This window comes from Bacillus sp. GW821-FHT01G09 (assembly GCF_059422205.1).
In genome coordinates, this window is sequence record NZ_JBWKWL010000001.1 from 693,025 (window position 1) to 750,695 (window position 57,671).

The window sequence follows — 57,671 nt, forward strand, 5'->3', positions numbered from 1 at the left end:
ATACTATGTTGTCGGCTCGGTGCTGTAACGCAGCATAGACGGCATTGGATACTTCAGTTCCCCAATGCTGCTCCAAGGCGGTAAATGATACTCCTAAGCTGGGAAGCTCTCACCTTTCCTTCCCTCTCTGAAAACCGTAACTATCATTCGTGTCCTTTTCAACGCATTTATGTAGTTCATATAAAAAAACACACCCATCCCTCTAAAAGGGACGAATGTGTTGATCATCCGTGGTTCCACCCAAATTCCCGATCAATTACACATGGTGATCGGCTTAAAGATGCTGTAACGCAGCATGACGGTATCAGATACTTGTTTTCCCCGATACGGCTCAAAGGCGGTAAGCTGCTTTCCCTGCGTTAGGAAGATCTCAGCTGTCCTTCCCTCTCTGGAAACCGTAAAAAGCATCTCGTGTCCTTATCAGTGCCTGTTGTTTCAATAATTTTTTATATCTTACTATATATTCCCACAAAGCGCAATCAGTGATTTACATTTTTTTCTGACGCGGCAGTCCCGTTATGGGCAGCCAGAAACAGCCATACAAGCAATGCAGCGAGGCTGTATGCCGCTCCCATCATCAAAAACGTAAACCCGGCACCGGCATACCAAGTGGCGGACAGATGAATGATCACCCCGGTTATCGCTACGCCGACCAAGGCTCCGATTTGCCGGTTTGCATTTAACGCCGCACCGGCGATATTCGTATGTCTTTGCCCGGCAGCCTGCATGATCACAGTTGTCATGGCAGGAACTGTAATACCGGTACAGAGGTTCATAACAGACATCAACACCGCCAGCTGCCAATAAGGAAAATCCGGAGAAATCAGCACAAACAACAGCAATGCAATGATACAGCTGACCGCCATTGATACAAACATAAGCTGCCCGGCTTCAAACCGATTCGCCAGACGGGCAAACAGCAGATTGCCGATCACGAAGACGGCCATCATCGGCAGCAGCTCCACTCCAGCTATAAAGGAACTTGCCCCTCCTGCTTCCTGCAAAAAAAGGCTGAGCATAAACATGCCGCCAAAAAGGGCGAAATTCAGCAAAAACCCGATAAATTGGGCAGCTGAGAAGCGGCCGTTTTTGTATAAGGACGCCGGCAGGATGGGTGCTTTTGCAGAAATTTCCCGCAGCAAAAACAGCACAAATGCCAAAATCGCTGCAGTAAATGCTACAAGAATCACTGGCGAGCGCCAGCCCGCTGAAGGCCCCTGTATCAAAGCATAGGAAAGAAACCCGAGAGCCATCATGCCAAGCAGATGCCCGATGATGTTCACGCGGCTGCTTTTTCCCGGAACGCGGCTGAGGATTCGGTAAGCTGAAATGAGCGCAGCAGCCCCTATTGGCACATTGATCAGAAAAATACTCTGCCAGCCCGCCAACTCTACCAGCACGCCCCCGATAAAAGGCCCAAGGGCTGAAGCGGCGGAAACAAGCGCGGCCCACAGTCCAAACATTCTCGCCCGCGCCCGCTCATCAGGGTAAGAGGCAGCCAAAAGGCTGAGTGAGCTTGGCATAAACAAAGCTGCGCCAATTCCCTGTATAAGGCGTCCGGCAATCAGCATCTGTCCATTTATAGATGCAGCGCATAAACAGGAGGCCAGAACAAAAACGGCTAGACCCAAGATATAGATCGTCTTCGAGCCGAAACGGTCAGCCAAGGCTCCGCCCGCCAGCAGAAGCGACGCAAAAGTAAGAATGTACCCGTCCACAACCCACGTTACACCTGAAAGTGACATTGAAAGAGTGTTTTTCATATCAGCCATCGCCACATTCACAACGGTCACATCAAGAGTTGCCATGAGGAAACCAAGTGCGAGCACGATCAGCACGGATATGCCTGTTGATGATGTTGATTCTTGTATAGACCCGCTATTTTTCATTACAATTGCCCTTTCACTTGCTTGATTACCCAATCATCTATTTTTTCAAGATCATACAATTCCCCGACCCTGTCCATGACATGCTGCAAGGACTCTTCTCTCATGAGATTAGCCCATTTATCCTCGATTTCCGCCATGACTGTCTCCAGCACACATTGACTTTCACCCTCGAATACAGATTGCAGCAGGCCTTTCCCCTGATACATCGAACCTCTGCCTTCGACCGCTTGATAAACATCATAAAGCGTAATGTCAGCCAAAGGCTTCGTCAGGGTAAAACCGCCCTTCGTCCCTGGTAAGGATTCTGCCAAACCGGCTTGAACCAATGTTCTCATCAGCTTCTTCAAGTAAGACGGAGACACACGCAATCGCTGGCTTATAGCCTCTGACGTCAAAGAAGCCTGTACCGGCAGCCGTGACAGTAACAGCAGCACAGAAACCGCCTGCTCCATTCCTGATTTCATTTTCATCCTATTCACTCCTGATTCATTATGGATAACTATTATCCATAATGAATCTCTTAGCAGCTTTTGTCAATAAAAAAAGCAAAAGAAACGATTCATTTCTTTTGCTTGGTATGGTTAACAAATCTGCTTCAGTTCCTCTATGTATTGAAGCGCTTCGTCATATTCTTCATTTGTATATTTTTGCTTGCTTTTGATGGTAAAGACTTTTTCTTTCTTTTCCTCTTCCTCAAGCCCGTCAAAGTAAAGGATCGTGGAAACCAGCTCTAAAAACCGTGATGAACGGCTGTTTACACTGTCGATATAGCCTTTCATATCCGGCATGTCCAGATCAGCATGGTCTAAAAATGCGGAGCCTGTCTCAGTCAGCGAATACCGGTATTGAAAGTAGCCGCCCTTTTTTTCCTTCACCTCATGCAGAAATCCAAGGTTGCACAGCTCTTCAATCTGGAGCGTCAGTTCCTCTGAATATGGTCCGTAAAAGTGAAAATCATATTTCTCATAGAAAGGAAACTGCATTTTCTTGGCGATATAAATCATTTTCTGCAGCTTCTTTCGCCCGATGATTTCTCCAGAATCCGAGAACACCTTCATCAGTTTTGCATGTTCTTTCAACAAATTCCCGACATCTCCTTTTTCCTTCTTTCCAATTTCTATGTCAGTCCCAGCAGCTGCCGGATTTTCATTTTCGCTTCCGGATGTTCAGAGCCGTCACAAATCAAGTCCTTTGGATAGTACAGCTTGTGGTCCGTCCGCCGTTTACCTGAGATGGATTCCACAATAGCCGACTGCCTGGACAGCTCTTTAATTTGGCCGTTTTGCGTCAAGAGATGGATCGGCAGACGCTCCTCTTCCTCTCCCGGTCGGTAAAAATCGTATGGCAGATCTGATGAAGAATCAACGACCAAATAATAGCTCGGATCGATTCCCGCCTCTTTGAACAATGAAGTCAGCTCAAAATAAGCCGACATTTCTTCATTCGGATTGAATTCAACGTATTGGAACAGCTGGCGGTTAATGAATCTGCGGCACAAGTCGGATAAAATCGCGTCTTCTTCATCCTCCCAGGCCTGGAAGTAATACAAAATAATAGATTCATCCAGCTTTACATAATCCTCCAGTGTCAATTTCCCTTCAAAAATAGAATAGAAATGAACCGGAGCGTGAGTGAAGACATAGCCTTCATCGTGCAGCTGCTTCGCCCTGTGAAGAATCTTCGTTAAAATGACCTCTGCACTTCTAGTCACAGGATGGAAGTAGACCTGCCAGTACATTTGGTAACGGCTCATGATATAGTCTTCGACAGCGTGCATTCCGCTTTCTTTAATGACGATCTGATCCTCGCGCGGCCGCATCACCCGAAGAATCCGCTCCATATCAAAATGGCCGTAGCTGACGCCCGTATAATATGCGTCGCGCTGGAGGTAATCCATGCGGTCTGCGTCAATCTGACTCGAAATCAGGCTGACCACTTGCTTGTTTTTATATGTTTTGGCAATGACTTCAGCAACATCCTGAGGGAAACCCGGGCTCACCTTTCTGAGCACCTGATTAACCTCCGTGTCTCCCAAAATGATACCTCTTGTAAAATCCTCGTGGTCAAGGTGAAAGACCTTTTCAAATGAATGCGAGAACGGCCCGTGCCCGAGGTCATGAAGCAGCGCCGCGGCCAAACAGAGTTCGCGCTCACTGTCATCCCATTCAGGGCGGCCTTTAAAGACGTCATCAACCATTCTTCTGACAATTTCATAGACACCGAGAGAATGGTTGAACCGGCTGTGCTCAGCCCCATGGAACGTCAAATAGGTCGTGCCGAGCTGCTTAATTCTGCGGAGACGCTGAAATTCACGGGTTCCGATTAAATCCCATATCAGCTTGTCCCGAACATGAACATAGCGGTGCACCGGATCTTTAAACACTTTTTCTTCTGATAATTTTCCATTTGGATACGCCATCGTCATTCCCTCTTTTTTTTAGCCGTGTTTCTATTATATCGACTCTATTCTTTGAAAACATCCTTGAATTTGCCCGGCGATTTGTTCCATCTTCATGAAAAACACATCTTGTGAAGCAAAAAAGCCTGACCTGAGGGCCGAGGCTAAGAAAAAATATGTTTTTACTTTTTTATTTTCTTTTTTACTTTGTCAATCAGCTCATCCTCTGTCGGAGCTGACAGCGGGCGATTGTTCACAAAAGCAAATGATTTTTTCCGTCCGGGCCCGCAATAAGATTGGCATCCTACCTCAACCTTTGCGTCCGGGTCCACTTCTTTCAAACGCGGCAGCAATGTTTTGATATTAGTGGCTTGGCAATCATCACACACTCGAAATTCATTAGCCATGACGTACGCTTCCCTTCATTTCTATGTTCATCTATGTGAATAACCTAAAATCACGTTTCAAAAAAAATCACATCACTCTTCATTTTACAAGGATTCGACTGTTCCTGCAAGCCGCTCCATCCTTCGTATCTCCTATTCTTTCAGCCAATTTGTATAAATATTTTCCAACCTGGACATTCTAATACCATGAAAAGAAAAATGGGAGTTGAGATAAATGACAAAACAGCGACAAGACGCTTGGTCAGAGGAAAACGATCTGCTTTTAGCCGAAACAGTGCTTCGGCATGTGAGGGAGGGCAGCACTCAGCTGAACGCCTTTGAAGAAGTCGGCGATAAATTAAACCGGACATCCGCAGCCTGCGGATTCAGATGGAACGCAGTGGTCCGCCATCAATATGAAAAAGCGCTCCAACTTGCGAAGAAACAACGAAAACAGCGGATGAGAGCGCTCGGAAACGGGCAGCCTGCGAAAAAAAGATTATTATATCAGCCTCCTGCCGTTGATCCTGAAATCATTCAAGAAACCGCTGCAGAAGAGCCGGTTAAAACGGAAACACCATCTGTCGAAAATGAGCAACCTTTAATGTCTGGCGAACACATGCCTTTTGTTGATGAAAGCTTTAAGGAAGAGTTAGCTAGTCTATCACACTTATTGTCTCCTCAAACGCCTGCAGCTGCGCCTGAGATGACGATGAATGATGTGATCCGCTTCCTGCAGAATTACGAAGGCAATAACGAGCAATCATCAGCATTAAAAATGGAAAACGAGCGTTTAAAGAAAGAAAATCAGGAATTGCAAAACAAAACAGAGCAGCTAGAGGCAGAAGTTCAAAAGCTTGAAAAAGACCAAAAAACGATCCAAGAAGATTATGAAACCTTGGTGAAAATTATGAACAGAGCCAGAAAGCTAGTTTTATTTGAAGAAGATGAACATGCCTCTCCGTCCTTCAAAATGGACCGGAACGGCAATTTAGAAAAATTAGCGGAATGACATAGAAAAATCCCAAAACGGGCAGCTGTTTTGGGATTTTCGCCATGTGCAAAATCCCCTTTTCTATTGAGAAAAGAGAATTTCCTCATTTTGCAGCCGGATCAGCTATTCTTGTAAAATGAGGCCAAGCTTATGTGAATCTATTAAGACATGTGAGCTGCCTCGGCCGTTTTTTGTTTCCGAGGCGCAGCAGAAATGACCAAAAGCCCCAGCATCATAAGCGCAATGCCCAGCCACGAGGAAGGCGAAAGCATTTCCCCTATGAAAAACACACCAAGCAATGAAGCCGTCAGCGGTTCAGCTAAAGACAGCGTGACCGCCGCCGAGGCCGGAACCCCGGTAAGCCCTTTCGCAAACAAAAAGTATGCGGCACATGTTGCAATTAACCCGATGTAAAGGCTTGTTCCCAGTCCTCTAGGGGTCAATATCCACGAGATATCTGACTGCCGTAATAGCGGCGTCAGCAAGATGGCGCTGATCATGAATACAACGGCGGAGGTCGCTCGCGGAGGCTGGGTTTTCATCATCGCTTTACTGATGAGCGTATAGCCTGCAAAAGAAGCACCCGCTCCAAGCGCCATAAGAACACCAGCCACATCAATCCGAACATTGGAACTGTCGGAAAACAGAAGCCAGCAACCCGCTAAAGCCAGCACAGTCGCAATCCACCAAGAGTTTCGCGGGCGTTTCTTCAATACAGCCCATTCGAGGGTCCCGGCAATGATAGGCGCACTGCCGATGGCAATCACAGTTCCCACTGCAATTCCCGTTTCTTTAACCGCTGTGAAAAACAGCGGCTGGTAACACGCCATACAAACAGCGGCTAAAAATACGAGCGGCCATGACCAATTTTTCACGTGAAGCTCCCGGCTGATCCAAACCGCAAGCAGCATGGCGCTTCCTCCTATTAATAACCTGAACGCCCCAAATGCCAGTGGTGTGGCGCTTTCTGGAGCCAACGCCTGAACGGTTCCCGTAGTTCCCCAGAAAAAAGCCGCCATCAATACAAAAAGGCTGTAAATATTCCCCTTCATCTGCCTCTCCCCTTTAATATGGATGCTGATGTCATTTTATCGTTTTTCTTTTTGTCGTGGTTATCTGTATGTAAGAAGGATTTATCTGAAAATAAGATTATTGGGGTAAAATGCCGCTTGAGATAAAAAATGCATGCCGGCATATACAGCCGGCATGCGAAGAACGTTCACCCAAATACCTTTGCATTCCGCTCAGCCATCCGGATGAGGTTTTTCTCAAATTCCATTTCCTCATCAATGGACAGTCCAGCTGAATAAAGATGGGTGCTTAACGCTTTTAATTCCGTCAATAAAGCGAACATTAAGTCTTGTACGGAGATATCTTTTTGCAGAAGCTCACTTAAGGACGCCATCGTTTCCGGACGTATTTCCGGATAGACGCCTTTTTTATCGTTTTGTTTGTCTTTCAGCGCCGCTTGATAGAATCGTCTGATCAAGTCGGCCCTTTCACTGCCGCTTTTATCTGCACAGAGATAAATTTGAACAGCGACTCCGCCGCGAACGCGTCTCTGAGAGATGCCGGCGAACTTTTTGCCATTTATACTGAGGTCATAGCTGCCGGGACAATAAGACCCTTCAATTTCATAGGCTTCGATCTTTGCGTTGTACGGTCTCAGCATTCGTCTCATCAGCTCGACCATCGCTTCATATCCTTTGTCTATATCGATGCCTTTCTTTTCGTCCTCGAATATGAGAGAGATATTTAAAACACCGTCATCCAATACGACGGCAAGACCGCCGGAATTGCGTACGATCACACGGTATCCTTCGCTCTCCAGCAAGGAGATGCCATCCTGCAAAAACGGGAGGCGTGTATCCTGTATTCCAAGGACAATTGTATCGTGGTGCACCCATGAGCGCGCTGTCGCCGGCGACACGCCTTTTCCGACGGACATGCACAGCGTATCATCCATTGCGAAGGATTGCTTCGCATCAAATAAAGGGCCGAGACTGGATTGGTCAATAACTCTCCATTTCGGCTGCATCAGTAAATCAATCGGTTGGTTTGCCATCTATGTAAAACCCTTTCATGTTAGGCTTATTGAACGAAAACTATTATATCATTTCAGCAGCTGTGATTGATAATTGCTTTTCAGCATCGTAAGAAAAATTTCTTTATTTTTTGTATTCTCCATGAGAGGGGAATGAATGTAAGACAGCTTGCGCTTTAACGAGAAATCTTTAATATGCAGAATTGAGATTTCGCGGTGGATCAAATCCTTATGCAGTACGCTTCTGGATAGAACCGAAAGTCCCATGCCGTTAATCACCGCTTCCTTTACACCTTGATTGCTGCTGATAGTGAACATTGATTTCGGCCGAAGTCCATTTGAACTGAGTACATGATCGAGAAATTCTCTCGTCCCGGAGCCTTTCTCTCTTGTCACCCACGCTTCGTTCTGCAAATCGCTGATCGAAATCTCTTTCCGCCCGGCGAGCGGATGCTGATTTGGAGCGGCAATGCACATTTCATCCTCCATGAACGGTTCAATTTCCAGCTCATTCTCGTTTGTATGTCCTTCAATCAGCCCGATATCAGCCTGAAGCATCCGCACACGCTCGCTGACCTCCTCTGTATTGCCAATCATGACATCGAGGTTCAGCTCTGGATACAGCTTTTGCAGCTGGGCCAATAGCGGCGGAAGAATATACTCACCAATTGTAAAGCTTGCAGCTATTTTCAATTCGCCCTTCACATAGTGATGATGTGCATAGATTTCAGCCTTGGCTTGTTCGTAGAGAAACACCATTTGCTTTGCTCTTTGATATAAAATGTCTCCTGTCGGCGTTGTCGTAAAGTGTTTTGGCGACCTGTTCAGAAGAGCCGTTTGAAATTCTTTCTCAAGATTTTTGATATGCAGACTGACGCTGGGCTGGGAGATCATCAGCTTTTCCGCCGCTTTTGTGAAGTTTTTTTCTTCTACCACCGCTATAAACGTTTTCAGCACGTCGTAATACAAAAACCCCACCCCTGTCATTAATGAAATATATGGTTATGATTAGTTTTCTTTATTGTACTCATATCATCCGTCTTGGTAAAGAAGGCTATACGGAAGCGCAAAAAAGGCAGCCCTCGGTCGAGAGCTGCCATCGTCTTCATTTTTATTACAGTGCTTGCGCCGCTGTAATTAATGCGAGATTGTAAACATCTTCAGCGTTACATCCTCTTGAAAGGTCGTTTACAGGCATATTTAAACCTTGCAGGATTGGTCCTACCGCTTCAAAGTTGCCCAAACGCTGAGCGATTTTATAGCCGATGTTTCCTGCTTCAAGGCTTGGGAATACGAATACGTTAGCGTCCCCTTTGATCTCGGAATCCGGCGCTTTTTTCTCAGCTACAGATGGAACAAATGCAGCATCGAATTGGAATTCGCCGTCAAGTGTCAGTTCAGGCGCTTTTTCTTTCGCGATTTTCACTGCATCCGCTACTTTTTCTGTTTCATCAGATTTTGCTGAGCCTTTTGTAGAGAAGCTGAGCATTGCCACGCGAGGCTCAATGTCGAACATTTTTGCCGTATTGGCACTTTCGATCGCAATCTCGGCAAGGTCTTGGCTGTCAGGCGCAATGTTGATCGCGCAATCTGCGAATACGTATTGCTCTTCCCCGCGAGCCATGATGAACACGCCTGAAGTCTTTTTCACGCCTTCTTTTGTTTTGATGATTTGAAGAGCCGGGCGTACAGTGTCAGCTGTCGAGTGAGCAGCTCCGCTTACAAGTCCGTCTGCAAGGCCTTTATACACCAGCATTGTACCGAAGTAGTTCTCGTCTAATAACGCTTTGCGAGCCTGTTCTTCTGTCGCTTTGCCTTTGCGGCGTTCTACAAATGCTTGTACAAGGTCTTCCATGCCTTCATATGTATGAGGATCATAAATCTTAACGCCGTCCAGCGTAAGGTTCAATTCTTTTGCTTTTGCTTGGATCTCATTTTCATTGCCGATCACAATCGGATTCAGCACTTTGTTTCCTGCAAGCTTGCTGACCGCTTCTAAAATACGCTCGTCTAAGCCTTCAGGAAATACAATTTTAACGTCTTTTCCAGCTACTTTTTCTTGCACTGTTGAAAATAAATCTGCCACAATAAAACCTCCTCAAAAAGTTACAAAAACGCTTTCTTTTACTAGCATACTCTTCTTCCAATCAAATTCAAACAGCCAACTTTCATTATAGCGCTTTCATAAAAAAATCTTATTTTTCTAACTAATTTAAGTGACTCAATCTTCCCTTATAGGTTCTTCTATTTTGATGGAGTTATACGGAAGGGATGTTCAAGGTTTCTCCACAGTAGAATCGGATAAACTATGGTATAGTGAAGGCAATCATGAAAAGATAATGGGAGTGAAGATAAATGAGTGAACAGCAAATGACGAATGAAGCTGCAAAAACGCTTGACGGCTGGTATGCGCTTCATGATTTCCGCACAATGGATTGGACTTCCTGGAAGCTGCTGTCCAGTGATGAGCGCCAATCTATCATACATGAATTCACCGGGTTGCTTGAAAAATGGGGCGTAGCCCAAAAAGAAGGAAAAGGATCGCAAACTCTTTACAGCATCGTCGGCCAAAAAGCTGATTTTATGCTGATGATCCTTCGTCCTACAATGGAAGAATTAAATCAAATTGAGCTTGAATTCAACAAATCAAGACTTGCTGAGTTCACCATTCCGGCATACTCCTACGTATCAGTGGTAGAGCTGAGCAACTACTTGGCAAGCGGTGACGGCGATCCTTATGAAAATCCGCATGTGCGCGCTCGCCTTTACCCTGAACTGCCGGAATCTAAATATGTATGCTTCTATCCAATGGATAAAAGAAGATCTGGCAACGACAACTGGTATATGCTTTCAATGGAAGAACGCAGAAACTTGATGAGAAGCCACGGTTTAATCGGCCGCAGCTATGCGTGCAAAGTCAAACAGATCATCACCGGCTCTGTCGGCTTTGACGATTACGAGTGGGGCGTTACATTATTTAGCGATGATGTCCTTCAATTCAAGAAGCTAGTGTATGAAATGCGTTTTGACGAAGTCAGCGCTCGCTATGGCGAATTTGGTTCATTCTTTGTCGGCAATCACCTTTCGCTTGATACACTTCCTCAATTCCTATATGTATAATATCCCCTCCCGCCCTATCCGGCGGGAGTTTTTTTCAATTCTCCTTTATCAGAATTTAAATAAAATTTGCTATTTTCTTCGTTTTTTCTTACGATGTAAATAATAATACAATTTTTTCAAAGGGGTGCAGTTATTTGTCAAAACGAACCGCATTTGTTATGGGAGCCAGTCAAGGGATCGGGAAAGCAATCGCTCTGAAATTAGCAGACCAGCATTTTTCCCTCGTCATTAATTCGCGAAATTGGGATAATATTGAATCTGTCAAAGAAGACATTTTGGCCAAGCATCCTGAGACGAGCGTCATTGTCCTTGCGGGGGATATGTCTGACCGGCATACGAGAGCGGGCATTTTTCAGAAAATCGAATCTCAATGCGGACGGCTTGATGTTCTGATTAATAATATCCCGGGCGGCGCGCCTGATACATTTGATAACTGCAATATAGACGATATGACGGCCACGTTCACTCAAAAGACCGTTGCCTATATTGACGCTATCAAGCGTGCTTCCTCACTGATGAAACAAAACGAGTTTGGCAGAATCATCAACATTGTCGGAAATCTATGGAAAGAACCCGGCGCCAACATGTTCACAAACAGTATGATGAATGCCGCTTTAATTAACGCCAGTAAAAATATTTCCATCCAGCTTGCTCCTCACAACATTACTGTCAACTGTCTGAATCCTGGTTTTATCGCTACAGACCGTTATCATCAATTTGTGGAAAATGTGATGAAAAAGAACAGCATATCCAAACAGAAAGCAGAGGAACAGATTGCTTCCGGGATTCCGATGAAACGGGTCGGATCAGCCGAAGAAACCGCAGCGCTCGCCGCGTTTCTTGCCTCTGAGGAAGCCTCCTACATCACGGGACAGCAAATTTCCGCTGATGGCGGCAGCATGAAAAGCATATAAAAACATCCCGCTTTTTAGCGGGATGTTTCTTGTAATGACCCGAACGGCAGGTTCAGCTTTTGAATCCGCGTGACAAATTCCCGCAGATCCTCCTGCTTCGACACCATTGAGATTCTGACATGCCTTTTTCCGTTGCTTCCAAAAATTTCGCCCGGTGTGACTACGACATGGGCATGCTCCAGCAAGTAATCGGAAAATTGGTGAGATGTCTCAAACGTATTCGGAATTTCAGCCCATACGTAAAAGGTTCCTTTTGGCTTTTCCATCTTCCAGCCCAGTTCCTTTTCACAAAGCGCCGTAAAAAAGTCAATTCGTTCCTTATAAATTCGTTTCAACGATTCCGTATGCTCCGGATCTCCAGAAAGCGCCGCACTCGCTGCCTGCTGCAGCCCGCCGAACATGCCGACAAATACATGATCCTGAAATTCATTGACGGCCTGAATGATCCTTTCGTTCCCAACCGCAAACGCCATTCTCCAGCCGGCCATGTTAAATGTTTTTGAAAATGAATAAAGCTCTGCTCCGACAATTTTGGCATCCTCTGCCTCAAGAAAACTGGCCGGTTTTTGATCGAATTCAAACGCTCCGTATGCAAAATCATGAATCAAATGGATGTTATGCTCTTTCGCAAAAGCAGCAGCTTTTGCATAAAAAGCCGCATCAGCCACAGCTCCAGTGGGGTTGTTCGGATAGTTTAAAAACATAAGCTTCGCTTTTTCCAGCACGGCTGGATCAATCTTTTCAAAATCCGGCAGATAGCCATTTTCTTCATACAGCGGCATTTCGTAAAGCTCAGCTCGCGCCATCGTAATCCCTGATAAATATTCAGGGTAGCCTGGATTCGGGACTAAAGCGATGTCTCCCGGATTGAGCAGGCATTGTGTCAGCACATACAAACCGGCTTTCCCGCCTCCGAAAAGCGCGACCTCCGTTTCAGGATTGATTGTCACGCCGTATTCTCTTTTATAGAAAGCAGCGATTGCTTCCTTCAAAAAAGGATAGCCTCTGAATGGGCCGTATCCATGAAACGAAGGATTCAGAGACGCCTCCCGCAAAGCCTCGACAATATGCGGCGGAGTGGGAAGGTCAGGGTTCCCCTGTCCGAGATTAATGATATGGGCTCCCGTTTTTTCCATTTCCTTTACCTTTTGAAAAACGAGAGAAAACTCCTGCCTTGGAAGTGTCTTGATGACATCGGACGGTGTTATTTCCATCTAAAAGACTCCTTTTTGCTCCGTTTTGTTATCCCGTTCCAAAAACGATTTGTTGACGAGCTTCGTATGCAAAAACAAACCGCATACGATCACGACAATCAGCCCCATAATGACCGGAGCGCTTAGGATATTAATGAACATTGAACCAATAGAAATGCATAATCCGATAGACGCTTCGGCCACTGAAAAAATGCGCCCTTGAATCTGGTTTGCCGCATTTTCCTGAACCTTCACTTTTGCAAGCACTTCCCCGTATTCCATCGCGATGAAAAAGAGGATCGCCGCGATGACAGAAACAGCGAATATCGGTGTGAATAAAAACAGCGCCAGCGAGACAATGGATAAAACGGTAAAGTACGTCAGGCCTCTATTGTTGTTAAAGCCCCATTTGCTGACAAGCGCCGCTCCGATAAAGCCGCCGAAGCCGATGCAGAACGTGAGAATAAAGTTACCGATTTCCCCGTCACCCAGAAAGCGGCTGACAATCGGAAAATAGCTGTACACAACTCCCCACAGCAAAGCCATCGTAATCATCGTAAACATGGCGTTTAATACGAATGCATTGGTTTTGATTTCCTTGAGTCCTTCCTTAAAAGACTGAAAGGCCTCTTTAATGTTTTCAGATTGAATCGGCACAAATTGCAGCTTGATACGGCTGATAAAAAATGCCGAAACCAGGTATGTCACACCGTTAAAGGCAACAGCCAGCTCTACAGATCCGCCTAACAGAAAGAGCCCTCCGGCAGCCGCCCCGACGATAATGGAAATGGTTGTCGCTTTTGCAAATAACGTGTTGATGCTTTTAATATCTGATTCTAAGGACGACATGACAGCGAGACGGGCGGGATTAAAAAACACGCCGCTTCCATAAGAAATAAACAGCAGGGCCAGAAAAATCAGCGGATACTCGCCTTTTGGAAGAAATGTGAGCCCCAAAAAGATGATGCCTCTGATGATATCCGTCCACAGCATGATCTTAATTCTGTCTAACCGGTCGACCAGAACCCCCAAAAACGGCTGAAACACCATCGGAATGCTTCTGACCACGATGACCCCGGACGTCACCCAATAATCGTGATAATATGTAGACAAAATAAGCAGGGCAGGGAGAACACAATAGTCTCCCATGAACGATAGCGCCTGCCCGTAAAGCAAGTATTTAGAGTTGGGTTTCAGCTGTTTCATACTGGCAGCACATACTTTGCCGTCAGCTTTGCATGCTGCTGAATTTGTCTGATTGATTCAGCCACATCCTGTGAATTACTGCCTTTCAGTTCAAATGCAGCAATGGAATTGAAAGCTTCAAACAATGTCAAATCAACTGAAGTGCCTGGTGCTGCGGCCGAAAAAGAAACGATTTCAGTATCCCCTTTTAAAAGCCCGTCCGGAATATCGATCGCTTCAATGACCAAATCCTCAGCAGTTTCTGGAATCTGGCCATTTTGTTTGAAATGCTGCGGGTACAAATGGCAGTCGGCGACATAGTAAGGCTCTTGATCCAATAATCCGTCAGGCAGATCGGCGTCTTTTCCGAAACAAAGGACATCTAATAATAATTGCGCCATATCAAGGCCGAAAACCTTTTTAATGTTAGGGATCATATTCCAGCCGGCAAATCTGGCTGCTGATTCTATTAAACCCGGTTCTCTGTTTTTCATTAGCTTGATCTCTGTATGTGTTGCGCAATTTTGCAGGCCAAGCCCTTCATTTGCCTTTTTGGCAGCTTCAACAATTTTCTTTTTTGCCTCTTCATCCAGAATGGACGGCGTAATGTGGGATGTCTCTGTAAACCCGATTTGCGGCGTTTTATCATGAATGGCAATCGGGAAATACTCACCGTCAGCCATGATGCCTTCTATACTGATATAGTCGGAGTACCCTTCTGTTTGATACCAGTCTCCGTACTCACCCTGTAAAAATTCTTCAGCGATAAACGGCGCTTCAAACGTAACCGCCTTTGGCACGTTAATTGATTTCAGATAGTCATTGACTCTGTTAAATTCATCTTCTGCCGTCTCAGTGTCCGTAATCAGCGTTACACCGATTGAACTCGCTAAGTATGTAGGCTTTAAGATAAGAGGTGTGCCGATCTCTTCAAGAGCAGCACGGAAATCTTCAAGAGTTGTGACTCGTTTGTTTTTGATCGATTTGACTCCGGCCTTATTAAAAGCGTCCCTCATTTTATTTTTATCTCTGGCATTTTCGGCTGCCTGCACGCCGGCACCTCTCAGGCCCAGACGTTCACAGGCTTTCGCCATCGGAGCAATGAATAATTCATTGTTTGTTGTGATGGCATCCGCCCCAAACATTTCGGCAACCTTGACGATTTGCTCGACGACCTCTTCCTCAGGCTTGTCATGATCCTCATGCGCCCAATAAATGGAATCAGGATGCTCAAAATCAGCTAAACTCTTAAAATAGTCTTTATCTTTTATGACCGCGATCGAGTATTTTTCAATCAATGCTGCATGGGAGGCTGTAATTGCAAAAGGTCTTGGAATAAAGCTGACCAGGTTATATTTTTCAGCAGCGCTTTTATAAAACATGTGCGGCGGGCAGCCTCCAAGATCAGCGATGACCAATACTGTTTTTCTCTCCATATGTAAAACACTCCTTCTCTATTGTGCGGTGTATCCTCCGTCTGCGGTGATGGCGCTTCCGGTCATATAGCTTGATAAATCCGAGGCTAAAAACAGCATCACGTTTGCGATTTCTTCAGGTTTCCCAAGCCTCAGCAGCGGATTTACCTTCGCCTTTTCTTTTTTGATCTCTTCAAGTGTGCCTTCATTATTTTCAAGGAATGATTTTTCATTCAGCGGTGTGTCGATGATCCCTGGGCATACGCAGTTCACGCGAATTTGATGCTTCGCATAATCAACAGCCATTGATTTAGTCAGCTGCAAAACCCCGCCTTTGCTGGCGTTATAGGCAGGAATATCAGGCCATGCCACGAGTCCGCCGACAGAGCACGTATTAATGATGTTGCCCTTGCCGGCGGCCAGCATATGCTTGAGTGCATGTTTGCTCATTAAAAACGTGCCGGTCAAATTGACTTGCAGCACCTTGTTCCAATCTCTGAGCTCCATCTCGTGAATAGGCGCCACGATTTCGATGCCTGCATTATTAATCAAGACATCGAGCCCGCCAAATGTATGAACCGCCGATTCAACTGCGTGCTGGCAGGCAGCTTCGTCTGTGATGTCCGTTTGCACAAAGTGCAGCCTGTCATTATTTTCTTTTCGTACCATTGCTTCTCCCTGCGCTTCGTCAATATCCGCCACAACCACATTGGCCTGCTGGCCCAAAAAAGCCTGAACCGCAGCATAACCAATGCCTGATGCGCCTCCTGTTATGAGGACGGTTTTATCGGTGAGGTTCATGATCATTCATCCGCCTTCATTTTTTTTGCTTTTGCTCTGTTGTAGCGCGGCGGGAAGAAGATATTAATCGATTTTGATTCTTTTTCCGAACGGTTGATGGCACCGTGATCTTCACGAGGCTCACAGAAATAGGCTGTGCCGAATTTCATCTCGACTGTGCAGCCTTCGACCGTCATGTCATAGCCGCCGCCGATGCAGATGCCGATTTGTTCATTCCGATGTTTATGGAAAGGCATTTCTCCGCCATTTCCAGGGATTTTGGCAAGCATAATTTCTACCCAATCCTCAACAAAGAACGTGACTTCCATGCCCGGCAACAGGTCTCTTGTTTTGAAAATATCCAAAAAGTAGTCCTCAGGACTTGTATATGTTTCATCAGCTTTCAGCCGCTTGATATCAATAGCAATCACTTCTTGGTCTGTGTCGTTTCTTGCCCCGTGAGGCACATGCGGCGGCGCGATATAGGCAGATTCCAAGGCTGTCATTTTTCTTGTCACATCTCCGACAGTCATCATCAGCTCGCCAGAAACGACCATGCCGATTTGGACCTCCTTATGCTGATGGGGTTCAACATTGGTATGCGGCGGGACGTAAGACATTAATACTTCAGTATCCCCTCGTACGGTTGAATACTGCCTCACTCCGTTTTCCCATTCAATTAATTTCGGTGTCGGGAAATAAAGCTCCTGCATATCTTCTTTAGTTTTCATCATCAACGTCTCCTTTTCCAAATAATGACCAGCTCATTGGAATGCTTTTGAATGTTTTTACAAAGGTTAGCCCGTACTTTTGCCGTGCAAGCTCATTGGTTAAGGCAATGTCATACAAACCTTCTTTTACTTTTCTTGCGGCTTGACTGGTTGAATTGACTAGTTTGAAACGAACATCTTTGCGGGTAAAATATTTTATTAAATTAATAGGTGAGGGATGTGAAACAATAACAGATGTATCAAGCATATCGTCTCTGAATTCAAAATCAGGACGAACAGCCAGGCCGTACATCGGTGTATCGCACCTGAAGATCTGCAATAGCTGCAAATCCGGCCTCATGTAGAAATGCTTAATGCCATCGTAAGCATGTGGGACGATGGTATATTCCAGCGGGCTTTGGAGCGTCCTTTCGATGCACGATTCAAAAGTATCATGCAAGGACAATTTACTGTTCAGCCCTTGTAGAAGAGTAAAATTGGAAATGAAATGCTTTGCTGCGTACTCACTGCTTGTCCCCTCAGGGCCGAGCGTGTTGACTGTAATGAGTTTGGATAGTGAATCAGTTCTTTTTTTTGTCTGAATGCTATTATCCAATATAATCATGAGCACCAACCAATCTTTTAAAATTTTAAGTAAATTTTATCCAGCGGAAATTGAACTGTCAATGTTTTTTGAAAATATTGATAATTATTCCCATACAAACAAAAAAACCCTTTATAAAGGGTTTTTAATTATAGGAATTTAGAAACTTTGTTTATTGAGATAAGGACTGATCGGCCTTCTGCTCAAGTTTGCCGTACTTTTTATATGCGAATACACTGAGCACAAATCCGAGGACTGTGATGGCGGCGCAAATCAATCCGACAGCTGCATAGCCGTATGCCACATATACGGGTCCCATTAAAGCAGAACCTAATGTCACGGCCAGATTCGAGGCGAGGCTGTAAAACACCATGACTTTTCCGCGATGACGCTCTGAGCAGTCACTCAAAATGGTGCTGAGCAGCGTCACCGTCAAACTTTGCATTAATCCCCAAATAAATAGGCTGGTGATTAACAGAAACATAGACGCCGGCGCATATGGTAAACACGCCAGCAGAACGCTGATGACCCCCAGCGCAATCAAAAGGGAGCGCATTTTTCCGATGCGGTCGGCTATCTTTCCTGTAATCACACTCATGGAAAACCCGATTCCATAAATCATGATAAATAAGCCCGCAGCCGTGTTTCCTCCGGTAAAAACGTCCTGAAGATAGGTGCCTAAAAAGGAATACATACCGTAAAAACCAATCATATTACAAAAGGTTATCGTGATATAAACAGGTACACGAGGGACTTTCAGCGCATCCCGGAATGTTCCTGCCGGCTCTTCTATTTCTTCCTTGCCGCTGTTTTTATGTTGGGCATGGCGGCGCATTTCAAGGAGAATCAGCAGGACAACTAAAACGCCCATCAAGGCGAAAATCCAAAACGTCCATCTCCAATGCAGGACGCCGCCGATAAATGATCCGAGCGGCACTCCGAAAATCAGCGCCAGCGACCAGCTTGAAACGATCAGTCCCATCACCTTGCCCCGGTATGTATAAGGAACACGATCACCGACAACTGCGTAAGCGGTCGGAACAAACGCTCCCGCAGCCAATCCCGAAAGCGCCCGGCCTAAAAAGAAGAAAAAAATATTTTGAGCTAAAGCGCATATCACCGTTCCTATGATAAAAATCATAAGCCCGGCCAATAAGCTCAGTTCTCTGGAGTATTTATCGCCTAATGGAACCAAAAGCGGCGCACCGATAAAAATCATAACGCCGTAAATACTGATAGATAATGCAAGGACGCTGACATCTGAGCTGAAGGCTTTTGCTAAATCCGGCAGCAGCGGTGAGATTACAAGCTCTTCAGATCCGGCCGCAAATACCCCCATCGTTAAAGCCAGTGCCAACAATAACGGAAAATGATGTTTTGTTTTGATGTCATTGTTTTGATTGCTGTTCATTCTTTCTCAAACACCTCTTCCATAATCTTCTTATCATAAAGTTGTATTATAGTTTAGCATTGTTTTTTCACTATTTACAATTCGAACGAAATATTTATAAGTTTTATTATTTTCATTTAAATCCCATTATATATTTCTATATTCCATTCTAAAAATACATGAGGATGTAACACGTAAAAAAAGCTCTCCAGCCTCCCGGAGAGCTTTTTCTATTGCGCCTCTGTCTGCTTTTTTTCAATCGGTTCATGATTTATACGCTTTTTGATGCTTAGATGATAGTATGCATAACAGAAAATAATGATCGGCACACCGCAGTATAAGCCAATTCTTTGATCCGGAATGAAAATAAGGCTGATCAACACGCAGCCATATAAACAAAATCCGAGAATCGGGACTAGCGGATAAAGCGGCGTTCTGAACTCCAGATCATTCACATTTCCGCCTTCTGCCAGGAAACGTCTGCGAAAGAAAAATTGCGACGCACAAATGGACATCCATGCGACAACTGTCACCATGCCCGAGATTGAGATACACCATAAATACACTGTTTCTGCAGCCATGACACTTGTCAGCAGCGAACAGCCTGAAATGCCCAGCGTAATCAGCAGGGCATTCATCGGCACGCCTTTTTTTGTCAGTCTGGTGAGAAAGGAGGGACCCATTTGATTTGATGAAAGTGACCACATCATACGCGACGCCGCATACAACCCCGAATTAGCAACAGATAAAATGGCTGTTAAGATGACAAAGTTCATGATATCTGCCGAAAATGGGATGCCGATTTGATCGAGTACCGCTACAAATGGGCTTTCAATCACCCCCGCCGTTTTGTACGGAAGGATGGCAACCAAGACGAACATAGCGAGCACAAAGAAAAACAGCGTGCGCCAAATGACATTTCGAATGGACTTTGGCAGTGTTTTTTCCGGGCTTTCACTTTCCCCTGCCGCAATGCCGACAAGCTCCGTACCCTGGAACGAGAAGTTCACCATGACCAGCGTAAACATAACGGCCAGCACCCCATTAGGGAAAAGCCCTCTATCAGTCATAAAGTTAGACAAAAAGGGTGTTTCCTGTCCGCCTTTAAAGTCAATCAAGCCAAACACAGCGGCTCCGCCAATCACAATAAATAATATGATCGCCGCCACTTTGATGCTTGAAAACCAAAATTCCATTTCCGCAAAGCTTCTGACAGAGAGCGCATTAATCAAAAAGATGACGATGCCGAACACGAGGCACCATATCCAGATCGGAACGGAGGGCAGCCACCTTTGCATCAAAATGCCTGCTGACGTCAGCTCTAACCCCACTGTATTCGCCCAGCTGAACCAATACAGCCAGCCAATCATAAAGCCTGTCGACGGTCCCAGAAATTTAGTGGCGTAGGCCTGAAACGATCCGGCCACCGGCATGGCAACAGCCAATTCTCCTAAACAAAGCATGACGAGATACATTAAAAATCCGCCGATGATATACGCGGCAATGGCGCCGAGCGGTCCTGCCTGGCTAATGGTAAAGCCAGAGCCTAGAAACAGCCCAGTGCCAATCACCCCTCCCAAAGCAATCATAAACAAATGCCTGCTTTTCATGCTGCGCTGCAATTCATTTTTATGATTCTGCATCATCCTTCCCCCTTTGGTTCTTTTGCCGTGATGGTCATCCGGTAGCTTTGCAAAAGATGAACGGTGGTTTGCTGTATGAGGAGAGGCAATACATGAAATGTGTACGGTTTATAGACTCGTTCGGTCCATTTATGGCCGTCTTTTCCGTACACACCCATATTAATGGATGGAATATTCAGCTTGCGTATATCTTTGAACGGAATGGTCCCAATCATATTCCACCCAGGGAAGTTCCTGATAAAAGAATCAATTTCGCCATCGGTTTCGTGCAGTGATAAAAAACTGCCGTCTGCCAAGTAGGGGAAAAACTTTTTGAAGACAAATGTTTCGCCTGTCGATTCAGCGGTTTTGTCAGCCGCTTCTTTAATCACATGCTGCAAAAGCTGATCTCTTGCGCTATCTTCTTTCAAATAGTTATGCGGCAGGTAAGGAGGTGCGTAAAATAGAATGACTTTTGCGCCTTGATCGGGGTCAAGCTTTTGAAGCTCTTCGATTGCCTGAAAGCATCTCATGCGAAGTTCAAGGTGCTCGTTGGCTTTGAATGTCTGCTCGATACACTGCTCGGGATCTATCCCCCGGTGTCTCAGCTTTTCTAAGTATTGCTCCAGGCTATACACTTGAATGCCCCATGATAAATGTTTCTTTGGCAGGTTGGCTCTTTTTGCATATTCTTCATAATAATCTGATAATTTTTGTTCTGTCTCTTGGCATGCTTCCTCAGTGACTTCAATAAGCAAATCCATCATTTCTTTTGCTGTTCTTTCATAAATAAAACAATTGAAGTACAAGCTGGTGCTGACAGCCGTTTGCACATTATAGGATTCCTTGTTATCACGCTGATACAAACAGGATGGGGGCAGAACCAACTCCCCTTCAACCTTTTCTGCCAGATGGATGTTATTGTGGAGACGGCTTGTGATTTCAGATGAAATGAAATTTGGGTCAATTCCTGCCAGTGTATCGCCAACATGGACTTCACGCCCGTAAATGTAAAAGCAAGGCAGCAGTTTTCCCGCGGCTCCGGTATAGATATATCTTGTCTGATCACCATCGTAAAGCGGGGTAATAAAATCCGTATTAATAGCAGCCAAATAGTGAAGCTGTTTTTCTTTTTTTAGCCGGTTCAGCTCTGAAATGCTGGCGAGAATGCCCGAATGCTGGCTCTCCTCATCGGGATTGGCCATAAACAATACATTTCCCGGCAACTTCTCAAGGTTCTCCGAAAAATGCAGGAGATTGGCTAAATGCACGGCGATGCCGCTTTGCATATCGACAGATCCTCTTCCGAACATCCACTCGCCTGATTTGGCATCCCGCTGAACATCCTGATCGAACTCATAGCGGCTGAAATACTCGGCCAATTTCTCACAATCAAAAGCGATATCCTTTAAAGGGCCGAAATCTTCGATTCCAACTGTATCCAGATGGGCATGGTAAATGACTGTATTACGGCTTTCTCCATGTCCTTTAATAAACGCAAAAATATTTTTGCGATTGTATGGGTCATTGGGAATGGCCTGTTCCCACACATGACTGGGGTTTTCCTGAAAATAAGGATAGCTCGTGATCACTTCTTTGATGAAATCTGCTTTTGTCCCTTCTCCAACGGTGCCGTTCACGCTGCTGAGGCTGACCAGAGATGCTGTCAGCGCCTCCACTCTTTCAGCCGGATTCATGTGACTGATTTTTGCATACTGCATAAATTGTCCTCCTGATCAAAAAGTTGAAATCGTGCGATCCGCTAAAGAATCGCACGATTTTATTTCTCTCAAATCAAAAAGCTTCGGACGTTGTTTTGGCTTGCATATGAAGAATTAAGTAATCGGGACCGCCTGCTTTTGAGTCTGTTCCTGACATATTAAAACCGCCGAACGGCTGATAGCCGACAATTGCTCCGGTACATCCTCTGTTAAAATATAGGTTTCCGACATGGAAATCCTCGCGTGCCCGTTCAATGTGCGCACGGTTTTTCGTCAGAAGCGCACCTGTTAATCCGTATTCCGTGTTATTGGCAATCTCCAGCATATGATCGAAATCACGCGCTTTGCAAATCGCAACAACCGGGCCGAAAATTTCTTCCTGCATCAAGCGGGCGTTTTCATCAACATCTGCAAAGATCGTCGGCTGAATAAAGTAGCCTTTTGAATCATCGCCTTCTCCGCCAGCCAATACCTTGCCTTCAGATTTGCCGATTTCAATGTATTTCATCACTTTGTTGTAGGATGCTTCATGAATCACGGGACCCATATACGTATCAGGATCTTCTGGATTGCCGACAGTCAGCGTTTTGGTCAGCGCCACAGCTTTTTCCACCACTTCATCATAAACATCCTGATGAATGACCGCGCGGGAGCCCGCAGAACACTTCTGTCCTGAATATCCAAATGCTGAGTACACGATAGAGGATGCAGCAAGGTCAAGATCAGCGTCCTTGTCGACAAGCACTGTGTCTTTTCCGCCCATTTCTGCAATTACCCGTTTGAGCCATTTTTGGCCCGGCTGCACTTTGGCGGCTCGCTCATAAATCCGGCAGCCGACTGCACGGGAACCTGTAAATGAGACAAACCGTGTTTTCGGATGCTCAACTAAGAAATCACCGATCTCCGCTCCATCTCCCGGAATGTAATTCAGAACGCCGTTTGGCAGACCCGCTTCCTCCATGACCTCGACAAATTTTGCTGCCACTACCGGGGCTGCGTCAGCCGGTTTTAAGAGAATCGTATTTCCTGTCACAATCGCTGCCGCCGCTGTTCCCGCCATAATCGCGAGCGGGAAGTTAAATGGAGAAATGACGATGCCGACGCCAAGCGCTTCGTAATGATATTGATTGACCTCGCCAGCACGGCTCTTCACCGGAGCCCCTTCCTTGAGCTTTAACATTTGGCGCGCGTAGAACTCTAAAAAGTCTATCGCTTCAGCCGTGTCCGCATCTGCTTCCTTCCACGGTTTTCCCGCTTCCTTCACAAGATAGCTTGAAAATTCATGCTTTCTTCTGCGCAAAATAGCCGCTGCCTTAAAGAGAATATTCGCGCGGTGCTCCGGTCTTTGTTTTTTCCAGGAATCAAATGCCTGCAATGCGGCTTGCATCGCTTTTTCAGCAAGCTCTTGATCCGCTGTAGACGCGTACCCAATGATCTCTTCTTTATTTGCCGGGTTAATAGAAATGATTTTGCGGTCCGTTTCAATTTTTTCTCCATTTATGACAAGCGGATAATGCTTGCCGAGCTGAGTGTTTACAAAGGCCAATGACTCCCCAAATGCAGTTTTATTCTTTGCTTCCGTAAAATCGGTAAATGGTTCGTGCGCGTATGTGACTGTCATATGTAGTCCCCCTCGTGTTTGAAATATATCTTCGCATATGAATAAAAATGCAAGAATCATGCCATTTTCTTGTCTTTTGCTGAAAAAACTTGTTGAATCGAACAGAAATTTGTCTAACAGGTGATCACCTTTCTCTTTTTCCGATCTTGAACGCAAATTTATTTTGCGATTTTTGCTCTTTACGCAAAAAACAAATGCAAAATTATTTTGCGGAGGCTTCTCAAATTATACCCATCCGCGGAATCGCGATGCTTCTGCCGATTTTCTGATGCCCGTCATGTAAGCCGCCAAACGCATATCCACTTTATGTGTTGCCGCTGTCTGATAAATTGTTTCGAATGAGCTGACCATGACGTTTCTCAGTTTTTCTGCAACCTCTTCTTCTGACCAATAATATCCTTGGTTGTTTTGCACCCATTCAAAATAAGAAACCGTGACGCCGCCGGCACTCGCCAGGATATCCGGCACAAGCAGCACGCCTCTTTCATTCAGGATCTTAGTGGCATCAATGGTTGTCGGTCCGTTCGCCGCTTCAACGACGATTGACGCCTGAATGTTATGTGCGTTTTTGGCTGTGATTTGATTGGAGATCGCGGCAGGCACTAAAATATCGCAATCCTTTTCAAGCAGCTCCTCATTTGTGATGACGTCAGTAAATAAATTGGTGACCATACCGAAGCTGTCCCGTTTATCGAGCAAATAAGGGATATCAAGGCCGTCTGGGTTGTAGAGCCCGCCATTGGCATCAGAAATCCCGATCACCTTCGCGCCCGCATCGTGCATGAATTTGGCCAGGAAGCTACCCGCGTTTCCAAAGCCCTGTATGATGATGCGCGCGTTTTGCAGCTTGATCCCTTTTTTCTTCACCGCCTCTTCAATACAAATCGTGACGCCCTGTGCCGTCGCTGTTTCCCGTCCTTGCGATCCTCCCAAAACAAGCGGTTTACCTGTAATAAAGCCCGGAGAATCGAATTCCCGCAGCCGGCTGTACTCATCCATCATCCACGCCATAATCTGCGAATTGGTGTATACATCTGGAGCTGGAATATCCTTTGTCGGACCGACGATCTGGCTGATGGCACGGACATACCCCCTGCTCAGCCTTTCCAGTTCTCCAAATGACATTGTCCGCGGATCACAAATAATACCGCCCTTCCCGCCGCCGTAAGGAAGATTGGCAATCCCGCATTTGAGCGTCATCCAAATGGATAATGCCTTTACTTCCTCTTCATTAACTTCTGGATGGAAGCGAACGCCCCCCTTTGTCGGACCGACAGCATCATTGTGCTGTGACCGGTAGCCTGTGAACACTTTGACGCTCCCATTGTCCATTTTGACCGGAATGCGGACAGTGAGCATTCTCTGCGGCTCTTTCATGAGTTCATACATATCTCCCGGATAACCCAGCTTCCGAAGGGCTTCCTTAATGATTGTTTGGGTAGACAGAAATAAGTTAAGAGCTTCTTTTTCTTCATCTTTCGAGACTTGCTTTGCTGACATCTTTTTCACCTCATTGTTTTTTTGGCCGGCTGTAATGTAAGCGCTTTAAAAAATCAGCCCGCCAATTCCTTTCTTCATTGGATTCACCCTTATCATCATGCAAGATCCGTACCAGCTTTTGAATCCACAAAAAAAGAGACTGAAAACATCTCAGTCTCTGACTACAAATCTATCGATTAACGGGGATCAATCACCAGCTGCGTTTCAGCATAAAAACTGCCGATTCCCAAACCGTTTACTACATCGCCTTTAATCGTGTAAGTGCCTGCGCGAGGAAGAGTTTTACGCACCATGACGAGGTCAAATTCGGATGCGCCTAACAAATCAAGCGTAAGCGGGAGTCTGACTGTTTTTCCATCGTTTAAAATCTGTGTTTCTTTCAGTGTTCTTCCATTCACTGAATCTCTTGTCGTAGCATGAAACCCGTCAGGAAATTGAAATTCTACCGCTCCGAGAGAAAGCACCGCATTTGGTTTATATGTCACTTCAATATCAGAAGTGGTCCACTCTTTCGTGCTGTTAATTGTTTTTGCCTCGATTGATGCAGACTGTGCATGAGCTTGGCCCGAAGGAAGTAAGATTGATAGTAAAACAGCTGAACTGATGAATAATGAAGATACGAATGAAGTTCTTTTTAGCATGACATTTCCCCCTAATTGATTGTTGAAATTTGGCCAGAGCGTCCTCTGCAGAAAAAGCGCTTTTTCATAATTCGCGAATTACCAGTTCTTTTTCTTAAAAATTAATCTATCATCATTTTCCATGGAAGTAAATGTTTTTTAAGGAATATTAACACTTGGAATTCAATGAGAATTCCTTCCTGTTTATACAAGGTTCAAATGGACGATTTCTCTCTCTTTTTCTAGTAACATCCGCCTGACATTTTCTATCTTTTATCCTATTTTAAAAAAGGGCAAAAAAAAGTCGAAGATGCCTCTGCTCTTCGATTGATCACGTTCCTATTTTTATCTGAATTCAGTGTTCCAGTTAAAACCGATCGTCTCATCATTCCACGGAATTCTTTTTTCATCAGGCTGATCCGGGTTATACGACATGGTGGTAAAATAGATAATTGTCAGCGGTGTCTCTCCCAGCACTCTATATCCGTGAGCCACCCCTTTTGGGATTAATAACAGCATCGGGTTGTCTTCGCCCATATAATAGACGTCCGTTTCTCCTTTTGTCTTTGAATCCTCTCGAAGATCGTATAGGACAACCTGAGCGTGGCCGGTTGGGAAGAACCAGAGATCATCCTGCTTCTCATGATAATGAAATGCCTTAATCACACCCGGATAGCTTTTCGACCAAGAGGCCTGCCCAAAATGCTCAAGGAGATTCTCATCGTCCCGGACCAGCTCAGCAAAAAAGCCTCTGTCATCGCTATGCTTCATCAATTTTTTCACCTTGACTCCATCAATCACACGCACTGCTCCTTTCCTGCAAATACTCCCGTAACGCTTCCCGCCAGTGGCGGGGGCGGATGCCGGCTTCTTCAATAGCCCGATGGCTCAGCACAGAGTATGCCGGGCGGGGCGTTTTGTTCCCGTATTCCTCTGTCGTTACAGGCAAAATGGCTGTTTCCAGCCCGCTTTCTTCCATAATTGCCGTCGCAAACTCATACCAGCTGCATATGCCTGAATTGCTGACATGATAGATGCCCGGCGGATGGCTGAACAGCTTGATGACCGCTTCTGCTAAATCCTTCGTATAAGTCGGCGAACCAATTTGATCGCTGACAACCCGAAGCTCTTGTTTCGTTTCAGCAAGCTTCAGCATGGTTTCAACGAAATTACTGCCGCCATGTCCGTACACCCACGATGTTCTGATGATCGTGCTGTCTTTTGTCGTTAATCGTATCAGTTCTTCTCCGAGCCTTTTGCTTTTGCCATAAATGGTTTTCGGATCGAGGGGATCGTCTTCCCTATATGGCTGGGTTCCTTTCCCATTGAATACATAGTCCGTGCTGATATGAACATATTGAGCTCCGATGCGGGTTGACTCAAGCGCTGTATAATAAGCGCCGATTCCGTTAATCAAGTACGCTTTATCAAGCTCTTTCTCGCATTGATCAACCGACGTAAACGCGGCGCTATTGACCACGATATCCGGCTGATAATGGCCAAACGAATGCCGTACTGAGCGCTGGTCAGCAATGTTCATCATCTTCTTTGTTAACGCAATGACCTCATATCCGGCTTGCTTCAGCTGGCGGCATAGTTCCAAGCCAAGCTGTCCTCCCGCCCCAGTTACCAATACCTTTGTCAATCAGATCACCTTCTCATCGGTCATTGTCTGTATACCACTGAATCGTACGCGCAATGCCTTCTTCAAACGTCACTTCCTGCCGCCAGCCCAGTTCATTTTTCAGCTTAGATGCATTGATCGCATAGCGCCGGTCATGCCCTTTTCGGTCTTCCACGTGGGCGAACAATTCCTCACAGCCCAGATGCTTCAAAATGGCACTCGCCAGCTCTTTATTCGTGCGTTCATTTCCGCCGCCGATGTTATACACCTCTCCGTCGGTCCCTTTTTCTAAAATCAGCTTGATCGCGCGGCAATGATCCTCCGCAAACAGCCAGTCTCGGATCTGGAGTCCATCGCCATACAGCGGAACAGGCAGGCCCTGCTTCGCATGACGGATAATCGTCGGAATCATTTTTTCGCTGTGCTGATAAGGTCCGTAATTGTTGCTGCATCGTGTAATGATGGCCGGAAGCTTGTGGGTTTTCACATAAGACAACACGAGCAAATCTGAGCTTGCTTTGCTGGCTGAGTATGGGTTATTAGGAGAAAGCGGCGTCGTTTCTGTAAACGCGGGATCATCCGCTTTTAAATCCCCGTACACCTCATCTGTTGAAATATGAATCAGCTTCTTGGCTTTTCCTTTCAAGACCGCTTCCGCCAATCGGTAAGTCCCCATGACATTTGTGGTGATAAACGGCTCCGCTTGGGAAATGCTTCTGTCCACATGCGATTCTGCTGCGAAGTGAATGACGCCGTCGTAAGTCTCGTCAAACGCCCGGTCGATATCCTCCTGAACGCTGATGTCCCCTTTTACAAAGCGAAAACGGCTGTTTTGCTGTAATTTTTCCATTTCCTCCGGGTGGCTGGCATACGTCAGTTTATCTAAAACGGTAATGCGCGCATCCGTTTCCCTCAGCATGAGCTTTGTAAACGTGAGCCCGATGAAGCCGGCCCCGCCTGTAATTAAATATGATTTTGCCATCACTTTTCGTCCTGTCCTTTCCGTAAAGCCTGGTGTACAAGCTGGGAAGCGAGATAAAGCGATTCGTGAGTTCCGGCATCTACCCACCAGCCTGATAACACATCATACGTAAGCTGGCTGTTTTCGATGTATAGATTATTAACATCGGTGATTTCCAGCTCGCCGCGCTTTGATGGTGATATTTGTTCAATATACGAAAACACCTCTGCATCATACATATAAATGCCGGTAACACAAAGGTTGGTCGGTGGCTGTTCGGGCTTTTCGATGATGGAACGAATCCGCTTGTTTTTCTCATCAATCTCAGCAATCCCGAAACGTTCCGGGTCATCAACTTCTTTCAGAAGCACTTTTGCTCCTTTCCCCTGCTGTTCAAAGCGTTCTGTATAAGGCTTTAATGAATCTTCAAATATATTATCACCTAATAATAAAATGAAAGACTCTTTTTTCGTAAAGCGCTTTGCATAAGACAGCCCATCCGAAATGCCCGATGCTGCCGGCTGTACTTGATAAGTGATAGTAACGCCAAGCTCTTCCCCGTTCCCAAGCAGTTTGTAAAATTGCGGCATATGCTCCTTTTGGCTGATGAGTAAAATGTCTTTTATTCCGGCTTCCTCCAGCTTCATAATCGACCAGTATATCATCGGATACGGGCCTACAGGAAGCAAATGCTTGTTGACGGCTTTCGTTAAGGGCATAAGGCGTGAGCCGTTTCCTCCGGCTAAAATAACACCTTTCACATTAACACTTCCTTACATGCATTTTTATATCTCTTGTTCATATAAATCTTGAAGAATAGCTGTTACCCGTATAATGCCTTTGCCATCCACGAGCGGCCTTCCTCCCTTGTGCAAAGAAAGGCGAAGAGGATAGCTGCTCATAATGCGTGACATCTGATAGATGAGTGTTTCATCCGGTACAAGCTCACCCAATCCAAGATCAAGAGCGGCGCCTTGGCCAGCAAATGTTTTTGCTGTTGCCGTTTGATGCTCAACCTGAGAAAGAACAAGGCACGGCACGCCGATGCAAATGGCTTCATATAGAGAGATGCCGCCGGCGACAATGGCTGCGTCCGCTTGTTTCATCAAACCTGCCATATCATTTGTCTGTTCGATCATCTTGTACTGCGGCTTCTTTTCGATCCGCCTTCGCACTGCCTCTTGATGCGGTGAAGCGCTCCCCATCACAAACATCATGTTTTTGTCTTTTATGTCGGGGACTTGATCAGCGGCAGCCAGCACTTTAAAAATAAGCTGCTTCGGATCACTTCCTCCTAATGCAACAAGGATATTGCGGCAGTCTTTCTTAAGTGTGTAATCCTCTCTAGCGGCCTGAAAGGCGGGGTGAAGAATAAGATAGTCCGGACCTTCATAGATGCGTGTGTTTCCCTGAACGTACACCCTGCTTCTGATGTGACCGTAAATTCCGTTAATGACTGCGTCACTATATTGAATCGATTTACCGTTTTTCTCTTCAAAAAGAACAATTTTCGCATCTGTCTCCGTCTTTATTTTCTTTAACAGCTCTGCAGGCGCGCCTAGAATATCAAACAAAAGCAAATCAAGCTTCTTGCTTTTTATTTCCCGGAGAATAAATTCGTGCTGCTGCAGCTCCGGCTTTACGATGACACGCCAATGCTCTTCATGAAGAAACGCTTCAGACTCCTGATTCGTATAAAACGTAATCAAGCATCGCTGTTTGAGCACCTCCGCAAGCCTCTTCATCCGGACAACATGGCCCATTCCCTTTTCATAGCCGCCGTCTGCGAAGATCCCAACATGCATGGCTAGTCAGCCTCTCGTTCGGTTGCCGCATCGGGGTTCCGGTTCAGAAGGGTGATAAGCTCTGAGGCGGATACATCGGGGCGCTCGCCTGCTTTTTGATAGAGGCCCTTTATCGATTCATAGTCTTCCTTTGTATCAATGGTCAGCCGATATTGAGGGGCGCGAAATCGTTCCGGCGCCTCTAAAAACTGAACACGATAAAGAGCTGGATGATTCCTTATATATAACGTGACATGCTCCTGATATTGATCCTCCAAAGCCTGAATACGGCTGATGTCAATTAACAGGTTGGCGTTGACCACTTCGCCGCAAATCCCTAATGGCGCATTCAGGATATACGTATAATCCGATCCTTGATCAAAATGCGCCTTAATCATTACATCGAGCAGCTCAGGATCGACAAACGGATTATCACCTGTTAACCGGATGATGACTGACGGTTTAACAGCTTCTATGACCTTCACAAACCTATCGAGGACACGTTCTTCGCTCCCGCGGAAAACACGAAAGCCTTGTTTGATACAGTGCGCCTCTAATATGTCGTCAGTTTCTTTGTCAGACGTGGCGATGACAAGATTATCCCGATCCTTTTGGTAAAACGCGCTTTGCCGGACACGGTGAACGAGAATATCAAGTAAACGATTCGATCCGAGCGGCCGAAGCACTTTTCCCGGAAGCCTTGTTGAACCCATTCTTGCCTGAATGATAAAGAGAATATCATTCATGAAACGGGCTGTCCTTCAGTAAAATGTCATCCCAGATAATTCCTGTGTCGGCCGGAATGTCTCTTACAGCCCGAACACCGCTGGTCAGCAGTTCAAAAAATCTCGGGTGCAGCCCCTGCGGCTTTTGTCCGGGCCGAAGCACTGCGATATTGTCTTCACTAAAGGCTTCACCTTTTTGAATCGGAGCTGTTGTAAAAATGCCTCTGTATGCAAAATTTCTGATTTCTCCTTCGATGGAGGTTGTTGTTTTGTATGAACTGCCAAGCAGTTTTTCAGAGACCGGCTTTGTGATCCCCTGTTTCAGCTCAGCTTCCGTTTTCCTGATGCCATCGACCATTTCTTTCAATTCATCCGGATTTAATGCAAACGAGTGGTCGGCACCCGGCAGATCTTTATCGATCGTAAAATGCTTTTCTATCAGTTTTGCTCCGAGCCGAACCGCGGCACACGGCGCTTCTGTCGGATGCTCGCTATGATCGGAGAAGCCGATGACCGCCTCAGGAAAAGCGGCGGCAAGCATCGGAATGACGCTGAGGTTGCTGTACTCCGGCGGTGCTGGGTATTTCGCCACACAATGCATTATGGCAATTTGATTGTTTCCCTCTGCCCTGATGGTGCGCCAAGCTTCGTGAACATCAGAGATTTCAGCTCCGGCTGTCGAGAAAATCATCGGCCTGTTCAGCCGGGCGACATATTTGAGCAGCGGGAGATGGTTAATTTCATAGGATGCGATTTTAAAAGCGCTCGGCGAGGTAGACTGAAGCAGATCAGCTGACCCCTCGTCACATACCGTACTTAAAAAGATCACCTGCTTTTCGCGGCAGTAATCCAATAGCGGTAAAATCCACTCAGCAGGCATTTCCATAGATTGAACCAAAGAAAAAATAGAGACGTCCTTGCCCGCTGCCGTCTTGTACAAACCAGGATCTTTCTGGTACATCCTATCAGCTTGGAACATTTGAAATTTCACGGCATCCGCTCCCGCTTCCGCCGCGGCGTCTATCAGCGCAAAAGCCTGATCAAGCTTCCCGTCATGATTAATCCCCGCCTCAGCAATAATAAAAACAGGAGCGTCTTTGCCTACAGTTTTATTCGCGATCTGAAACGCTGCCATTATTTCGCCTCCTTGCCCGGCCAAATATGATAATAGTAATACGATTGTTCAGCGGTGAAGCCCATTCGTTCATAAAGGCGGATCGCCCTTACATTGTGAAGCTGCGTCCCCGCTGTTACCGTTCTATGCTTCTGGGTCTCCGGTTGTTCTATGAGATTCGCCAATAAATGAAACGCAATACGTTTTCCTTCAAATCCCGGCTTTACAGCCATCAAATCGAGAATGCACTCATCATCTCTTGATAAGCCCTGAAGATAGCCGATGACCTCGCCATTGTGTTTAGCGACAATATTGACCGCCGCCCTTCCATTCAGATTGTTTCGTGTCCACTCCTGAAATATTTTGTTTGCTGCATCGCGGCTGAGATGAGGATCCTGAAAATATCTGCTTTTTGTAAACGAGTCTCGGGCCAGCTCACATATCGCTTCTGTGTCCCCGGGCTCAGGCGGGCCCAGTTCAAAAAATGGCGGTGTTTTGTCATAAAAAGACGGAGGCATCGCCAGCTTCAGCAAACTCCCGACAAAGTAAGAGGATGGCTGCTGCTGTATCACATGCGCGGCTCCGATATCTTCAGCCGGAACGCGGACAAAGATAAAATCCGTTTCATCCATTTGGCGTACAGTATAAAAAGCTTCAAACAGCCTCTTTAGCTGCCCGGTACTATTTGCCGCAAGAAGTTTGACGTTCATGACTTTCTTCTGAAGCACCTTGCTTTCCCACAAAGAATCTTCGTAAAGCAATACGCCTTGGAGCCTGCTGTTTTCAAAAAGGCCGAGGGAAAATTGATACGGAACATCCAGAGTAAGCTGTCGGCTTTGGAGAAATTCCTCAATCAACTCTTTGGAGACATTTTCTTTTACCGTATACATTTAATCAGCCCCTTTTACGATATCCCACACAGCTTCAATGACATCATCTACATCGTCGTCAGACATTGACGGATAGAGCGGGAGAGAAAGGGTTCGTTTATAGTAATTCATGGCATTCGGAAAGTCCGCTTCCTTATATCCAAATTGCTTTTGATAATACGGATGAATGTGTACTGGAATAAAATGAACGCTAGTGCCGATATTGTATTCATCCTTTAAAGCCGTAATCATTTCGCTGCGCGTAACCCCGGCCTTTTTTTCATTAACTTGCAGAACATATAGATGCCAGGCGTGCCTGCCGTCATCATGGACAAACGGCGTGATCAGCCCAGGAATCTGCTGAAAAGCGGTTTGATAGCGGCCGGCAATCTCTTCTCTCCGTTTCTGCATATCATCCAGCCGTTTCAGCTGATGAAGTCCGAGGGCCGCCTGCAAATCAAACATATTCATCTTATAGCCGGGCGATTCGACTTCATAGTACCAGCTGCCATTTGATGAATAACGGTTCCATGCGGCTTTACTCATGCCGTGAAGGCTTAGCACCCGGATCTTATCGGCAAGCTCCTCATCATCAGTCGTCAGCATGCCGCCTTCCCCTGTCGCGAGGTTTTTGGTGGCGTAAAAGCTGAATGCCGTTGCATCCCCGATAGAACCGATCATTCTTTGCTTATAAGTCGTATATACCGCATGTGCCGCATCCTCCAGCACGAATAAACCATGATTTTGGGCAATAGCCAATATTGCATCCATATCGCAGGACTGCCCGCCAAAGTGGACGGGCACAACTGCTTTCGTTTGCGGTGTGACGGCCGCCTCAAGCTTTACCGGGTCAATATTGAGCGTGTTTTCGTCAATATCCGCAAACACAGGCGTCGCTCCTGTATGAATAATCGTATTGGCGGTCGAGCTGAACGTAAGCGGAGAGGTAATGACCTCGTCCCCGGGCCCGATCCCTTTTGCTTTCAAAGCCAAAAATAAAGCTGCGGTACATGAATTCACCGCCACGGCGTGCTTCGCCCCGACAAACGCGGCAAACTCTTTTTCAAACTGCTGAACCTTCGGGCCTTTAGAGAGCCATCCCGATTCAAGCGTTTCTGTAACCTCCTGAATTTCTTCCTTACCGATTAACGGCAATGAGTAAGGGAGAAAATGATTTCTCTTTTGCACCATTTCTTTGCGCTCCTATCATTTTATTCAGTATCTTCCCGCCTGTAATCAACCCCTGTTTTGGCTTTCAGTTCCGCAAATAAAGCATTTGTTGATTCTGCCACCGGATAATTAGCCGCTATGAATGCCAGGCGCGCCTCTTCTGCTTTTTGATGCACGTCGGGACTTCGAAGAACCTCAACCAAGGTGTGCGCCAGTTCATCCGGCTGGTCAAACATAAAATCGCCAAGAGACTCATAATACGGATACGAGCGATTTCCGGACGATTTTCCTATCAGCACAGGCTTTTGAAACAGCATGGCTTCAAGACCGACTGTCGAGGTTTGCGTCACTGCGGCATCAACATACGGCAGCAAATCATAAAGCTCCAGCTCCTTTTTGATGACTCTGCATGCTTGATGTTTTTTCGCCGCCTCGTGATACAGATCAAGCTTGTTTTTTCCGATTTCCCACGGGTGGGGTTTGATAATGATTTGCAGCTGCTTCTGATCAGAAAGCCCCTGCAGCACACCGGAATAAAAGTCTTCTGAAAAGGGCTGAGTGGCAATGAGCACAATTTTTTTAGTCGGCTGAAAAGCAAGTTTTCGATAGAATATGGACATATCCATAGGCGTTCTGTTAAAAATCTGATCGAAGCGGGGATGTCCCGTTACGAGAATCTGCTCGGGTTTACAGCCTTTTCGTATGAACCACTCTGCTTCATACGCACCAAAAACAGCTTGATAGCTTGTAAAAACAGGAATGAAGGCTTCATCTCCCATCAATGCGCCATGCTGAAGACAAATGCTGACGGCCCCTTTTCTTTGACACATGAGAGCGAGCACCCTGCTATAAATGTCTTCTGCCGTTCCGACAATAACAGCTGAAATCTTTTCCTGCTCAAACAGCGCATCAACTGTATCAATGGCCTCTATAAATAAAGGAATATCTTTGAAAAGCCGGTCGCGAAACGCTTGATCACCAAATGCCGGGTGATCATCATAAGGGGCCAGAAGCGAACAGGCTGTTTCGAGATACTGCTTCGAATCGCCTTTTTGGCATGAATCCGCAATCTCCCGCTTGCTAATTACAGGCAGATCACAATAATGCGGCAAACTCCATCTGGCCAAAACAGCCGTTTTTTCAGGATCAAATTGATAGTAATTTTCGTTTGAAAAACGCAGGTAATCAAAGTGCAAAATGACTTTCCCTTTAACAGGTTCGTCATTTGTTTTAACGATGTTTTGGATTCTTTCTTCAAAAAACGGCTGAATCTGTCCCTCATCGATATGCTGATCCACCGATCCGAATAATTCCGGTTCTTCTTCCATCATCACCCTCAGTTCAGGGCTGATGTATTGATAAAAATTACTGATAAGCCCAAGCGGAATCCCTTTGTAGCGAAGTTTGTCAAAAAGCTCCACGTACTTCCGGTACAGCACCCAATAATTGCTTAAATAGGCCGACAAGCTCTCACCCCATTCCAAGCTTTTTTAATGATTCACGCAGTTCTCGGCAATTTCGCTGCGGAGGAAGGTTCCTGACAAATTCATTTTTTTCTGATTCAAACAGCTGAAAGTGAATCGATTGGTCGGTAATATAATTCAGGTCCAGCTCCTCATCCAGTGGGTAAAACGGATAAAAATGATTGACTCTCCAAAAGAACCGGGCATCTCCTATACGGTAAAACGCCGGGCTTTCATCCCAATAGGAGCCAAACTTCTCCTTTACCTTCTCAAGCACCGAATACCTGTGCATCACCGAGCAATGATCAATTGCGCACGGCGCGTTCCATGTCACTTGAGCGGCAGGCCTGACAGTTTCTTTTACAATGTCGCGATTCTCGTTTAAATGATAGGTTTTGGAGGCTGAGTAAATCACAGCCTTTTCAGAATGGGTATCGAGCTCCCGCACCATTTTCAGGAGGCGGTCCGGCATATAGATGTTGTCATCCGTCGCATAGGTGATATATTCACCCTCCGCCATCTCAATCGCCTGATTGATCAGTGCCGCGTATCTCGTTTTTTCTGTTCTTTCCTTCACTCCAGATACATCGCTTTGATAAAAACGCACTCGGTTATCATTCAAAAAAGGACGGATTACATTCAGCGTCTCTTCATTGGAGTTGTCATCCATAATAAACAATTCAAAATCTGAAAACGTTTGTGAGAGTATGCTAGAAATGGACTTTGCCACATAATCGCTTTTGTTATAGCTCGTCATAATGACTGATACTTTAGGCAAATCCTACACCTCCTTCTTGGAACTTCACACCTGAAACTATCGTTATCTTATGTTGCTTATGCTCAAGTTGCGCTAGGGATACAAACCAATATGCGAAAAGTTTGTGTATGTCTCTGAAAAACAGCGGCTGCCCAGAGCGAAATCTGATCGGTCCGCTGTTCTTTTTCAGCATAATCCAAGCATCAGCCTCATAAGGTGAAAGAGATAAAAATCGCACCAGCGACTAAGATCGTTTTCCATCGGAGGTGAGTCATCGCGGAGCGTTCACCTATACATCCAGAACATGTTTTGAATGGTTTTCATAAAAAGGAGGAACGATATGAAACCGAAAAAAAATCAATATCAGCAAATGCAGGCATTTGATAATATGCAGGGGTATCAGCCTCAGTTTGGCGCCAACCCGTACCCGCAGCAAGGCCAAGGCTCACAAATGCAGACAATGGGGATGCAGCCAATGATGCCAATGCAGCAGGGACAGCAAGGACAACAAGGACAGCAGGGGTTTGGATTCCCGGGCCAGCAGCAGGGCGGCGGTTTTCAAATTCCATCGGGGCCTACACCGTCAGGACCGGGCCAAAGCGTTCCCGGCATGCTGCCTGTTGAGGAATCTTACATCGAGAATATTTTGCGCCTGAATCGGGGAAAAACGGCCACCATTTATATGACATTTGAAAACAGCAAGGAATGGGGCTCGAAGATTTTTCGCGGCGTCATCGAAGCTGCGGGCCGGGATCACATTATTATCAGCGACCCGAAATCAGGAACACGCTACCTGCTCCTGACAATCTACCTCGATTACATTACATTTGATGAAGAAATTGCTTATACGTATCCATATTCCATGGCGTCCTATTCGCCAAGATAAGAAAAAAGCCAATCACTCATATGATGAGGATTGGCTTTTTTGTTTATAGATATTTGACGGCTGCGACAACGATCATAATCCAAGAAATAATAAACGCCACACCGCCGAGCGGGGTGATCGCTCCAAGAATGGAGATTTGCGTCACACTTAGAATATATAAGCTTCCGGAAAACAGCACAATTCCCGCAAACATCAGCCAGCCGGCTGTCGTGACACTGCCTATGCCGGATAATTTATCAGCCAGAAACGCGACAACGAATAACCCAAGGGCGTGATACATATGATACTGCACACCTGTGTGCCAAACCTGAAGATACTTATCAGGTATTTTCCCTTCTAATCCGTGAGCGCCGAATGCTCCGAGTCCCACGGCAAGCAGGGCGTTAATGGCCCCTAATATGATAAAAACTTTCATCTATCTCTCCCGCCTTTTCGTTAAACTCATATCATTTATCTTATCGCACCTGCACCAAAATTCAATGTTTGTTCTCCGTTGACACGAGATTGTCGGATTTTCTCCTGCGCCAAAGCTGGAACTGGTCAGCAGCTATTGCAGCAAGCGTCCCTAATACGAGCCCGTTGCTTAATAGAGAAATAAATACCGGATGCAATCCCTTTAACGCAGTTTCAGGAACAAACATGATACCGACCCCTGTCAGCAGCGAGATGCCGATGATAGACCTCACCCTTTTTGATTCTTCTTTCTCATATGAATCAAATTCGGCAAAGGCCAGACCGCCCATTGCGGAGAACACAACAAAATTCACCGCAAATCCAACGGGTGACGGCAGGCTCGCAAACGTATTCATAAAAAACGGGATCACGCTGATCACGATAACCAGAATACTGCCGAGCATAAACGGTTTTTTAGAAGGCATTTTGGTCGTTTCAATAAAACCTGCGGCTCCCGAAATCGGAACAGGCGCAATAGCTCCCGTCAAACCGCTAAGCAGATGGCTGAATGAAGCGGCAAAACCGGCATGGCGTTCATGATGCTTTCCATCAGGCTGTTTGCTGAATTTTTTCACGGCGATGTCCACGACCTTCATGCTCGCCAGCATATTCACGATCAGCAAGATGGTAATAAAAATAGAAGTGATGATCAGGCCGCTGTTAAATAACGGGGTCCCAAAAGGAAACAGGGAAGGCAGCTGAAACAGCCGGTCCGGCATTTCAATCGGCTTTGCCGCTCCGGCAGCCGCAAACAGCACCCATCCGCCGAACAAGGCTAATAAAATAGAATATTGCTTAAAAAACATGATGTTCGAATTTGTCATTATAAAGGCGGCAGCGATCACAACAAGCGCCAGACCAAATACAAGACCGTCCACCCCGTCCTGTCGATAACCGATTCCGAGAATTCCTTTTATAATGGGCTGACTCAGCTGCATGACAAGAAGCAATAAATAGACGCCCGTTACAACCGGAGTAAACAATTTTGCAAGTCTGTCAATGACCTTGAAAACACTTAACAAAAAGAAACATACAGCGCTTACAAGAAGAGCTCCCTGCAACCCCCGCAGTGTGTCTCCATATGTCGCAAACACAGTTCCCGTCAGCCCTGCGTAGATCGTATACACTCCCCACCACAAGCCGGCTGGGCTTTCATTAATCGGCAGTCTGTGGCCTTTCAAACACTGAATGACGGCGGCAATTCCCAGTACAAAAAAAGTGCTTTGAATCAATCTTGCAGAATCTGAGTGATCCAGATGAAACGACTGGGCAACCGCCACCGGAACAACAATCGCCGCAGCAATGATAAACGCTGTCCATTGCAACGCGCCAAGAACCAATTTCACGTAAGCTCAACCTCTCTCTTTAAAAATCAAATAAAGACTCTCCGTTTCCATCCTCTTCCTGCTTCTCTTTTTCTTGCTTTCGATATTTGTTTAATCCCGCGCTCCCCATCATTTTTTCCATCATCAGCTGGTCTGTCGATGGCGGCGCGGCAGGACTTGGCGTAACGCTCGGCTGTATGCGGGGCGCGCTCGCGTTCTCCGGCTGATCAAGCACGACATCACACAGAGAACGGACAACCGCTACATAACGCTTCAGCTCCTCATCCCGTTCAGCTGTTTTTGCTTTTTTCAGCTCCTCTTCCATCTTTTGAATTAATGCAGATATATGAATGTTCATGAAGCACCCTCCAAAAAAATAAATGTTGTCTTCCTGCATTTTATCAAATTCCTGCTGTAAACGCAGATATGAGTTTGTTATTTTTTCTGACAAACCTTGCGCGATTGACAAGCAGAAGAGATTTTTCACATAATAAATCACCATACCTTACAAAAAGGAGAAACGGAATGAACAGCATGCCCTCTATCATCAGCAAGCATAAAGCCTATTTTGCGGCGGGACATACGAGACCGCTTGAATCGAGACTGAACATTTTGCGGAAGCTGAAACAAGCCGTCAGAACTCATGAAGCCGATCTCATAGCCGCTCTCTACCAGGATCTCCATAAATCCGAGCAAGAAGCATACTCAACAGAAATCGGAATCGTCTTGGAGGAAATCAGCTTTGTCATGAAACGGCTGAGAAAATGGTCCAAGCCGAAACGAGTCAAAACGCCGCTGACTCATCTAGGCTCCAAAAGCATCATCATTCCTGAGCCGTATGGAACCGTTTTGGTGATTGCGCCTTGGAACTATCCCTTGCAGCTGGCGCTTTCTCCGTTGATTGGCGCCATTGCGGCGGGGAACACGGTCGTTCTCAAGCCATCAGAATATACGCCGGCTGTTTCTGCTATTCTTTCCAAACTCATCAGCAGCGTTTTTCCAACCGATTATGTCGCTATGGCAGAAGGCGGGCCCGACGTCAGCACAGCATTATTACAGCAGCCCTTTGACTACATTTTCTTTACCGGCAGCGTATCCGTGGGAAAAGTCGTCATGGAGGCCGCCGCCAAACAATTAATTCCCGTAACCTTGGAGCTCGGCGGCAAAAGCCCCTGCATCGTCCATAAAGATGCTGACATTCAGCTTGCCGCCAAACGCATCGTCTTCGGGAAATTTACAAATGCGGGACAAACCTGCATCGCACCGGATTATTTATTTGTACACGAGGACATCAAAACGAAGCTCACAGAAGAAATGAAGCGTGCGATCAGAGAATTTTACGGCCCTAAGCCTGAACGGAATCCGCAGTACGGCAAAATCGTCAGTGAACGGCACTATCAGCGGCTGCTCAGCTTTCTGAATGACGGCATCCCACTCACAGGCGGACAATCTGATCCCAATCATCACAAAATTGCGCCGACCATTCTCGAACAAGTGAGGGATGACTCTCCAGTGATGCAGGAGGAGATTTTCGGGCCGATTCTTCCGCTCTTTACATACCGCAATATCGGGGAAGTCATTGAGAAAGTCCAATCGCGCCCTAAGCCGCTCGCCCTGTATCTCTTCACCACAAACAAAGAAATTGAGCGCGCTGTTTTAGGAAATCTGTCGTTTGGCGGGGGCTGTATCAATGATACGTTAATGCATGTGGCGACGCCGTATTTGCCATTCGGCGGCGTCGGGGATAGCGGCATCGGCAGCTATCACGGGTTTGACAGTTTTAACACATTCACGCACAAAAAAAGCGTCGTCAAACAAACGAACCGCTTCGACTTCGCATTTCGTTATCCTTCCTCCAAAAACGGGCTGCGAATGATTCGAAAAATACTCAAATAAAAAAGCGCAGATCACCTGCGCTTTTTACAAATCCTTAATACACCAATCAATCGGCGCCTCACCCATTTTCTCCAAATAGGCATTCGCCCGGGAAAACGGTCTGCTCCCGAAAAATCCGTTTCTCGCCGAAAACGGGCTGGGATGCGTCGATTCAATGATAAAATGCTTGGACGTGTCGATCCGTTCTTTTTTCATTTGAGCATGCCGTCCCCACAAAATAAAGATAACCGGCCGCTCTCTTTCACTCAGCACGTCAATAATTCGGTCCGTCAGTCGCTCCCAGCCTTTTCCCTTATGGGAATTCGCCTGTCCGCGCCTTACTGTCAGCACAGTATTCAGCAAAAGAACGCCTTGCTTTGCCCAGCTCACAAGCGACCCGTGATTCGGGATGCTGCACCCGATGTCCTGCTGCAGCTCAAGAAAAATATTTTTTAACGAAGGCGGCTGCTTTACACCGGGCTTGACAGAGAAGCTTAAACCTTGAGCCTGTCCCGGCCCGTGATACGGATCTTGGCCGAGAATGACGACCTTGACATCATCGTATGAGGTATAATGCAGCGCATTGAAAATATCCCGGCTGTCCGGATAAATCGTTTGCTCCGCGTATTCCCGCTTCAGCATTTCTCTGAGCTCTTGATAATACGGTTTCTCAAACTCTTCCTTTAGCTGATTCCACCAGCTGTCTTGTAAAAGCTGTTTCAAGATTCAGGCCCCCTTACGAACGATGAAGTCTGGAATAGACAGGCTCGCCATCCCAAACCATTTCACTTTTTGCTTCCCGCCTCTTCATCTCAGGCTCTTCAAGCAGGACGGCAAAGTTTTTCGTCGGCAGCTCCCCGAGTCCGTGCTTTTCACTTAAACGATCCAAATATTGCTTCCGCTTGGCGCCAAGGTCCGCAGACTGATTGTCTCCCGCGTCACTGAAGGCATAAATCACGCTGGCGCAAGGGACACGCTTCACCCGGTAATCCTTGGCCACGCGCAAATAAAAATCCCAATCCCAGTAATTGTGCACATCAGCATCGAAATACCCGATTTCATCATGCAGAAAACGTCTGTACATGCTGCCCGACGGCACGTATGTAGAAAACACTCTCATATCCTCATAGTCAGCGGTATAAGCAAACAATTTCCGTGACACTGGATATCTTGTTCCGTTTTTCTCTTCAAACGAAACTATTTCCGCATCAGAATGAACGAAGTCTGCCGTTTCTATTTCCTTTGCCATTTTCTCGATATGCCCTGGCGTAAAGAAATCATCGTCATCACACAGCATAATGCAATCGCCAGACGCCTCTTTTACACCGGCATTTCTCGCAGCCACATGCCCCGAGTTCTTTTCTAAATTGATGACAGCAATCGGCAGTTCCGGATAAAGTGCTTTGACCGGCACGACCGATTCCCCGGCATCATTCACAATAATAATTTCATACGGCTTCAAGGTCTGGCGGGAAATCGACTCCAAAAGCTCACACAAAGCCGGAATCCGATTATAGGTCACAATTACGATAGAAATCTTCATGATGCTCTCCTTCTCATTTTCATAGTCATGTACTATTAAAACATATATTGGACGGGAGATCAGTGGGAATATCCTACTGAAACGGCATACTACAATGATAGAAACAGCAAAGTGGCTCCGATCAGAAGCACCATGATCAGCATCAGATCTCCAAAGACATGAAAGAGATCTTTCAGGCGGACGCCATTCGGAAGGATAAGACGCCACAGCTTAGATTGATAGACCGGCAGCAGCACCAGTGCATAAGAAAGACACAAAAATGTAAAAGCCGGCGGCACAAAAGCACAGCCTGCATCGTCCCAATTCATCACAATGTCTTTCATACTAGATCCATCCAATAAAAACAAAGATATCATGAGGGCCAGCAACACAAAGGACCCCAATTGAACCTCAAACAGGCGCATTTTCTGGTTATATGCAAATCGGACCGCCCAAAACCAGACATAAGCATATGAACATAACAGCGTAAGAATGGCACCTGCTGTAAAGACGACATCAGGCAGCCGATCAAGCAGAAAAACAAAAGGCAAGCTGGCTGCCATAGCCAAGAGCATGCAGCCACCAGTAAACAAAAATACTGCCCCATGAGCTACAAAACCATATAAACAAGAGCTAATCCTCACGACATACACCTCCTTTACATAGAATTTCTATGTATATACCTAAAAAATCAGGCAAGCTGACGCTTGCCAATATAACAGCCCATTCGGCCAAATAACGGAAATAACAGCGTTGCAAAAGCACAAGTTCCAACAAACCAAGGTGTCAACAAGGATTGAAACAGCGCAGCAGGAATTACATTGAATAGAAAAACAAGCATAAAAATGACGTTTGGCACCATTGAGATCAGAATCGTATGTAGAACAAGCTTTTCTCCGCGTTTTCCAAACTCCTTCACGCCTTGATACCCAATCAGCACCCAGTAGATCATATATGCAGCTAAGATCAGCCAAACAGAAACAGAAATGCCTTTCCATACTGCTTGAACAAACGGTGATTCAAGCCATACATGCATTATTGTAATCGCAATGCCGACAGCGAATAGGGCACTGTTACAGAAAAGATGGAACATCAAAAACGCACGGAACGTTACTGGCTGTATTTTCTTAAACGAAGAAACAATGTCAGTTGGTGTTCCAAACGCCTGCAATAAAGTCTGCATAGCTTCCTCCTCACTCTTTCCTTCCTGAAAAGAGCAAAACAGATGATGTTCAATATGGCTCTCAATCTCTTCTATCATTGCCTCGTCTTCAGGAAGCCCTTTAAGCCCGCTTTTGATTTCGGATACATATGTTTCTTTATCCATTTTGTCCGCTCCACTTCAGTATTCGGTCCATCATGGCTGAAAATACGCTCCATTCCTTCGTGCGTTCCGCCAGCACTTCTTTGCCTTCGTCTGTAATCCGGTAATATTTGCGGTCCGGTCCTTTCTCCTGCTTCTCCCAGTAGGAAGAAATATATCCTTGGCGTTCAAGCTTGTGAAGAGAAGGATACAAGGTCCCTTCTTTCATCTGCAGTTCGTTTCCGCTGCGGCTTCCCATTTCTTTTACAAGCTCATAGCCGTACATCGGCCGCTCGTTCAGAAGCGTCAATACCAATATAACCGTGCTTCCCTTAACCAGCTCACGATTTAACATCTCAAAACCCCTACCTAGTTTTCTTATGTAGCATTTTACGAAAGCACCTTGAGATTGTCAAATGATTCCTATAGATCTTCTATATTGTGATACAGAGAAAATCTAACTATAATGAAAGACAAAACACGATGGAGGTTCAAGACATGTCTATGCATAAAGCACTCACCATTGCCGGCTCAGATTCCAGCGGCGGTGCTGGGATTCAAGCTGATTTAAAAACATTTCAAGAAAAAAACGTATACGGGATGACCGCCTTAACGGTGATCGTTGCGATGGACCCAAACAACAGCTGGGACCATCAGGTATTCCCGATCGATACTGATACAATCCGTGCCCAGCTTGCAACAATTACGGACGGCATCGGCGTGGACGCCATGAAAACAGGAATGCTGCCAACCGTTGATATTATCGAGCTTGCGGCAAAAACGATCAAAGAAAAACAATTAAAAAATGTGGTAATTGACCCGGTTATGGTTTGCAAAGGTGCTAATGAAGTCCTTTATCCGGAGCACGCCCAAGCCCTGCGTGAGCAATTGGCTCCGCTAGCCACTGTCATTACGCCAAACTTGTTTGAAGCCAGCCAGCTCAGCGGCATGGATGAACTAAAAACAGTTGACGATATGATCGAAGCCGCGAAAAAAATTCACGCACTCGGCGCTCAATATGTCGTCATTACAGGCGGAGGCAAACTCAAACACGAGAAAGCCGTTGATGTTCTCTATGACGGAGAAACAGCGGAAGTCCTTGAAAGCGAAATGATCGATACGCCTTATACACATGGCGCAGGCTGTACATTCTCAGCAGCCGTGACAGCGGAGCTTGCCAAAGGTGCGGAAGTCAAAGAAGCCATTTACGCAGCGAAAGAATTCATCACAGCGGCCATTAAAGAATCCTTCCCGCTAAACCAATATGTTGGTCCTACGAAGCATTCTGCACTGCGCCTGAATCAACAATCATAAACAAAAGGGGCTGCCTTACAGAGAGGCAGCCCTTTTTAAATCACCGAAGACTTTTCACAGAAAAAACTGCCGATCCCATCGGCAGCCTGTTTATTTGATTTTTAAATTGTTTGCAGATTTCCTCAAAAATGTTTCTATCGACTGAACAAAAAGTGCATATTCCTTCATTTGTTCATATGCCCGCGTGAGAATTTCCGCCGTTTCACTGTGCGGCGTTGTTCCGCCAAGCATTTTTTTCAGCTGAAGCAGCACATCCTTATATTCTTCCCGCTTATCTTCAACTTGGTTAGCAGCCTTTTCCAAACATTCCGGTGTTATCTTCTGTTCATGTATATTCAAGAAAACAACTCCTTTTACAGAAAAAAATAGTAGGTTATCGTTGAAGAATAGCACAGATGGCTCAGATTTCACATAAGAAAATAGAAGGATTTTCTACATAAGTGTCCAAATTCCGACATTCATTTCAGATTTCCCGGTCGAACTGGCTGTTACTTCATGATTTCCCGGGAAAGGAAAATATCTCGCACTAAAGACCTCTTCTCCGTTATTGATAAAGATTTCCACAGATGACGCGTCGAGAAACATGTGTACGGTATGCAAATCCTTGATGTGGCAATGTCTCGCTTCTGTTCTTTTTCCGTCAAAGCTCTTTCGTTCCAGCGTAATAATCCCCTCGTCTTTTTGGAAGGAAAATGTAGCCGTTCCGCGGATACTGATTGAAAAGCCAGACTCCGTATGAATGTCTTCCAGCAGAATCTCAGCTCTTTCAGGTTTTTCCACTGGAAGCGTACCAGATGATCCATGCATATTGATGTGTATTTTTTTCTCATTTCTGCGCATGGCTTTTAGCTCAGGCAGCGGCTGCTGAATCAGCTTCTGGCCTGAAAGCGTCAGCTGTCTCGGCAGCGTCATGCAGTGAATCCAGTGGTAGTCAATGGTCGGATGGGACCCTTCATCCTGATCAGGCACAGCCATCCATGCAAACAAAATCCGCCTTCCCTGATCGTCTTCAAGTGTTTGCGGCGCGTAAAAATCAAAACCTTGATCAAGCTCCATAAATTCACCATGCTTCAGTTCAGGCTTGTTATAATCAAGCCGCCCGACAAAATAACCTGATTGATATACGTTCTGATAACGGAAACCGTCAGCCTCAAGCCCTTGAGGCGAAACAATCAGCACGTCCGATCCTTGAAGGGAAAACAAATCAGGGCATTCCCACATGTATCCAAAATCGTCCAGCCCGTTGAAGCCTGCGCCAGTTATCGGGCCAAGAAATCTCCACTCTATCAGGTTATCAGAAGCAAACAATACAGCCTGCCCTTTCAAATTCTCTGTTTGCGCACCAATCACCATATACCATGTGCCTTCATGCTCCCATACCTTCGGATCGCGAAAATGCGCCGTATATCCTTCCGGAAGGCGGGCGACGACACCCTTTTTCTCAAAGGACAGTCCGTCGTCAGAAACAGCAAGGCATTGATACGTTTCCCGATTTCCATTCTGATCCCTGACATTTCCTGTGTAAAACAGATAGAGCCGATCGTCTTTCGTGACAGCGCTGCCCGAGTAGCAGCCGTTTTTATCAAACCAATCACTCGGAGCCAGCGCAATCTCTTCCCGCTTCCAATTCACAACATCCTGTGTCGTATAATGCCCCCAAAATTTTGCGCCGTGCCCCGTCTGAAACGGCTGCCACTGAAAGAATACATGATAGCTGCCCTTCCAATAAATCACGCCATTCGGGTCATTCAGCAGCCCAACCGGCGGCATGATATGAAAATGCTGGCGGTGCGGATCGCTGTTAGCGATGGGCTCTTTTTTCTCCACTTCTTCATAAGCCCGGCGACGAAGCTCCTGATCATGTGCTGTCATTTTTTCCTCTCCTCATCCTCATTAATCTTCATGACAAATGCTGCAATGAACGCTGACACTGCCGCAATCGCCATGCCAATCAGATAGTGAATCAAGTTGCTGAAGCCAAACGGAGCCGCAATGGCGATCATCGGAATACCAGTTAACCCGTAAGCATTTGCAGCTACATGTGTAAAGACGACATATGCCCCACCCAATGCGCCTCCGATCATCGCGGCGATAAACGGTTTTCGGTAGCGCAGATTGACTCCGAAGATGACGGGCTCAGTAATGCCAAGAAAAGCGGAAAATGCAGCTGGAAGCGCGATTTCTTTTGTCTTTGCCTTTTTCGCCATAAAGAAGACGGCAAGACCTGCCCCGCCCTGTGCGACATTCGCCATTGACCAGATCGGCAGCAAGTAGTTTTTGCCTATATCTGCAATAAGCCCAGCCTCAATCGCATGGAAGCTATGATGAACGCCTGTCAGCACGATGAGTGAATACGTGCCCCCGAAAATCAGACCTGCGACAAAACCGGCATGGTCATACACATAAGTTAAAGCAACCGTAATGCCGGAGCCAAGCGCTCTGCCTAGAGGGCCAATCGCGATAAAAGCAACAAACCCGGTGACAATCACAGTAACAAATGGTGTAACAAGCAAATCCACCGCATGCGGAACCACTTTTCTCGTCCATTTCTCTACCTTGCTCATCACATACACCGCAAGCAGGACAGGGATAACAGTTCCCTGGTAGCCGAGAAGCGCGATATCAAATCCGAAAAGATGCATGTAATCAGGTGTCGCTTCCGCCAATCCCCATGGATTTAAAAGATTCGGATGAATCATGATTCCCCCGATGACCGCTCCCAAGTATGGATTGCTGCCAAACTCTTTTGAAGCGCTGACCCCGATTAGAATCGGCAAGAAAATGAATGCTGCACTTGAAAACATATCAAGCAGCTGCAAAAGCGCAGAATCCTTGCTCATCCAATGAAACGCATTGATCATACCCAGCAATCCCATTAATAGGCCGCTGGCTACAATAGCCGGGATGATTGGAACAAAAATATTAGAAAGCGTTTTCGCAAATCTCGCAGCGGGATTCAGCTTTTCTTTTGCCGCATCCTGATGATTTACGTGTTCTTCACGCTCGATATCTGCTTCTTTAGAAAAGGCATCGAATACTTTATTCACAAGGCCTGTTCCGAAAATGATCTGGTACTGGCCAGAGCTGCTGAAAGCCCCTTTGACGCCATCAAGCTCTTCTACTTGTGCTTGATCTATCTTTGATTCATCTTTCATCACTAAACGCAGTCTTGTTGCACAATGAGCCGCGCTGATAATATTTTCTTTCCCTCCGAGAAGCTCAATAAGGCGTTTTGCAGTCTCTTTGTAATCCATCTATTTCTCCCCCTTTTATTTAAACAAAAAAGACCTAAAATTCGCCAACGAATAAAGGATACAGCGATCCTTTTTCATTTACGCAAATTTTAGGTCTTGCCTGCTTTACCAGTCACAATCCCGCTTATTCAGATTAAGAATACGCTTTCATCATAAATCATGACAGCGTTTTCGTCAACTATTTTTTTAGTTAAATAGTTTGATAAAACATGTAGACAAAAATTCGTAAAAATTAATTGTGAAATACTTCACAATATCGTGCTATACTATGCTCAATCATGAAAGAAAGCAGGAAAAGACAATGGAAACTCAAGCATTGCAAAAGGTTGAACAGTATGCTTTGAAAAAACAAAACATATTCGCTTCAAGCAAAATCCGTTATGTGCTTCGGTCCATTTTGGCCAGTATGTTTATTGGTTTTGGCATTACAGCCGCAAGCAAAACAGGCAGCTATTTCTTTATGGCTGATTCTCCGTTTGCCTTTCCGGCAGCCGCTGTCACTTTCGGGGCCGCTATTCTGCTGATTGCTTACGGAGGCGGAGATTTATTTACCGGCAACACCTTTTATTTCACCTATACCGCGCTCCGGAAAAAACTCAGCTGGCGCAACACCCTGTACTTGTGGATGTCAAGCTATGCCGGCAATTTAATCGGCGCCATTCTGTTTGCCATCCTGATCAGCGCGACGGGACTTTTTGAGGAGCCTTCTGTTCATTCCTTTTTGATTCATTTGGCAGAGCACAAAATGGAGCCGCCGGCTTCCGAATTGTTTTTCAGAGGAATGCTGTGCAATTGGCTTGTGTGCCTCGCCTTTTTCATTCCAATGTCTCTCAAAGGGGAAGGAGCAAAGCTTTTTACCATGATGCTATTCGTTTTCTGCTTCTTTATTTCCGGCTTTGAACACAGCATTGCCAATATGTGCACATTCGCCATCTCGCTTTTGATCGAGCACCCTGATACAGTGACACTGATGGGAGCAGTCAGAAACTTAATCCCCGTTACGCTCGGCAATCTGACCGCGGGAATAGTTATGATAGGCTGGATGTACTACACACTGAATCCTGATCAATAAAAAAACTTCCAGAGATCACTCCCTGCAAGTCAAAGCGGTTATTCCGAGAGATCTTGAAGACGCTGGACATGCAGCGTGATATAGCCGGCCTCGGATTCCGGCAAATGTAATTGATATTCATTTTTCAAAAACTCCGCCAGCTCCAGCGCACATTGATAGGCGAATGAATACTTTTTTTGGATGAAATAAAGCATCTCCTCGTCCATACGATGGAGCGCTTCATTTGATTCCAACCGGCTGACCGCGTATCGCAAATGCGTGACAAGGCGTTGATAGGAAATGCTGTTTTCATCCACCTTTCGATTAAAGTATTGTTCTATTTTCTCTATCATTTCTTTGATCATGGTCGTATGCTTCAGCGCCGAATACATGCTCTCCGCATCCATCTTCGCCGTATGGATGTGAAGGGCAATATAACCCGCTTCATCTTCAGGCAGAGACACGCCCAATGTCTCTTTTACATGTCCGATCGCCCACAGGCCGATCTCATATTCTTTTTTATAGAGCGCCTTTATCTCATGCAGCAATTTATTCTGGACAAGCAGCCCATTTTGAACCCTTTCGATCGCAAAGGATAAATGGTCAGAAAGCGCGATATGAATGTGGTCGCTCAGCGGCGCCGCGAGCTCCCCCTCCGCATAGCTGATGATATCCTCAGCTATTTCTATATGTTCCTCCGGCAGTGTTTGCAGGATTTGTTTGAATTTTTCATTCTCGTCGCGCACGACAAAGATTTTTTCCACTTTATTCATAGGGATGAGATCATTTTTCTTTTTTTGAAAAGCGATTCCCGGCCCCATCACGATTTTTTCCTGATCATCCTCTTTTATTAAAGCCGCATTGTTGTTTAATACTTTATAGATTTTCAAGAGGTTATCTCTCCCGCCAATTTGCTTTTGACTGGGATTTTACCTCCTTTTGACCGCCATGTAAAGATGCGGGCCCGCTCTCTCCTGCTTTGGCGATTCCTTGAAGGCTTGCAAACATCTTCTTTTATAAAGCGCGGCGGCTTTCGCTTTCTGCTTTTCTTCCTCATTCACAGCCATCCGCCACTCATAAAACGAAACGAGTCCTGCGGCCTGCACAGCCGCCTTTCTTTGGTATGTACGCTGAGCCGAATAGACCGCGGCAGCCGCAGTTTTTCTGTCCGGCGTCACCCAGTTCATCAAAAAGACCATCCACACCCGTAAAGATACAAGCAAACGTTTCATAGAAAAACATCCCTCCGCTTCTTTTTGGCAGGCAGCCTTTTTAGCAGCCCGTTTTCTCAGCCGCAGCCCGCAAGAAAAGACGGCCGATTTCTTTTCTCGCAAACTAGCGGCTCTAGCAAAACTCATGACTCTATGATAGACCGTGGAAAGAGAATTCTTTGTCACAATATGAGTGAAAAAACCAACTAGTTTTTAGAAGTTTTGTTGAAAGCTGAAAGAATTGAAATGAAAATTGGAGAACCGCTTTGAAAACTTTATACACAAGTTATCCCAAAGATAAGAACAACTTAATCACAAGAGATATCCACATGTCCACAAACTCTATCTATATTTTGTATACGAACGTATATTCCTAACTATATATATACACAGGTTTATTCACTTATACACAGGGTTCTGTGTATAACTCCTTCGTTATACACAAACAAAATCCAATAAATGGTCCAAATGACACAAGGATTTTTTTGAATTTTCAAGAAATATATACTAGATCTTTCACATTTTTTCTAAATACAAAGGGGGAAACACATTGAAAAAGGGGATCATTCGCTTTCTGCTTGTAAGTTTTGTCTTATTTTTTGCGTTATCCACAGGTATTACGGGCGTCCAGGCAGCTCCGGCTTCTTCAAAAACGTCGGCTGATCTGGAAAAAGCCGAGGTATTCGGTGATATCGACATGACGACAAGCAAAAAAACAACCGTTATAGTGGAATTAAAAGAAAAATCCTTGGCAGAAGCGAAGGAAGCGGGAGAAAGCCAATCGAAAAGCAAGCTGAAAACCGCTCGCACAAAAGCAAAAAACAAAGCAATCAAAGCGGTGAAAAACGGAAAAGTAAACCGGGAATATGAGCAGGTATTCTCAGGCTTCTCTATGAAGCTTCCAGCTAATGAGATTCCAAAACTTCTCGCGGTAAAAGACGTTAAGGCAGTGTACCCGAACGTCACATATAAAACAGACAATATGAAGGATAAAGACGTCACAATCTCCGAAGACGCCGTATCTCCGCAAATGGATGACAGTGCGCCTTATATCGGAGCAAACGATGCATGGGATTTAGGCTACACAGGAAAAGGCATCAAGGTGGCGATTATTGACACTGGAGTTGAATACAATCACCCAGATCTGAAGAAAAACTTTGGACAATATAAAGGATACGATTTTGTGGACAATGATTACGATCCAAAAGAAACACCAACAGGCGATCCGAGGGGCGGAGCGACTGACCACGGCACACACGTAGCCGGAACTGTGGCTGCAAACGGAACAATTAAAGGCGTAGCGCCTGATGCAACACTTCTTGCTTATCGTGTGTTAGGGCCTGGCGGAAGCGGCACAACGGAAAACGTCATCGCGGGCGTGGAACGTGCAGTGCAGGACGGGGCAGATGTGATGAACCTGTCTCTCGGAAACTCTTTAAACAACCCGGACTGGGCGACAAGCACAGCGCTTGACTGGGCCATGTCAGAAGGCGTTGTCGCTGTTACCTCAAACGGCAACAGCGGACCGAACGGCTGGACAGTCGGATCGCCGGGCACATCAAGAGAAGCGATTTCTGTCGGTGCGACTCAGCTGCCGCTCAATGAATACGCCGTCACTTTCGGCTCCTATTCTTCAGCAAAAGTGATGGGCTATAACAAAGAGGACGACGTCAAAGCGCTCAATAACAAAGAAATTGAGCTTGTCGAAGCAGGAATCGGCGAAGAAAAGGATTTTGAAGGGAAAGACCTGACAGGCAAAGTCGCCGTTGTCAAACGAGGCAGCATTGCATTTGTGGATAAAGCGGATAACGCTAAAAAAGCCGGTGCAATCGGCATGGTTGTGTATAACAACCTCTCTGGAGAAATTGAAGCCAATGTCCCAGGCATGTCTGTCCCAACGATTAAGCTTTCATTAGAAGACGGCGAAAAACTCGTCAGCGCCCTGAAAGCTGGTGAGACAAAAACAACATTCAAGTTGACGGTCTCAAAAGCGCTCGGTGAACAAGTGGCTGATTTCTCATCACGCGGCCCTGTTATGGATACGTGGATGATTAAGCCTGATATTTCGGCGCCAGGGGTCAATATCGTGAGCACGATCCCAACACACGATCCTGACCATCCATACGGCTACGGATCAAAACAAGGAACAAGCATGGCATCGCCTCATATTGCCGGAGCGGTTGCCGTTATTAAACAAGCCAAGCCAAAGTGGAGCGTTGAACAGATTAAAGCCGCCATCATGAATACCGCTGTCACTTTAAAGGATAGCGATGGGGAAGTATATCCGCATAACGCTCAAGGCGCAGGCAGCGCAAGAATCATGAACGCAATCAAAGCAGATTCGCTCGTCTCACCTGGAAGCTATTCATACGGCACGTTCTTGAAGGAAAACGGAAACGAAACGAAAAAAGAAACGTTTACGATTGAAAATCAATCTTCCATTAGAAAATCATACACACTGGAATACTCATTTAATGACAGCGGCATCTCCACATCCGGCACAAGCCGTGTTGTGATTCCGGCACATCAAACCGGGAAAGCCACTGCAAAAGTAAAGGTCAATACGAAGAAAACAAAAGCTGGCACCTATGAAGGAACGGTTATCGTCAGAGAAGGCGGAAAAACGGTCGCTAAGGTACCTACATTGCTGATTGTGAAAGAGCCCGATTATCCGAGAGTCACATCTGTCTCTGTCAGCGAAGGGTCTGTACAAGGCACCTATCAAATTGAAACCTACCTTCCTGCGGGAGCGGAAGAGCTGGCGTTCCTCGTCTATGACAGCAACCTTGATTTCGCAGGCCAAGCCGGCATTTATAAAAACCAAGATAAAGGTTACCAGTACTTTGACTGGGACGGCACGATTAATGGCGGAACCAAACTTCCGGCCGGAGAGTATTACTTGCTCGCATATGCCGCGAACAAAGGCAAGTCAAGCCAGGTTTTGACCGAAGAACCTTTCACTGTTGAATAAGAAAAAGCCCTGCCGATTCGGCAGGGCTTTTTAAAGATCAGTCAGCAAACGCCTCCTGCAATAAGCGATACGATCGGAGCTTATCTTCAAAATGATGCGTGATGGTCACCACCATGATTTCCTCTGTTTCATACGCTTTACTCAAAGCTAGCAGCCGCTCCTTAACCTGTTCTTTCGTACCAACAATCATTCGATTTCGATTATCAGCAATTCGTCTCTGTTCATAAGGAGAATACGTATTTTTCCGAACAGCTTCATACGAAGGAACTCCCTCTAAAGGAATACCCTGCTCTCCCGCCAAAAGTGTAAAATCAAGCACAGCCCCAAGCTCCTCTGCCTTCTTCTCCGTGTCAGCACAAAGAACAAAAACAGCAACTGCCGCTCGAGGCGTATCTCCTAACACAGACGGTTTGAATCGCCTCTTATACTGTCTGACAGTACCCTCTCCGCCCTCTCCATTGATAAAATGGGCAAACATATAGCCAGCGCCAGATTCAGCTGCGAGCAGCGCGCTTTCTCCAGATGAGCCGAGCAGCCACACATCCGGAGCCGTTGAAATATGCGGCGCAGCCGTCAGATTCGGAAAACGGTGTTTATCATCCGCCAAATCATGCAAATACATGGTCAGCTCCTTGATTTGCTGCGGATACTGATCAGCATTGCGCTTTCCGCCGTCATTCAGCGCCCATGATGCAATCGGCATTCCCCCCGGTGCTCTGCCAAGCCCCAGGTCAATTCTTCCTGGTGTCAGCCCCTCCAGAACACGAAAGTTTTCAGCTACTTTATAAGCACTGTAATGCGGCAGCATGACTCCTCCTGATCCAACACGGATTCGCTTTGTTTTCGCTGCTATATGACTGATTAGCACCTCAGGACTGGACCCTGCCAGACGTTTTGAAAAGTGATGCTCAGAAACCCAAAATCTCTTATATCCAAGGTCCTCAGCAGCTTGGGCAAGCGCAACAGTTTGCTGTAAGGCCGTTTCTGCATTGCTGCCCTCTGATACTGGAGATTGATCTAATATACTTAATGAAACCATCCCTACCACCTCATCCTCATCGTATCACTGATCTTCTATTTTTTCTCCAAAGCCGCTCACACTGCTTATCAGTGTTCCATATCATTCGCCATTTATTTGTGAAAGCCTGTCCCTATTTGTCGGAATATGTTACACGTGAAACATAAAAACCCCTCCAGAGGGAGAGGTTTGCTTTAGTTTTTATTAAAGCCCTTTTCTTTCACGTAGTCATTTAAATACGTACGCGGCTTTTGCTTCATAAAGTTCAGTATTTGATCGGACCACGTTTCTTCCCGCTGCCCGTTTGTTCTTTCTCTATAGTAATCAGAAATGGTTTTGTCATACGTATTCATAGTATGACGGAAATCGTCTGTGTTCACATTATACGTATTCTCATGATAAACGGCCTGCTTTGGCAATCTCGGTTTTTTGCCGGAAAGGTTCGCAGGATGGCCTACTGCCAGTCCGAAAAGCGGGAGCACATGGTCAGGCGTTTGCAGCACCTCTGTCACCTTGTCCAGTTCATTCCGAATGCCGCCGATATAGCAAATGCCAAGCCCCATGGATTCAGCGGCAATGCTCATATTTTGCGCTGCCAGCGCCGCATCAATCAAGCTAACCATAAACATTTCTGTATTCTCGAGCAGCTCAGAAATATGTTCACCTTTTTCCTCAGCCAGTTGTTGATGGCGGTACAAATCCGCACAAAATACAAAAAAGTGTCCGTTCTTCTCAACGTAAGGCTGATTCCCAGCAAGCACGGACAGCTCGCGTTTTTTCTCAGGATCAGAAACCCCGATAATCGAATATGCCTGCACATAGCTGGATGTAGACGCAGCCTGCGCACTTTTCACTAATGTATCAATTTCTTCAGCTGTCAAAAGCTGATCAGTAAAAGACCGGATTGACCGATGATTCAAAATGGTTTCGATTGTGTTATTCATCACAAGAACCTCCTTATCACTTTTTATCATATCCGAAAAAAAGTGATCTCAAAAGTGAAATGCTCTGCACAAAAAAAAGACAGCCTCTGTAAAGGCTGTCTGCATATTAAGAATTAAAAAGATAACTTCTGTATTTCGTCAGCTGCACACTCGCGTTATACACAATCCCGAAACCGATTAGCGTTGCAAGCGTCGAGCTTCCACCGTAGCTGACAAACAGCAACGGAATCCCGGTAACAGGCATAATGCCGATGTTCATTCCGATATTCTGGAATGTGTGGATGACAATTAAAGCCGTATAGCCAACGCAAAAGAAGGAAGCAAAACGGTTAAACGGATGTATTTTGTCTATCAGAACCACAAGCCTGTAGATTAAGAAGAAGAACATGATGACAACAATTGCACAGCCTATAAAGCCAAAGCTTTCACCTAAAATGGCGAAGATAAAGTCGGTCTGTCCTTCTGGTACATACACCTTCAAATTGTGAACGCCATTTCCGACAATGCCGCCTGAGCCGATAGCCATAACAGCCTGATCAACCTGCCAGCTGCTATTTGCATCTTCCTGAGTTGTTCCATTTGTATCAGAAACCCAGGATGTTACCCTCTTTATTTGATACTCTTGAATCCCAACTGATTTAGCAGCATCAGGAAAATTAATCATTACTAACAAGATAAGAGAAATAAGTAAGATACCAGAACCACCAATGATTGCGATCAGCTTCCAGTTTACTCCTGACATAAAGATCATGACAATCACAATAAACATACATATCCCGGCTGTACCAGCATCCTGAAGAAGGATAAGTCCGATCGGCACTACCGATACACCTGCAATCTTAAGCAAAAGATACACATCATCTCTGAGCGTTCGGATTTTTTTAGGGCTTGCTTTTGAAATCACTGAGGCTACCATCATCATGAGCCCGATTTTCATAAATTCAGAGGGCTGTAACGTTACAGAACCAAACTGAAACCAGCTTTTTGCACCGTTTTTCACTGGTGCAATAGACTCAGGACTGACTCTCAATATCAAAAGAAGCAAAATCCCGAATAAAAATACATATAAACTCAGTTTTTCAAGCTGCTCCAAATCGAAATACAGCAGCACCGAAATGGCAATAGCCCCCAAAGCATAATAAATAATTTGTTTCGTCCAGGCATTATCTCCATACTGCCCAAACTGACCGGCAGCATAAATCGCCAATACGCTTATAATAAAAAACACACCAAATATAAAAATCAAATCCCCCTGGTAAAAGGGGCTTTGCTGTTTCTTATATCGACTCATTCTATCCCGCCTTACATTTTCATCGGAAAATCACTAATGTTTATTATACATGAACCACGTTCAAGATGACACGTGAAGCTCGCTTCCTTTTAAGTTTTTTCCGCACTTGTGACGCTTTTCAGCTACACGAAATATGACGTATGATAAACCGAAATGTTTCGATTGACACAAAACTTTTCAAATAAAAAAACCCCTTTTAAATAAGAGGTTAAAAGAAATCCATAAGAAATGGAGGTTTTAGTTGAAAGTCGTCATCAAGCCGTTTGATTTCAGATACCGGTCCTTTTATCATGCCTGCTTCAAAAAGGAAACGGGCACTTCTGGCGCCTAGGAAGAAAGCGGTTAAAGAAGATATGCTGCATTCTATTAGATGGTCAGATGACTCTTCTGAAACGATCTGCACCTGCTGCGAATCGACGCGGAAAGTCTGTTGATTCCACGGTGCCCATTGATCCGTTACCTTAAAGTCAAAGGGAGCTGTTACCCGAGATTTTGGATATTCCCGTAAAAAACCTTCAACGTCAACGATGCGCGCCATACTATAAGGATATATCTCTTGTTTGACCCGGGGTTCGGCAGTTAAAAAATCAAGATCTTCCTCCATCCGTACAGTCAGTTCCGCTTCATTTAGCATCGAATCATGCTGGCAAATAAAATTCCACAAGCCTCTCTGTGCCTCT

Annotated in this window: 57 protein-coding genes and 1 other annotated feature (1 of these 58 running past the window's edge); of the genes, 8 read left to right on the forward strand and 49 right to left on the reverse strand. The window is 45.8% G+C overall.

All coding sequences use genetic code 11. From position 1 onward, the window contains the following. Window positions 1-204: 204 nt before the first annotated feature. Window positions 205-433 (reverse strand) — a binding site (T-box leader). A 46-nt stretch (window positions 434-479) separates the two neighbouring features. The 5 genes from AC07VD_RS03470 to AC07VD_RS03490 all read right to left on the reverse strand — a co-directional run bounded on the left by AC07VD_RS03470 (window position 480) and on the right by AC07VD_RS03490 (window position 4,694). Further along, window positions 480-1,889, reverse strand: a complete 1,410-nt coding sequence (locus tag AC07VD_RS03470; protein ID WP_494721546.1) for an MFS transporter — start codon at window positions 1,887-1,889, stop codon at window positions 480-482. Next, window positions 1,889-2,359: an Rrf2 family transcriptional regulator gene (locus AC07VD_RS03475; protein ID WP_015714902.1), complete on the reverse strand. Its 471-nt coding sequence runs from the start codon at window positions 2,357-2,359 to the stop codon at window positions 1,889-1,891. Before AC07VD_RS03475 ends, AC07VD_RS03470 begins: the two co-directional genes overlap by 1 nt. Before the next feature lie 111 nt (window positions 2,360-2,470). Continuing rightward, a complete protein-coding gene (locus AC07VD_RS03480) occupies window positions 2,471-2,971 on the reverse strand; it encodes a YwgA family protein (RefSeq protein WP_017696246.1) in 501 nt (166 codons plus the stop codon). A 35-nt stretch (window positions 2,972-3,006) separates the two neighbouring features. Continuing rightward, complete coding sequence (locus AC07VD_RS03485; protein ID WP_024571616.1) at window positions 3,007-4,308, reverse strand: HD domain-containing protein; 1,302 nt, start codon at window positions 4,306-4,308, stop codon at window positions 3,007-3,009. A gap of 161 nt (window positions 4,309-4,469) precedes the next feature. Further along, on the reverse strand, window positions 4,470-4,694 hold the full coding sequence (locus AC07VD_RS03490) for a YuzB family protein (protein ID WP_003222050.1): 225 nt from the start codon (window positions 4,692-4,694) through the stop codon (window positions 4,470-4,472). 214 nt (window positions 4,695-4,908) lie between these two features. Between AC07VD_RS03490 and rsfA the strand changes: the two genes are divergently transcribed. After that, window positions 4,909-5,685: a prespore-specific transcription regulator RsfA gene (gene rsfA, locus AC07VD_RS03495; RefSeq protein WP_003227516.1), complete on the forward strand. Its 777-nt coding sequence runs from the start codon at window positions 4,909-4,911 to the stop codon at window positions 5,683-5,685. 143 nt (window positions 5,686-5,828) lie between these two features. Here rsfA and AC07VD_RS03500 read toward each other — a convergent pair whose 3' ends face one another. From AC07VD_RS03500 to pta, 4 genes are all read right to left on the reverse strand, one after another. After that, window positions 5,829-6,719 (reverse strand): carboxylate/amino acid/amine transporter, encoded by an 891-nt coding sequence (locus tag AC07VD_RS03500; RefSeq protein ID WP_253137006.1) that lies wholly within the window; start codon window positions 6,717-6,719, stop codon window positions 5,829-5,831. 167 nt (window positions 6,720-6,886) lie between these two features. After that, complete coding sequence (gene lipL, locus AC07VD_RS03505; RefSeq protein WP_024571618.1) at window positions 6,887-7,732, reverse strand: octanoyl-[GcvH]:protein N-octanoyltransferase; 846 nt, start codon at window positions 7,730-7,732, stop codon at window positions 6,887-6,889. Window positions 7,733-7,780: 48 nt separating this feature from the next. Next, window positions 7,781-8,680 (reverse strand): cysJI operon transcriptional regulator CysL, encoded by a 900-nt coding sequence (gene cysL / locus AC07VD_RS03510; RefSeq protein WP_041334620.1) that lies wholly within the window; start codon window positions 8,678-8,680, stop codon window positions 7,781-7,783. 145 nt (window positions 8,681-8,825) lie between these two features. Beyond that, window positions 8,826-9,797, reverse strand: a complete 972-nt coding sequence (pta, locus tag AC07VD_RS03515; RefSeq protein ID WP_003235941.1) for a phosphate acetyltransferase — start codon at window positions 9,795-9,797, stop codon at window positions 8,826-8,828. Window positions 9,798-10,066: 269 nt separating this feature from the next. Between pta and hemQ the strand changes: the two genes are divergently transcribed. Further along, on the forward strand, window positions 10,067-10,831 hold the full coding sequence (hemQ, locus tag AC07VD_RS03520; RefSeq protein ID WP_494721545.1) for a hydrogen peroxide-dependent heme synthase: 765 nt from the start codon (window positions 10,067-10,069) through the stop codon (window positions 10,829-10,831). A gap of 134 nt (window positions 10,832-10,965) precedes the next feature. Then, window positions 10,966-11,745, forward strand: coding sequence for an NADPH-dependent reductase BacG (bacG, locus tag AC07VD_RS03525; RefSeq protein ID WP_336804647.1), 780 nt, complete (start codon window positions 10,966-10,968; stop codon window positions 11,743-11,745). Window positions 11,746-11,759: 14 nt separating this feature from the next. Here bacG and bacF read toward each other — a convergent pair whose 3' ends face one another. The 23 genes from bacF to spsA all read right to left on the reverse strand — a co-directional run bounded on the left by bacF (window position 11,760) and on the right by spsA (window position 36,594). Further along, on the reverse strand, window positions 11,760-12,959 hold the full coding sequence (gene bacF, locus AC07VD_RS03530; protein ID WP_085185500.1) for a transaminase BacF: 1,200 nt from the start codon (window positions 12,957-12,959) through the stop codon (window positions 11,760-11,762). After that, on the reverse strand, window positions 12,960-14,144 hold the full coding sequence (gene bacE / locus AC07VD_RS03535) for a bacilysin exporter BacE (RefSeq protein WP_014481236.1): 1,185 nt from the start codon (window positions 14,142-14,144) through the stop codon (window positions 12,960-12,962). Next, the gene (gene bacD, locus AC07VD_RS03540; protein WP_350415690.1) at window positions 14,141-15,559 is read right to left on the reverse strand and encodes an alanine--anticapsin ligase; all 1,419 of its coding nucleotides are present in this window, start codon (window positions 15,557-15,559) and stop codon (window positions 14,141-14,143) included. The genes bacE and bacD overlap by 4 nt, the downstream gene beginning before the upstream one ends. Before the next feature lie 18 nt (window positions 15,560-15,577). Then, complete coding sequence (gene bacC, locus AC07VD_RS03545) at window positions 15,578-16,339, reverse strand: dihydroanticapsin 7-dehydrogenase (protein ID WP_124059369.1); 762 nt, start codon at window positions 16,337-16,339, stop codon at window positions 15,578-15,580. Between the two features lie 2 nt (window positions 16,340-16,341). Beyond that, a complete protein-coding gene (gene bacB / locus AC07VD_RS03550) occupies window positions 16,342-17,049 on the reverse strand; it encodes a 3-((4R)-4-hydroxycyclohexa-1,5-dien-1-yl)-2-oxopropanoate isomerase (protein ID WP_003244300.1) in 708 nt (235 codons plus the stop codon). Continuing rightward, window positions 17,039-17,653 (reverse strand): prephenate decarboxylase, encoded by a 615-nt coding sequence (gene bacA, locus AC07VD_RS03555; RefSeq protein ID WP_009968341.1) that lies wholly within the window; start codon window positions 17,651-17,653, stop codon window positions 17,039-17,041. Before bacA ends, bacB begins: the two co-directional genes overlap by 11 nt. A 151-nt stretch (window positions 17,654-17,804) precedes the next feature. Then, window positions 17,805-19,043, reverse strand: coding sequence for an MFS transporter (locus tag AC07VD_RS03560; RefSeq protein WP_494721544.1), 1,239 nt, complete (start codon window positions 19,041-19,043; stop codon window positions 17,805-17,807). Between the two features lie 209 nt (window positions 19,044-19,252). Continuing rightward, window positions 19,253-20,665: an amino acid permease gene (locus AC07VD_RS03565; RefSeq protein ID WP_015250969.1), complete on the reverse strand. Its 1,413-nt coding sequence runs from the start codon at window positions 20,663-20,665 to the stop codon at window positions 19,253-19,255. Further along, window positions 20,665-22,365 carry a M20 family metallopeptidase gene (locus AC07VD_RS03570; protein ID WP_494721543.1) on the reverse strand — a complete coding sequence of 567 codons (1,701 nt, stop codon included), beginning with the start codon at window positions 22,363-22,365 and terminating at the stop codon, window positions 20,665-20,667. The genes AC07VD_RS03565 and AC07VD_RS03570 overlap by 1 nt, the downstream gene beginning before the upstream one ends. A 73-nt stretch (window positions 22,366-22,438) precedes the next feature. Then, a complete protein-coding gene (pruA, locus tag AC07VD_RS03575) occupies window positions 22,439-23,986 on the reverse strand; it encodes an L-glutamate gamma-semialdehyde dehydrogenase (protein WP_101169653.1) in 1,548 nt (515 codons plus the stop codon). A gap of 225 nt (window positions 23,987-24,211) precedes the next feature. Then, window positions 24,212-25,486 (reverse strand): glutamate dehydrogenase, encoded by a 1,275-nt coding sequence (gene rocG / locus AC07VD_RS03580; protein WP_015250966.1) that lies wholly within the window; start codon window positions 25,484-25,486, stop codon window positions 24,212-24,214. Window positions 25,487-25,662: 176 nt separating this feature from the next. After that, the gene (bslB, locus tag AC07VD_RS03585) at window positions 25,663-26,127 is read right to left on the reverse strand and encodes a biofilm surface layer hydrophobin BslB (protein ID WP_003227472.1); all 465 of its coding nucleotides are present in this window, start codon (window positions 26,125-26,127) and stop codon (window positions 25,663-25,665) included. A gap of 324 nt (window positions 26,128-26,451) precedes the next feature. Continuing rightward, window positions 26,452-26,907, reverse strand: coding sequence for a dTDP-4-dehydrorhamnose 3,5-epimerase family protein (locus tag AC07VD_RS03590; protein WP_014481242.1), 456 nt, complete (start codon window positions 26,905-26,907; stop codon window positions 26,452-26,454). Continuing rightward, on the reverse strand, window positions 26,900-27,751 hold the full coding sequence (rfbD, locus tag AC07VD_RS03595) for a dTDP-4-dehydrorhamnose reductase (protein ID WP_015250965.1): 852 nt from the start codon (window positions 27,749-27,751) through the stop codon (window positions 26,900-26,902). The genes AC07VD_RS03590 and rfbD overlap by 8 nt, the downstream gene beginning before the upstream one ends. Window positions 27,752-27,764: 13 nt before the next feature. Further along, window positions 27,765-28,712 carry a dTDP-glucose 4,6-dehydratase gene (gene rfbB, locus AC07VD_RS03600; RefSeq protein ID WP_029726219.1) on the reverse strand — a complete coding sequence of 316 codons (948 nt, stop codon included), beginning with the start codon at window positions 28,710-28,712 and terminating at the stop codon, window positions 27,765-27,767. Continuing rightward, the gene (locus tag AC07VD_RS03605; RefSeq protein WP_014478328.1) at window positions 28,712-29,452 is read right to left on the reverse strand and encodes a sugar phosphate nucleotidyltransferase; all 741 of its coding nucleotides are present in this window, start codon (window positions 29,450-29,452) and stop codon (window positions 28,712-28,714) included. Before AC07VD_RS03605 ends, rfbB begins: the two co-directional genes overlap by 1 nt. A gap of 24 nt (window positions 29,453-29,476) precedes the next feature. Further along, window positions 29,477-30,496 (reverse strand): PseG/SpsG family protein, encoded by a 1,020-nt coding sequence (locus AC07VD_RS03610; RefSeq protein WP_024572043.1) that lies wholly within the window; start codon window positions 30,494-30,496, stop codon window positions 29,477-29,479. 2 nt (window positions 30,497-30,498) lie between these two features. After that, a complete protein-coding gene (locus AC07VD_RS03615) occupies window positions 30,499-31,221 on the reverse strand; it encodes a glycosyltransferase family protein (RefSeq protein WP_494721542.1) in 723 nt (240 codons plus the stop codon). Next, the gene (locus AC07VD_RS03620) at window positions 31,214-32,335 is read right to left on the reverse strand and encodes an N-acetylneuraminate synthase family protein (RefSeq protein WP_080529937.1); all 1,122 of its coding nucleotides are present in this window, start codon (window positions 32,333-32,335) and stop codon (window positions 31,214-31,216) included. Before AC07VD_RS03620 ends, AC07VD_RS03615 begins: the two co-directional genes overlap by 8 nt. Next, the gene (locus tag AC07VD_RS03625) at window positions 32,335-33,204 is read right to left on the reverse strand and encodes a GNAT family N-acetyltransferase (RefSeq protein WP_014481248.1); all 870 of its coding nucleotides are present in this window, start codon (window positions 33,202-33,204) and stop codon (window positions 32,335-32,337) included. The genes AC07VD_RS03620 and AC07VD_RS03625 overlap by 1 nt, the downstream gene beginning before the upstream one ends. Further along, window positions 33,205-34,374 carry a DegT/DnrJ/EryC1/StrS family aminotransferase gene (locus AC07VD_RS03630; RefSeq protein ID WP_494721541.1) on the reverse strand — a complete coding sequence of 390 codons (1,170 nt, stop codon included), beginning with the start codon at window positions 34,372-34,374 and terminating at the stop codon, window positions 33,205-33,207. It lies immediately after the preceding gene. Between the two features lie 20 nt (window positions 34,375-34,394). Then, window positions 34,395-35,819, reverse strand: a complete 1,425-nt coding sequence (locus tag AC07VD_RS03635) for a CDP-glycerol glycerophosphotransferase family protein (protein ID WP_024572039.1) — start codon at window positions 35,817-35,819, stop codon at window positions 34,395-34,397. Window positions 35,820-35,823: 4 nt separating this feature from the next. Continuing rightward, window positions 35,824-36,594 carry a spore coat dTDP-glycosyltransferase SpsA gene (gene spsA, locus AC07VD_RS03640; protein WP_101169660.1) on the reverse strand — a complete coding sequence of 257 codons (771 nt, stop codon included), beginning with the start codon at window positions 36,592-36,594 and terminating at the stop codon, window positions 35,824-35,826. Window positions 36,595-36,913: 319 nt separating this feature from the next. Here spsA and gerQ point away from each other — a divergent pair, with 319 nt between their 5' ends. After that, complete coding sequence (gene gerQ / locus AC07VD_RS03645) at window positions 36,914-37,459, forward strand: spore coat protein GerQ (protein ID WP_003227448.1); 546 nt, start codon at window positions 36,914-36,916, stop codon at window positions 37,457-37,459. 43 nt (window positions 37,460-37,502) lie between these two features. Here the strand turns inward: gerQ and AC07VD_RS03650 are convergent, their stop codons facing one another. The 3 genes from AC07VD_RS03650 to AC07VD_RS03660 form a co-directional block, all read right to left on the reverse strand. Beyond that, the gene (locus tag AC07VD_RS03650) at window positions 37,503-37,874 is read right to left on the reverse strand and encodes a DUF423 domain-containing protein (protein ID WP_003227446.1); all 372 of its coding nucleotides are present in this window, start codon (window positions 37,872-37,874) and stop codon (window positions 37,503-37,505) included. 61 nt (window positions 37,875-37,935) lie between these two features. After that, window positions 37,936-39,258: a purine/pyrimidine permease gene (locus AC07VD_RS03655; RefSeq protein ID WP_015384975.1), complete on the reverse strand. Its 1,323-nt coding sequence runs from the start codon at window positions 39,256-39,258 to the stop codon at window positions 37,936-37,938. A 19-nt stretch (window positions 39,259-39,277) separates the two neighbouring features. Further along, window positions 39,278-39,595: a YwdI family protein gene (locus tag AC07VD_RS03660; protein WP_003243806.1), complete on the reverse strand. Its 318-nt coding sequence runs from the start codon at window positions 39,593-39,595 to the stop codon at window positions 39,278-39,280. A 167-nt stretch (window positions 39,596-39,762) separates the two neighbouring features. Here AC07VD_RS03660 and AC07VD_RS03665 point away from each other — a divergent pair, with 167 nt between their 5' ends. Beyond that, window positions 39,763-41,133, forward strand: a complete 1,371-nt coding sequence (locus AC07VD_RS03665) for an aldehyde dehydrogenase (RefSeq protein ID WP_494721540.1) — start codon at window positions 39,763-39,765, stop codon at window positions 41,131-41,133. A gap of 24 nt (window positions 41,134-41,157) precedes the next feature. Here the strand turns inward: AC07VD_RS03665 and AC07VD_RS03670 are convergent, their stop codons facing one another. From AC07VD_RS03670 to AC07VD_RS03690, 5 genes are all read right to left on the reverse strand, one after another. Then, window positions 41,158-41,835 (reverse strand): uracil-DNA glycosylase, encoded by a 678-nt coding sequence (locus AC07VD_RS03670; protein ID WP_003242965.1) that lies wholly within the window; start codon window positions 41,833-41,835, stop codon window positions 41,158-41,160. A gap of 13 nt (window positions 41,836-41,848) precedes the next feature. Next, window positions 41,849-42,655 (reverse strand): glycosyltransferase family 2 protein, encoded by an 807-nt coding sequence (locus AC07VD_RS03675; RefSeq protein WP_069703977.1) that lies wholly within the window; start codon window positions 42,653-42,655, stop codon window positions 41,849-41,851. 89 nt (window positions 42,656-42,744) lie between these two features. After that, entirely contained in the window at window positions 42,745-43,278 is a 534-nt protein-coding gene (locus AC07VD_RS03680) for a hypothetical protein (protein ID WP_024572195.1), read from the reverse strand. Window positions 43,279-43,325: 47 nt separating this feature from the next. Then, the gene (locus tag AC07VD_RS03685) at window positions 43,326-43,961 is read right to left on the reverse strand and encodes a permease prefix domain 1-containing protein (protein ID WP_130572985.1); all 636 of its coding nucleotides are present in this window, start codon (window positions 43,959-43,961) and stop codon (window positions 43,326-43,328) included. Further along, window positions 43,954-44,292, reverse strand: a complete 339-nt coding sequence (locus AC07VD_RS03690) for a PadR family transcriptional regulator (protein ID WP_003227432.1) — start codon at window positions 44,290-44,292, stop codon at window positions 43,954-43,956. Before AC07VD_RS03690 ends, AC07VD_RS03685 begins: the two co-directional genes overlap by 8 nt. 143 nt (window positions 44,293-44,435) lie before the next feature. Between AC07VD_RS03690 and AC07VD_RS03695 the strand changes: the two genes are divergently transcribed. Continuing rightward, on the forward strand, window positions 44,436-45,251 hold the full coding sequence (locus AC07VD_RS03695) for a bifunctional hydroxymethylpyrimidine kinase/phosphomethylpyrimidine kinase (protein ID WP_014665830.1): 816 nt from the start codon (window positions 44,436-44,438) through the stop codon (window positions 45,249-45,251). A 90-nt stretch (window positions 45,252-45,341) separates the two neighbouring features. Here AC07VD_RS03695 and AC07VD_RS03700 read toward each other — a convergent pair whose 3' ends face one another. The 3 genes from AC07VD_RS03700 to scrA form a co-directional block, all read right to left on the reverse strand. Beyond that, a complete protein-coding gene (locus tag AC07VD_RS03700; RefSeq protein WP_003243437.1) occupies window positions 45,342-45,590 on the reverse strand; it encodes a hypothetical protein in 249 nt (82 codons plus the stop codon). A 93-nt stretch (window positions 45,591-45,683) separates the two neighbouring features. After that, window positions 45,684-47,123, reverse strand: a complete 1,440-nt coding sequence (gene sacA / locus AC07VD_RS03705; RefSeq protein ID WP_217017248.1) for a sucrose-6-phosphate hydrolase — start codon at window positions 47,121-47,123, stop codon at window positions 45,684-45,686. Further along, window positions 47,120-48,505 carry a PTS system sucrose transporter subunit IIBC gene (scrA, locus tag AC07VD_RS03710; protein ID WP_003227426.1) on the reverse strand — a complete coding sequence of 462 codons (1,386 nt, stop codon included), beginning with the start codon at window positions 48,503-48,505 and terminating at the stop codon, window positions 47,120-47,122. The genes sacA and scrA overlap by 4 nt, the downstream gene beginning before the upstream one ends. A 301-nt stretch (window positions 48,506-48,806) precedes the next feature. Between scrA and AC07VD_RS03715 the strand changes: the two genes are divergently transcribed. Continuing rightward, complete coding sequence (locus AC07VD_RS03715; protein WP_217017250.1) at window positions 48,807-49,577, forward strand: formate/nitrite transporter family protein; 771 nt, start codon at window positions 48,807-48,809, stop codon at window positions 49,575-49,577. Between the two features lie 38 nt (window positions 49,578-49,615). On the opposite strand, the gene sacT is transcribed toward AC07VD_RS03715, so the two are convergent. Then, complete coding sequence (gene sacT, locus AC07VD_RS03720; protein WP_086344457.1) at window positions 49,616-50,446, reverse strand: sac operon transcriptional antiterminator SacT; 831 nt, start codon at window positions 50,444-50,446, stop codon at window positions 49,616-49,618. A gap of 39 nt (window positions 50,447-50,485) precedes the next feature. Then, window positions 50,486-50,788 (reverse strand): hypothetical protein, encoded by a 303-nt coding sequence (locus AC07VD_RS03725; protein ID WP_003222155.1) that lies wholly within the window; start codon window positions 50,786-50,788, stop codon window positions 50,486-50,488. A gap of 529 nt (window positions 50,789-51,317) precedes the next feature. On the opposite strand from AC07VD_RS03725, the gene vpr reads away from it, so the two are divergent. Beyond that, window positions 51,318-53,738 carry a serine protease Vpr gene (gene vpr / locus AC07VD_RS03730; RefSeq protein WP_217017257.1) on the forward strand — a complete coding sequence of 807 codons (2,421 nt, stop codon included), beginning with the start codon at window positions 51,318-51,320 and terminating at the stop codon, window positions 53,736-53,738. 37 nt (window positions 53,739-53,775) lie between these two features. Here the strand turns inward: vpr and AC07VD_RS03735 are convergent, their stop codons facing one another. From AC07VD_RS03735 to AC07VD_RS03750, 4 genes are all read right to left on the reverse strand, one after another. Beyond that, entirely contained in the window at window positions 53,776-54,777 is a 1,002-nt protein-coding gene (locus tag AC07VD_RS03735; RefSeq protein ID WP_032725137.1) for an LLM class flavin-dependent oxidoreductase, read from the reverse strand. A gap of 173 nt (window positions 54,778-54,950) precedes the next feature. Next, a complete protein-coding gene (nfsA, locus tag AC07VD_RS03740; RefSeq protein ID WP_014478349.1) occupies window positions 54,951-55,700 on the reverse strand; it encodes an oxygen-insensitive NADPH nitroreductase in 750 nt (249 codons plus the stop codon). Window positions 55,701-55,806: 106 nt separating this feature from the next. Continuing rightward, window positions 55,807-56,991, reverse strand: coding sequence for a cell shape-determining peptidoglycan glycosyltransferase RodA (locus AC07VD_RS03745; RefSeq protein ID WP_212128918.1), 1,185 nt, complete (start codon window positions 56,989-56,991; stop codon window positions 55,807-55,809). 208 nt (window positions 56,992-57,199) lie between these two features. Next, window positions 57,200-57,671: the 3' end of a GNAT family N-acetyltransferase gene (locus AC07VD_RS03750; RefSeq protein ID WP_125121061.1), read on the reverse strand. It continues 674 nt past the right edge of the window; only the last 472 of its 1,146 coding nucleotides appear in the window; its start codon lies off the right edge, out of view; it ends in the stop codon at window positions 57,200-57,202.

What these genes read in the sequence shown, in the direction of transcription:
- AC07VD_RS03715 (WP_217017250.1), top strand. Translation starts at nt 48,807, where the DNA reads ATGGAAACTCAAGCATTGCAAAAGGTTGAACAGTATGCTTTGAAAAAA.
- bslB (WP_003227472.1), bottom strand. Translation starts at nt 26,127, where the DNA reads ATGCTAAAAAGAACTTCATTCGTATCTTCATTATTCATCAGTTCAGCT.
- AC07VD_RS03565 (WP_015250969.1), bottom strand. Translation starts at nt 20,665, where the DNA reads ATGCAGAATCATAAAAATGAATTGCAGCGCAGCATGAAAAGCAGGCAT.
- AC07VD_RS03745 (WP_212128918.1), bottom strand. Translation starts at nt 56,991, where the DNA reads ATGAGTCGATATAAGAAACAGCAAAGCCCCTTTTACCAGGGGGATTTG.
- AC07VD_RS03560 (WP_494721544.1), bottom strand. Translation starts at nt 19,043, where the DNA reads ATGAACAGCAATCAAAACAATGACATCAAAACAAAACATCATTTTCCG.
- pruA (WP_101169653.1), bottom strand. Translation starts at nt 23,986, where the DNA reads ATGACAGTCACATACGCGCACGAACCATTTACCGATTTTACGGAAGCA.
- scrA (WP_003227426.1), bottom strand. Translation starts at nt 48,505, where the DNA reads ATGGATTACAAAGAGACTGCAAAACGCCTTATTGAGCTTCTCGGAGGG.
- AC07VD_RS03695 (WP_014665830.1), top strand. Translation starts at nt 44,436, where the DNA reads ATGTCTATGCATAAAGCACTCACCATTGCCGGCTCAGATTCCAGCGGC.
- AC07VD_RS03685 (WP_130572985.1), bottom strand. Translation starts at nt 43,961, where the DNA reads ATGGATAAAGAAACATATGTATCCGAAATCAAAAGCGGGCTTAAAGGG.
- hemQ (WP_494721545.1), top strand. Translation starts at nt 10,067, where the DNA reads ATGAGTGAACAGCAAATGACGAATGAAGCTGCAAAAACGCTTGACGGC.
- sacA (WP_217017248.1), bottom strand. Translation starts at nt 47,123, where the DNA reads ATGACAGCACATGATCAGGAGCTTCGTCGCCGGGCTTATGAAGAAGTG.
- AC07VD_RS03570 (WP_494721543.1), bottom strand. Translation starts at nt 22,365, where the DNA reads ATGCAGTATGCAAAAATCAGTCACATGAATCCGGCTGAAAGAGTGGAG.
- AC07VD_RS03470 (WP_494721546.1), bottom strand. Translation starts at nt 1,889, where the DNA reads ATGAAAAATAGCGGGTCTATACAAGAATCAACATCATCAACAGGCATA.
- bacC (WP_124059369.1), bottom strand. Translation starts at nt 16,339, where the DNA reads ATGAACCTCACCGATAAAACCGTCCTCATAACAGGAGGCGCATCAGGC.
- gerQ (WP_003227448.1), top strand. Translation starts at nt 36,914, where the DNA reads ATGAAACCGAAAAAAAATCAATATCAGCAAATGCAGGCATTTGATAAT.
- rfbB (WP_029726219.1), bottom strand. Translation starts at nt 28,712, where the DNA reads ATGGCAAAATCATATTTAATTACAGGCGGGGCCGGCTTCATCGGGCTC.
- AC07VD_RS03485 (WP_024571616.1), bottom strand. Translation starts at nt 4,308, where the DNA reads ATGGCGTATCCAAATGGAAAATTATCAGAAGAAAAAGTGTTTAAAGAT.
- rsfA (WP_003227516.1), top strand. Translation starts at nt 4,909, where the DNA reads ATGACAAAACAGCGACAAGACGCTTGGTCAGAGGAAAACGATCTGCTT.
- bacA (WP_009968341.1), bottom strand. Translation starts at nt 17,653, where the DNA reads ATGATTATATTGGATAATAGCATTCAGACAAAAAAAAGAACTGATTCA.
- AC07VD_RS03735 (WP_032725137.1), bottom strand. Translation starts at nt 54,777, where the DNA reads ATGGTTTCATTAAGTATATTAGATCAATCTCCAGTATCAGAGGGCAGC.
- rocG (WP_015250966.1), bottom strand. Translation starts at nt 25,486, where the DNA reads ATGTCAGCAAAGCAAGTCTCGAAAGATGAAGAAAAAGAAGCTCTTAAC.
- AC07VD_RS03490 (WP_003222050.1), bottom strand. Translation starts at nt 4,694, where the DNA reads ATGGCTAATGAATTTCGAGTGTGTGATGATTGCCAAGCCACTAATATC.
- AC07VD_RS03630 (WP_494721541.1), bottom strand. Translation starts at nt 34,374, where the DNA reads ATGGTGCAAAAGAGAAATCATTTTCTCCCTTACTCATTGCCGTTAATC.
- AC07VD_RS03660 (WP_003243806.1), bottom strand. Translation starts at nt 39,595, where the DNA reads ATGAACATTCATATATCTGCATTAATTCAAAAGATGGAAGAGGAGCTG.
- AC07VD_RS03725 (WP_003222155.1), bottom strand. Translation starts at nt 50,788, where the DNA reads ATGAAACGTTTGCTTGTATCTTTACGGGTGTGGATGGTCTTTTTGATG.
- bacE (WP_014481236.1), bottom strand. Translation starts at nt 14,144, where the DNA reads ATGAAACAGCTGAAACCCAACTCTAAATACTTGCTTTACGGGCAGGCG.
- AC07VD_RS03615 (WP_494721542.1), bottom strand. Translation starts at nt 31,221, where the DNA reads ATGAATGATATTCTCTTTATCATTCAGGCAAGAATGGGTTCAACAAGG.
- AC07VD_RS03625 (WP_014481248.1), bottom strand. Translation starts at nt 33,204, where the DNA reads ATGTATACGGTAAAAGAAAATGTCTCCAAAGAGTTGATTGAGGAATTT.
- AC07VD_RS03675 (WP_069703977.1), bottom strand. Translation starts at nt 42,655, where the DNA reads ATGAAGATTTCTATCGTAATTGTGACCTATAATCGGATTCCGGCTTTG.
- AC07VD_RS03650 (WP_003227446.1), bottom strand. Translation starts at nt 37,874, where the DNA reads ATGAAAGTTTTTATCATATTAGGGGCCATTAACGCCCTGCTTGCCGTG.
- nfsA (WP_014478349.1), bottom strand. Translation starts at nt 55,700, where the DNA reads ATGAATAACACAATCGAAACCATTTTGAATCATCGGTCAATCCGGTCT.
- AC07VD_RS03610 (WP_024572043.1), bottom strand. Translation starts at nt 30,496, where the DNA reads ATGCATGTTGGGATCTTCGCAGACGGCGGCTATGAAAAGGGAATGGGC.
- bacD (WP_350415690.1), bottom strand. Translation starts at nt 15,559, where the DNA reads ATGGAGAGAAAAACAGTATTGGTCATCGCTGATCTTGGAGGCTGCCCG.
- AC07VD_RS03475 (WP_015714902.1), bottom strand. Translation starts at nt 2,359, where the DNA reads ATGAAAATGAAATCAGGAATGGAGCAGGCGGTTTCTGTGCTGCTGTTA.
- bacB (WP_003244300.1), bottom strand. Translation starts at nt 17,049, where the DNA reads ATGAAAACTAAAGAAGATATGCAGGAGCTTTATTTCCCGACACCGAAA.
- AC07VD_RS03500 (WP_253137006.1), bottom strand. Translation starts at nt 6,719, where the DNA reads ATGAAGGGGAATATTTACAGCCTTTTTGTATTGATGGCGGCTTTTTTC.
- AC07VD_RS03690 (WP_003227432.1), bottom strand. Translation starts at nt 44,292, where the DNA reads ATGTTAAATCGTGAGCTGGTTAAGGGAAGCACGGTTATATTGGTATTG.
- AC07VD_RS03665 (WP_494721540.1), top strand. Translation starts at nt 39,763, where the DNA reads ATGAACAGCATGCCCTCTATCATCAGCAAGCATAAAGCCTATTTTGCG.
- lipL (WP_024571618.1), bottom strand. Translation starts at nt 7,732, where the DNA reads ATGGCAAACCAACCGATTGATTTACTGATGCAGCCGAAATGGAGAGTT.
- AC07VD_RS03620 (WP_080529937.1), bottom strand. Translation starts at nt 32,335, where the DNA reads ATGGCAGCGTTTCAGATCGCGAATAAAACTGTAGGCAAAGACGCTCCT.
- bacF (WP_085185500.1), bottom strand. Translation starts at nt 12,959, where the DNA reads ATGGAAATAACACCGTCCGATGTCATCAAGACACTTCCAAGGCAGGAG.